The sequence below is a fragment of the Pseudomonas carassii genome (assembly GCF_036324045.1).
Taxonomy (GTDB): domain Bacteria; phylum Pseudomonadota; class Gammaproteobacteria; order Pseudomonadales; family Pseudomonadaceae; genus Aquipseudomonas; species Aquipseudomonas peradeniyensis.
On the sequence record NZ_JAZDCT010000001.1, the window covers coordinates 115343 to 171151 of the forward strand.

General features: G+C 64.4%; 59 protein-coding genes (2 of these 59 only partly in view). 11 read left to right on the plus strand and 48 right to left on the minus strand.

All coding sequences use genetic code 11. From position 1 onward, the window contains the following. The 4 genes from V0R62_RS00455 to V0R62_RS00470 form a co-directional block, all read left to right on the plus strand. Nucleotides 1-17, plus strand: the end of a protein-coding gene (locus tag V0R62_RS00455) for an acyl-CoA dehydrogenase family protein (protein ID WP_330102295.1). It extends 1060 nt beyond the left edge of the window; only the last 17 of its 1077 coding nucleotides appear in the window; its start codon lies beyond the left edge, outside the window; it ends in the stop codon at nt 15-17. A gap of 11 nt (nt 18-28) precedes the next feature. Beyond that, nucleotides 29-466: a PaaI family thioesterase gene (locus V0R62_RS00460; protein ID WP_028692820.1), complete on the plus strand. Its 438-nt coding sequence runs from the start codon at nt 29-31 to the stop codon at nt 464-466. A 206-nt stretch (nt 467-672) separates the two neighbouring features. After that, on the plus strand, nt 673-1320 hold the full coding sequence (locus tag V0R62_RS00465; RefSeq protein ID WP_023629104.1) for an FMN-dependent NADH-azoreductase: 648 nt from the start codon (nt 673-675) through the stop codon (nt 1318-1320). A 1-nt stretch (nt 1321) separates the two neighbouring features. After that, nucleotides 1322-2182 (plus strand): glutathione S-transferase C-terminal domain-containing protein, encoded by an 861-nt coding sequence (locus V0R62_RS00470; protein ID WP_330102296.1) that lies wholly within the window; start codon nt 1322-1324, stop codon nt 2180-2182. A gap of 124 nt (nt 2183-2306) precedes the next feature. Here V0R62_RS00470 and V0R62_RS00475 read toward each other — a convergent pair whose 3' ends face one another. Further along, complete coding sequence (locus tag V0R62_RS00475; RefSeq protein ID WP_330102297.1) at nt 2307-3212, minus strand: DMT family transporter; 906 nt, start codon at nt 3210-3212, stop codon at nt 2307-2309. Between the two features lie 133 nt (nt 3213-3345). Between V0R62_RS00475 and V0R62_RS00480 the strand changes: the two genes are divergently transcribed. The 3 genes from V0R62_RS00480 (at nt 3346) to V0R62_RS00490 (ending at nt 6563) form a co-directional block, all read left to right on the plus strand. Further along, nucleotides 3346-3783: an Lrp/AsnC family transcriptional regulator gene (locus V0R62_RS00480; protein WP_330102298.1), complete on the plus strand. Its 438-nt coding sequence runs from the start codon at nt 3346-3348 to the stop codon at nt 3781-3783. Nucleotides 3784-4280: 497 nt separating this feature from the next. Then, nucleotides 4281-5816 carry an NCS1 family nucleobase:cation symporter-1 gene (locus V0R62_RS00485; RefSeq protein WP_330102299.1) on the plus strand — a complete coding sequence of 512 codons (1536 nt, stop codon included), beginning with the start codon at nt 4281-4283 and terminating at the stop codon, nt 5814-5816. Nucleotides 5817-5834: 18 nt separating this feature from the next. Next, nucleotides 5835-6563 carry an aspartate/glutamate racemase family protein gene (locus V0R62_RS00490; protein WP_028692810.1) on the plus strand — a complete coding sequence of 243 codons (729 nt, stop codon included), beginning with the start codon at nt 5835-5837 and terminating at the stop codon, nt 6561-6563. An 88-nt stretch (nt 6564-6651) separates the two neighbouring features. Here V0R62_RS00490 and V0R62_RS00495 read toward each other — a convergent pair whose 3' ends face one another. The 16 genes from V0R62_RS00495 to ccmA form a co-directional block, all read right to left on the minus strand. Beyond that, the gene (locus V0R62_RS00495) at nt 6652-7845 is read right to left on the minus strand and encodes a D-amino acid dehydrogenase (protein ID WP_330102300.1); all 1194 of its coding nucleotides are present in this window, start codon (nt 7843-7845) and stop codon (nt 6652-6654) included. A gap of 45 nt (nt 7846-7890) precedes the next feature. Then, nucleotides 7891-8553: a histidine phosphatase family protein gene (locus V0R62_RS00500; protein WP_330102301.1), complete on the minus strand. Its 663-nt coding sequence runs from the start codon at nt 8551-8553 to the stop codon at nt 7891-7893. A 215-nt stretch (nt 8554-8768) separates the two neighbouring features. Further along, nucleotides 8769-9107: an FKBP-type peptidyl-prolyl cis-trans isomerase gene (locus V0R62_RS00505; RefSeq protein ID WP_330102302.1), complete on the minus strand. Its 339-nt coding sequence runs from the start codon at nt 9105-9107 to the stop codon at nt 8769-8771. Between the two features lie 73 nt (nt 9108-9180). After that, nucleotides 9181-9594, minus strand: coding sequence for a GFA family protein (locus V0R62_RS00510; RefSeq protein WP_330102303.1), 414 nt, complete (start codon nt 9592-9594; stop codon nt 9181-9183). A gap of 1044 nt (nt 9595-10638) precedes the next feature. Beyond that, nucleotides 10639-11427, minus strand: coding sequence for a PhzF family phenazine biosynthesis protein (locus V0R62_RS00515; protein ID WP_330102304.1), 789 nt, complete (start codon nt 11425-11427; stop codon nt 10639-10641). A 49-nt stretch (nt 11428-11476) separates the two neighbouring features. Beyond that, entirely contained in the window at nt 11477-12415 is a 939-nt protein-coding gene (locus tag V0R62_RS00520) for a 2-hydroxyacid dehydrogenase (protein ID WP_330102305.1), read from the minus strand. Nucleotides 12416-12485: 70 nt separating this feature from the next. Continuing rightward, complete coding sequence (locus V0R62_RS00525; RefSeq protein WP_028691025.1) at nt 12486-12908, minus strand: hypothetical protein; 423 nt, start codon at nt 12906-12908, stop codon at nt 12486-12488. A gap of 12 nt (nt 12909-12920) precedes the next feature. Beyond that, the gene (gene ccmI, locus V0R62_RS00530) at nt 12921-14108 is read right to left on the minus strand and encodes a c-type cytochrome biogenesis protein CcmI (protein ID WP_330102306.1); all 1188 of its coding nucleotides are present in this window, start codon (nt 14106-14108) and stop codon (nt 12921-12923) included. Further along, nucleotides 14101-14577: a cytochrome c-type biogenesis protein gene (locus tag V0R62_RS00535; RefSeq protein ID WP_330102307.1), complete on the minus strand. Its 477-nt coding sequence runs from the start codon at nt 14575-14577 to the stop codon at nt 14101-14103. Before V0R62_RS00535 ends, ccmI begins: the two co-directional genes overlap by 8 nt. Beyond that, a complete protein-coding gene (locus V0R62_RS00540) occupies nt 14574-15110 on the minus strand; it encodes a DsbE family thiol:disulfide interchange protein (RefSeq protein WP_330102308.1) in 537 nt (178 codons plus the stop codon). The genes V0R62_RS00535 and V0R62_RS00540 overlap by 4 nt, the downstream gene beginning before the upstream one ends. Then, nucleotides 15107-17080 carry a heme lyase CcmF/NrfE family subunit gene (locus V0R62_RS00545; RefSeq protein WP_330102412.1) on the minus strand — a complete coding sequence of 658 codons (1974 nt, stop codon included), beginning with the start codon at nt 17078-17080 and terminating at the stop codon, nt 15107-15109. The genes V0R62_RS00540 and V0R62_RS00545 overlap by 4 nt, the downstream gene beginning before the upstream one ends. 11 nt (nt 17081-17091) lie before the next feature. Next, nucleotides 17092-17547, minus strand: coding sequence for a cytochrome c maturation protein CcmE (gene ccmE / locus V0R62_RS00550; RefSeq protein WP_198742960.1), 456 nt, complete (start codon nt 17545-17547; stop codon nt 17092-17094). After that, nucleotides 17544-17720 (minus strand): heme exporter protein CcmD, encoded by a 177-nt coding sequence (ccmD, locus tag V0R62_RS00555; RefSeq protein ID WP_011534872.1) that lies wholly within the window; start codon nt 17718-17720, stop codon nt 17544-17546. The genes ccmE and ccmD overlap by 4 nt, the downstream gene beginning before the upstream one ends. Further along, nucleotides 17717-18484 (minus strand): heme ABC transporter permease, encoded by a 768-nt coding sequence (locus V0R62_RS00560; protein ID WP_198742961.1) that lies wholly within the window; start codon nt 18482-18484, stop codon nt 17717-17719. The genes ccmD and V0R62_RS00560 overlap by 4 nt, the downstream gene beginning before the upstream one ends. Before the next feature lie 46 nt (nt 18485-18530). Beyond that, a complete protein-coding gene (gene ccmB / locus V0R62_RS00565; RefSeq protein WP_028691018.1) occupies nt 18531-19199 on the minus strand; it encodes a heme exporter protein CcmB in 669 nt (222 codons plus the stop codon). Further along, complete coding sequence (gene ccmA, locus V0R62_RS00570; RefSeq protein ID WP_280081378.1) at nt 19196-19828, minus strand: cytochrome c biogenesis heme-transporting ATPase CcmA; 633 nt, start codon at nt 19826-19828, stop codon at nt 19196-19198. Before ccmA ends, ccmB begins: the two co-directional genes overlap by 4 nt. Before the next feature lie 169 nt (nt 19829-19997). Here ccmA and fliK point away from each other — a divergent pair, with 169 nt between their 5' ends. From fliK to V0R62_RS00590, 4 genes are all read left to right on the plus strand, one after another. Further along, on the plus strand, nt 19998-21566 hold the full coding sequence (gene fliK / locus V0R62_RS00575; protein WP_330102309.1) for a flagellar hook-length control protein FliK: 1569 nt from the start codon (nt 19998-20000) through the stop codon (nt 21564-21566). Beyond that, a complete protein-coding gene (locus tag V0R62_RS00580; RefSeq protein WP_330102310.1) occupies nt 21563-21907 on the plus strand; it encodes an EscU/YscU/HrcU family type III secretion system export apparatus switch protein in 345 nt (114 codons plus the stop codon). Before fliK ends, V0R62_RS00580 begins: the two co-directional genes overlap by 4 nt. A gap of 121 nt (nt 21908-22028) precedes the next feature. Further along, on the plus strand, nt 22029-24737 hold the full coding sequence (locus V0R62_RS00585) for a dermonecrotic toxin domain-containing protein (protein WP_330102311.1): 2709 nt from the start codon (nt 22029-22031) through the stop codon (nt 24735-24737). Between the two features lie 115 nt (nt 24738-24852). Further along, the gene (locus tag V0R62_RS00590; protein WP_330102312.1) at nt 24853-27558 is read left to right on the plus strand and encodes a dermonecrotic toxin domain-containing protein; all 2706 of its coding nucleotides are present in this window, start codon (nt 24853-24855) and stop codon (nt 27556-27558) included. Between the two features lie 32 nt (nt 27559-27590). Here V0R62_RS00590 and V0R62_RS00595 read toward each other — a convergent pair whose 3' ends face one another. From V0R62_RS00595 to fliF, 31 genes are all read right to left on the minus strand, one after another. Continuing rightward, nucleotides 27591-27986: a DUF2802 domain-containing protein gene (locus V0R62_RS00595; protein WP_330102313.1), complete on the minus strand. Its 396-nt coding sequence runs from the start codon at nt 27984-27986 to the stop codon at nt 27591-27593. A gap of 1 nt (nt 27987) precedes the next feature. After that, nucleotides 27988-28467, minus strand: coding sequence for a chemotaxis protein CheW (locus V0R62_RS00600; protein WP_003254393.1), 480 nt, complete (start codon nt 28465-28467; stop codon nt 27988-27990). Between the two features lie 67 nt (nt 28468-28534). Further along, nucleotides 28535-29455, minus strand: coding sequence for a CheW domain-containing protein (locus V0R62_RS00605; protein ID WP_330102314.1), 921 nt, complete (start codon nt 29453-29455; stop codon nt 28535-28537). Further along, nucleotides 29455-30243, minus strand: a complete 789-nt coding sequence (locus V0R62_RS00610) for a ParA family protein (RefSeq protein WP_028691011.1) — start codon at nt 30241-30243, stop codon at nt 29455-29457. The genes V0R62_RS00605 and V0R62_RS00610 overlap by 1 nt, the downstream gene beginning before the upstream one ends. 78 nt (nt 30244-30321) lie before the next feature. Then, nucleotides 30322-31179 (minus strand): flagellar motor protein MotD, encoded by an 858-nt coding sequence (motD, locus tag V0R62_RS00615; protein WP_186735479.1) that lies wholly within the window; start codon nt 31177-31179, stop codon nt 30322-30324. 3 nt (nt 31180-31182) lie between these two features. Beyond that, on the minus strand, nt 31183-31923 hold the full coding sequence (locus V0R62_RS00620; RefSeq protein WP_186735477.1) for a flagellar motor protein: 741 nt from the start codon (nt 31921-31923) through the stop codon (nt 31183-31185). Further along, a complete protein-coding gene (locus V0R62_RS00625; protein WP_280081390.1) occupies nt 31923-33047 on the minus strand; it encodes a protein-glutamate methylesterase/protein-glutamine glutaminase in 1125 nt (374 codons plus the stop codon). The genes V0R62_RS00620 and V0R62_RS00625 overlap by 1 nt, the downstream gene beginning before the upstream one ends. Nucleotides 33048-33092: 45 nt before the next feature. Beyond that, entirely contained in the window at nt 33093-35309 is a 2217-nt protein-coding gene (locus V0R62_RS00630; protein ID WP_330102315.1) for a chemotaxis protein CheA, read from the minus strand. Between the two features lie 12 nt (nt 35310-35321). Further along, nucleotides 35322-36110 (minus strand): protein phosphatase CheZ, encoded by a 789-nt coding sequence (locus V0R62_RS00635; RefSeq protein WP_330102316.1) that lies wholly within the window; start codon nt 36108-36110, stop codon nt 35322-35324. Nucleotides 36111-36129: 19 nt separating this feature from the next. Further along, entirely contained in the window at nt 36130-36504 is a 375-nt protein-coding gene (locus V0R62_RS00640; RefSeq protein ID WP_023630863.1) for a chemotaxis response regulator CheY, read from the minus strand. Nucleotides 36505-36607: 103 nt separating this feature from the next. Further along, a complete protein-coding gene (gene fliA, locus V0R62_RS00645; RefSeq protein WP_028691004.1) occupies nt 36608-37348 on the minus strand; it encodes an RNA polymerase sigma factor FliA in 741 nt (246 codons plus the stop codon). Then, a complete protein-coding gene (gene fleN / locus V0R62_RS00650) occupies nt 37345-38178 on the minus strand; it encodes a flagellar synthesis regulator FleN (protein ID WP_016393812.1) in 834 nt (277 codons plus the stop codon). The genes fliA and fleN overlap by 4 nt, the downstream gene beginning before the upstream one ends. Before the next feature lie 114 nt (nt 38179-38292). Further along, on the minus strand, nt 38293-39606 hold the full coding sequence (flhF, locus tag V0R62_RS00655; RefSeq protein ID WP_330102317.1) for a flagellar biosynthesis protein FlhF: 1314 nt from the start codon (nt 39604-39606) through the stop codon (nt 38293-38295). Nucleotides 39607-39617: 11 nt separating this feature from the next. Then, nucleotides 39618-41747, minus strand: coding sequence for a flagellar biosynthesis protein FlhA (gene flhA / locus V0R62_RS00660; protein WP_096048357.1), 2130 nt, complete (start codon nt 41745-41747; stop codon nt 39618-39620). Between the two features lie 263 nt (nt 41748-42010). Continuing rightward, nucleotides 42011-43153 carry a flagellar biosynthesis protein FlhB gene (gene flhB, locus V0R62_RS00665; RefSeq protein WP_330102318.1) on the minus strand — a complete coding sequence of 381 codons (1143 nt, stop codon included), beginning with the start codon at nt 43151-43153 and terminating at the stop codon, nt 42011-42013. Nucleotides 43154-43155: 2 nt separating this feature from the next. Continuing rightward, nucleotides 43156-43932, minus strand: coding sequence for a flagellar biosynthetic protein FliR (gene fliR / locus V0R62_RS00670; RefSeq protein WP_028692804.1), 777 nt, complete (start codon nt 43930-43932; stop codon nt 43156-43158). A gap of 7 nt (nt 43933-43939) precedes the next feature. Next, nucleotides 43940-44209 (minus strand): flagellar biosynthesis protein FliQ, encoded by a 270-nt coding sequence (fliQ, locus tag V0R62_RS00675; RefSeq protein ID WP_023630488.1) that lies wholly within the window; start codon nt 44207-44209, stop codon nt 43940-43942. Nucleotides 44210-44230: 21 nt separating this feature from the next. Continuing rightward, complete coding sequence (gene fliP, locus V0R62_RS00680; protein ID WP_028692803.1) at nt 44231-44986, minus strand: flagellar type III secretion system pore protein FliP; 756 nt, start codon at nt 44984-44986, stop codon at nt 44231-44233. Continuing rightward, nucleotides 44986-45426, minus strand: coding sequence for a flagellar biosynthetic protein FliO (gene fliO, locus V0R62_RS00685; RefSeq protein ID WP_330102413.1), 441 nt, complete (start codon nt 45424-45426; stop codon nt 44986-44988). The genes fliP and fliO overlap by 1 nt, the downstream gene beginning before the upstream one ends. A 9-nt stretch (nt 45427-45435) precedes the next feature. Continuing rightward, nucleotides 45436-45900, minus strand: coding sequence for a flagellar motor switch protein FliN (fliN, locus tag V0R62_RS00690; protein WP_110738627.1), 465 nt, complete (start codon nt 45898-45900; stop codon nt 45436-45438). Nucleotides 45901-45946: 46 nt separating this feature from the next. Next, nucleotides 45947-46915 carry a flagellar motor switch protein FliM gene (gene fliM / locus V0R62_RS00695; RefSeq protein WP_110738568.1) on the minus strand — a complete coding sequence of 323 codons (969 nt, stop codon included), beginning with the start codon at nt 46913-46915 and terminating at the stop codon, nt 45947-45949. Nucleotides 46916-46925: 10 nt separating this feature from the next. After that, a complete protein-coding gene (gene fliL, locus V0R62_RS00700; protein WP_330102319.1) occupies nt 46926-47423 on the minus strand; it encodes a flagellar basal body-associated protein FliL in 498 nt (165 codons plus the stop codon). 145 nt (nt 47424-47568) lie between these two features. Continuing rightward, on the minus strand, nt 47569-48918 hold the full coding sequence (locus tag V0R62_RS00705) for a flagellar hook-length control protein FliK (protein ID WP_330102320.1): 1350 nt from the start codon (nt 48916-48918) through the stop codon (nt 47569-47571). A 68-nt stretch (nt 48919-48986) separates the two neighbouring features. Further along, nucleotides 48987-49325 carry an Hpt domain-containing protein gene (locus V0R62_RS00710; protein ID WP_408005612.1) on the minus strand — a complete coding sequence of 113 codons (339 nt, stop codon included), beginning with the start codon at nt 49323-49325 and terminating at the stop codon, nt 48987-48989. A gap of 59 nt (nt 49326-49384) precedes the next feature. Next, nucleotides 49385-51076: an ATP-binding SpoIIE family protein phosphatase gene (locus V0R62_RS00715; protein WP_330102322.1), complete on the minus strand. Its 1692-nt coding sequence runs from the start codon at nt 51074-51076 to the stop codon at nt 49385-49387. 8 nt (nt 51077-51084) lie between these two features. Continuing rightward, nucleotides 51085-51390 (minus strand): STAS domain-containing protein, encoded by a 306-nt coding sequence (locus V0R62_RS00720; RefSeq protein ID WP_050706670.1) that lies wholly within the window; start codon nt 51388-51390, stop codon nt 51085-51087. A 79-nt stretch (nt 51391-51469) separates the two neighbouring features. Beyond that, a complete protein-coding gene (gene fliJ / locus V0R62_RS00725) occupies nt 51470-51922 on the minus strand; it encodes a flagellar export protein FliJ (protein WP_028692794.1) in 453 nt (150 codons plus the stop codon). Nucleotides 51923-51928: 6 nt separating this feature from the next. Beyond that, a complete protein-coding gene (gene fliI / locus V0R62_RS00730) occupies nt 51929-53284 on the minus strand; it encodes a flagellar protein export ATPase FliI (RefSeq protein ID WP_330102323.1) in 1356 nt (451 codons plus the stop codon). Then, a complete protein-coding gene (gene fliH, locus V0R62_RS00735) occupies nt 53274-54047 on the minus strand; it encodes a flagellar assembly protein FliH (protein ID WP_330102324.1) in 774 nt (257 codons plus the stop codon). The genes fliI and fliH overlap by 11 nt, the downstream gene beginning before the upstream one ends. A 174-nt stretch (nt 54048-54221) precedes the next feature. Then, nucleotides 54222-55241 (minus strand): flagellar motor switch protein FliG, encoded by a 1020-nt coding sequence (gene fliG, locus V0R62_RS00740; RefSeq protein WP_028692791.1) that lies wholly within the window; start codon nt 55239-55241, stop codon nt 54222-54224. Beyond that, nucleotides 55234-55809, minus strand: partial view of a flagellar basal-body MS-ring/collar protein FliF gene (gene fliF / locus V0R62_RS00745; RefSeq protein WP_330102325.1) — the 3' end only. The gene runs 1203 nt beyond the window's last position; only the last 576 of its 1779 coding nucleotides appear in the window; its start codon lies off the right edge, out of view; the stop codon is at nt 55234-55236. Before fliF ends, fliG begins: the two co-directional genes overlap by 8 nt.

A 55809-nucleotide genomic window follows, 5' to 3' on the forward strand; every position in this document is an offset into this window, starting at 1 on the left:
TCGCCCGGCACCTGTGAAGGATCACACCATGAGCACCATCAGCGACCACGCCGCCGCGCACTCGCGCGCGCTGCTCGAACACGCCTACCAGCGCTACTGCGGGCTGGAAATGCTGGAACAGTCCCCCGGCCAGTGCACCTGCCGGCTGACCGTCACCGATGCCATCGACAACCTCAGCCAGACCCTGCACGGCGGGGTGATCTACTCGATGCTCGACGTCACCAGCATGCTCGCCACCCTGCCCTTGCTGGGGCCGGACGAGTACGCCCTGACCAACAGCTTCAACACCCTGCTGCTGTCGGCCACGCCGCGCGACACCGAGGTGCTGTTCCACGCCAAGGTGATCCGCGACGGCCGCAACCTGATGTTCACCCAGGCCGAGGCCTGGCGGGTCAACGCCGACGGCAGCCAGACGCGCATTGCCAGCGCGCAGTTGAGCAAGTTCAGGCTCAAGCGCGAGTGGTGACGGCGTAATCATCCATCACGTTCATCGCGGGGCAAGCCCGCTCCCACGCGATTTGTGGGAGCAGGCTTGCCCCGCGATCGTTTCAGCACAGAGCCCCTGGCGATACATGACAACCTTAAGGGTAATACCCTGATTATCTGCGCTTTTCACTCCCGCCCGATTGCTCAAGACTGGCTGTCACACACATCACTGAAAGGATTCTCGCAATGAATCACAAGGTCCTGGTCATCCGCTCCTCGATCAAGTCCGATGGCGGCTTCTCCGGCCAACTGGTGGACAACTTCCTCAAGCAGCTCAAAGAGGTCAACCCTGAAGCTTCGGTGGCGGTACGCGACCTGCACGCCCAGCCCATCCCGCACCTCAATGCGGTGACCATGGACGCCCTGTTTGGCGGTGACGCCAGCAGCATCGAGGCGGCCGCGGCGCTGAAGCTGTCCAACGAGCTGATCGAAGAGATCCAGGAAGCCGACCGCGTGGTGATCGGCCTGCCACGCTACAACTTCGGCGCACCGTCGATCCTGCACACCTGGGTCGACTACATCGTGCGTGGTGGCGTCACCTTCACCTACGTCGACGGCGCCCCGGTCGGGCTGCTCGACGACAAGCCGGTGCACGTGCTCAACGCCAGCGGCGGCGTCTACAGCCAGGGCACCGACACCCTGGCCGGCTGGCTGTCGCAGACCCTGGGCTTCGTCGGCCTGAACAGCGTCGAGTTCATCTACGCCGAAGGCCTGGGCATGGGCGAAGAAAGCCTGGCCGCAGGCCTGGCCGCCGCCAACCTGAAGATCCAGCACAGCATCGCCGCCCTCGGCGAACGCCCATGCCCAAGCCTGGCCACCGCCGTAGGAAGGTAAGATGACCCGCAGCCAAGACAACCCGTCGGTCCAGGAGCTGTTCCTCAGCGAACTGGTGGCCGAGCCCAACCGCTACCACCTGTACATCTCCCACGCCTGCCCGTTCTCGCACCGGGTGCACCTGGTGCAGAGCCTGCTGGGCCTGGAAGACGCGCTGGACGTCACCTCCGTGGCGGCCCGCCGCCACGACCAGGGCTGGGAGTTCGACGAGCACGACCAGGACCCGCTGCACAAGGACGTCACCCTGCTGTCGAGCCTGTACGAGCGCTCGCGCCCGGGCTTCACCGGCAACCAGTCGGTGCCGGTCCTCTGGGACCGCCAGCAGAACCGCATCGTGCACAACGACTCGGCGGAGCTGGCACTGCAGATGGCCACCCGCCTGCAGCCCCTGGCCAAGACCCCGATCGACCTGGTGCCCGACCGCTCCAGCTGCGACATCGTCGAGCTCAACCAGTGGCTGCACACCAACATCAACCGCATGGTCTACCACATGGGCTTCGCCCCGGACCAGGAGAGCTACGACCAGGCCTTCCAGCAGTTCTTCGCGGCCATGGACACCCTCGAGCACCGGCTGCGCAAGCAGCCGTACCTGGTGGGCGGCAAGCTGAGCCTGTCGGACCTGTTCCTGCTGCCCACGCTGATCCGCTACGAGGCGGTGTACTACGTGCACTTCAAGACCAACCACAAGACCCTGGCCGAGTACCCGGCGCTGTACCAGTACCTGGTGCGCCTGACGCAGATCCCGGCGATCTACCGCACCATCGACATGGCGCATATCAAGCTGCACTACTACTACTCGCACAACCACATCAACCCGACCCGGATCGTGCCCCAGGGGCCGGCGTTGAGCTGGTTGAACTGAGCAGTCGGCGTCGGACCGGCCGGAAAGGGCTGCAAAGCAGCCCCAACGGGTTGAAGCCGATTGCCGCTCAGCACCTTGAGGCTGTTACGCGCCATGACCACGCCGATCTTACAAACTCAGAACCTCACTCCGGCCTTGCCACGCCGCGGCCGCTGGCTGGCCGGAACCACCAGCCCTGCTGCATGCCTGCAGCCGCCAGCAGGATCAGTCCCACGCCCAACCACTGCACCGGCGCCAGGCGATGGTCGAAGGCCACCCAGTCGACCAGGATCGCCGCGATCGGGTAGATGAACGACAACGCCCCGGTCAACGCCGTGGGCAGGCGCTGGATGGCGCTGTACAGCAGCACGTACATCAACCCGGTATGCACGATCCCCAGCGTCACCAGGCTGCCGAGCGCCGGCAGTTCACCCGGCAGTCCACCAAGCTTCACCCAGGGCGCCAGCAGCAATACGCCGGTGCTCACCTGGATCAGCGCGATCAGGTGCGGCGGCGTGCCGGTCAGGCGCTTTATGATCAACGCCGCCACGGCGTACAGGAACGCCGCGCCCAATGCCAGGACAATACCCAGCAGGTACTCGTCGCCACTGGCCTGCCCCGCGCCATGGGCGCTGACGATGGCCAGCATGCCGAGGAACGCCACGCTCAACCAGGTCAGCTTGGCCGGGGTGATCTTCTCGCCGAGGAACAGCGCGGCCAGGCCCACCAGCATGAACGGCTGGACGTTGTACACCGCGGTGCCAATGGCGATCGAAGCCCGCGAGTAGGAGGCGAACAGCAGTACCCAGTTGCCGACGATCGCCACCCCGCTGACCACCGCCAGCAGGAAGGTGGCGCGGGTCAGCACGCCGGGCTTGAGAAAACCCATGGCCGCACAGATCAGCAGCAAGGTGCCGGCGCCGAACACACAGCGCCAGAACACCACTTCCAGCACCGGCTGCCCGGACACCAGCACGAACCAGCCGATGGTCCCGGAGATCAGCATGGCGGCGATCATTTCCAGCGAGCCACGACGCAGCGAATTGTCCATCTCACACCTCCTGTCGACGATGGGCACAGTATGCGGAGGGTCGAGGGCGACCTTCCAGCGGATAACCAAGGCATATCGGTGCTCTCGCCTTTACTATCAAGGCATATATTGAAAATCACCTAACGAGGCTGCCATGACCGATGCCATCGACCAGTTGCTGATCAACGCCCTGATGGAAGACTCGCGCCGCTCGCTCAAGGCCCTGGCGCAGATCAGCGGACTGTCGGCGCCCAGCGTCAGCGAGCGCCTGCGCCGCCTGGAGGAGCGCGGCGTGCTGCGCGGCTATACGGTGGAGGTGGACCCCCGCTGTTTCGGCTACCAGTTGCAGGCCATCGTGCGCATTCGCCCGCTGCCGGGGCAGTTGCAGGAGGTGGAACGGCAGATCGTGGCCATTCCCGAGTTCACCGAATGCGACAAGGTCACTGGCGAGGATTGTTTCATCGCCCGCCTGCATGTGCGCTCGATGGAGCAACTGGACACCTTGCTCGACCACCTCAATGTGCTGGCCGAGACCAATACGGCGATCATCAAGAAGACGCCGGTTAAGCGGCGGCTGCCGCCCATGGCGTGAGGGAGGTTTTGCAGCTGCAGGCCCTATCGCGGGGCAAGTCCGCTCCCACGCAGTCGGCCCGGCCAAAACTTGTACACACAAATGTCACCATAAGTGCCATTTTTGTGTGCACTTTTCACAGATAACGCCCCATTAGGTTACACACTCCAACCAACTAAATCTGACCAATCGATCAACTAAAAGACCGAGTAAAAAATATAACCTGTTCATTTGGTCAGTTTATATTTCCTGTATTTCATTCACTTATCTTTCAAACAGATAGATTCAAAATAGTAGCCACCTGAAAGCAAGTTGATCGCTGGCATGGAACTGGCTTTTGTGTGTCCGTGTTTTGTATACAAGTTCAACGAAACATAAATACACAAGAACCCGCAGCGTCGCCCCACCGGCGGCCGTTGCGCCCAGAACCCAGTGATGCCAACGCCTGCACCGACGAGATGGCGAGCCCGTGCGCCAGCGCCCGCTCATCGCAGTCACACGCATCAGGAGCCGCCGGAATGAGTAGCAGCCTCCCCCTTGCCCCTGAACTTTCCGTTGCCAGCACCCATCCCTCGACCACCACCCTCGAAGGCCAACCGGCCGATCTCGAACTGAGCCCACGCCTGCACAACCGCGACCTCGCCCCGACCAAACTGGCAGGCCGCCGCTGGGGCGGCTACAGCATCTTCGCGCTGTGGACCAACGACGTGCACAACATTGCCAACTACTCCTTCGCCATGGGGCTGTTCGCCCTCGGCCTGGGTGGCTGGCAGATCCTGCTGTCGCTGGCGATCGGCGCGGCGCTGGTGTACTTCTTCATGAACCTGTCCGGCTACATGGGGCAGAAGACCGGCGTGCCGTTCCCGGTGATCAGCCGCATCGCCTTCGGCATCCATGGCGCGCAGATCCCGGCGCTGATCCGCGCGGTGATCGCCATCGCCTGGTTCGGCATCCAGACCTACCTGGCCTCGGTGGTGCTGCGGGTGCTGTTGACCGCCGTGTGGCCGCAGGTGGCCGCCTACGACCACGACAGCATCCTCGGCCTGTCGAGCCTGGGCTGGGTGTGCTTCGTGGCGATCTGGCTGGTGCAGCTGGTGATCCTCGCCTACGGCATGGAGATGGTGCGCCGCTACGAGGCCTTCGCCGGCCCGGTGATCCTGCTGACCGTGGCGAGCCTGGCGGTGTTCATGTACTTCAAGGCCGATGCGCGCATCGCCTGGTCGGTCGCCGAGCCCCTGAGCGGCTACGAGATGTGGCGCAACATCTTCGCCGGCGGCGCATTGTGGCTGGCGATCTACGGCACCCTGGTGCTCAACTTCTGCGACTTCGCCCGCTCCTCGCCATGCCGCAGGACCATCCGTGTCGGCAACTTCTGGGGCCTGCCGGTGAACATCCTGGTGTTCGCGGCGATCACCGTGGTGCTGTGCGGCGCGCAGTTCCAGATCAACGGCCAGGTCATCGACAGCCCGACGCAGATCGTCGCCAGCATCCCCAACACCGCGTTCCTGGTGCTGGGCTGCCTGGCCTTCCTGATCGTCACCGTGGCGGTGAACATCATGGCCAACTTCGTCGCCCCGGCCTTCGTGCTCAGCAACCTGGCGCCGCGCCACCTGAACTTCCGCCGCGCCGGGCTGATCAGCGCCACCCTGGCGGTGCTGATCCTGCCGTGGAACCTGTACAACAGCCCGTTGGTGATCGTGTACTTCCTCTCGGGCCTGGGCGCCCTGCTCGGCCCGCTGTACGGGGTGATCATGGCCGACTACTGGCTGCTGCGTAAGGGCCGCATCAACGTGCCCGAGCTGTACAGCGAGAATCCCGCCGGCGCCTACCACTACACCCGCGGCATCAACCTGCGCGCCGTGGCCGCGTTCGTTCCGGCCGCGCTGCTGGCCATCGTCCTGGCCCTGGTGCCCAACTTCCACGGTATCGCGCCGTTCTCCTGGCTGATCGGTGCCGGTATCGCCGCCGCCGTCTACCTGCTGATTGCGCCACGCCACCGCCAATACCTCGATGTCAGCGGCGAATGCATCGCCGTCGACCACAGCAGCCACTGAATTTCAGGGAGATCCGTCATGCGTATTCTGATCGCCAACGTCAACACCACCGAAGCCATCACCGAAGCCATTGCCGAGCAAGCGCGCAGCGTGGCCGCGCCCGGTACCGAGATCGTCGGCCTGACCCCGTGGTTCGGCGCCGAGTCGGTGGAGGGCAATTTCGAGAGTTACCTGGCCGCCATCGCGGTGATGGACCGGGTGCTGGCCTACGACCAGCCCTTCGATGCCGTGATCCAGGCCGGCTATGGCGAGCATGGCCGCGAGGGCCTGCAGGAGCTGCTGGACGTACCGGTGGTGGACATCACCGATGCCGCCGCCAGCACCGCGATGTACCTGGGCCACGCCTACTCGGTGGTGACCACCCTGGACCGCACCGTGCCGCTGATCGAGGACCGCCTCAAGCTCTCCGGGCTATACGAGCGCTGCGCCTCGGTGCGCGCCAGCGGCCTGGCGGTGCTGGAGCTGGAAAGCGACCCACGGCGTGCGGTGGAAGCCATCGTCGAGCAGGCCGAACGGGCTGTGCGCGAGGACAAGGCCGAGGTGATCTGCCTGGGTTGCGGCGGCATGGCCGGGCTTGACGAGCAGATCCGCCAGCGCACCGGGGTGCCGGTGGTGGACGGGGTGAGCGCGGCGGTGACCATTGCCGAATCGCTGGTGAGATTGGGGCTGAGCACCTCCAAGGTGCGCACCTACGCCACGCCGCGGGCGAAGAAGGTGGTGGGTTGGCCGATGCGCTTCGGTCGCTGATCTGCCTATCGCAGGGCAAGTCGCATCGGCGCGCCGCCCTCTCACGCCTTCGTGGGAGCGAGCTTGCCCCGCGATCAGGTCGATGCAGTCAGCGCAACAACTTCGCCAGTCGCTCGCCACTGCCGCAGGCCAAGGTGAACCCCAAGGCCCCATGCCCCAGGTTCAGCCACAGGTTGCGATACCGCGTGGCGCCAATGATCGGCACCCCGGTCGGCGTCGCCGGCCGCATGCCCGCCCATTCCACCGCCTGCCCGTAGTCGGCGGCCCGGGGCAAGGTTTCCCGGGCCAGCCGTCGCATGCTCGCGAGCCTGCCGGCATCCACCGATTCGTCGTAGCCGACGATATCCACCATCGCCGCCACTCGCAGTTGGTCTTCCAGCCGGGCATAGACAATCTTGCGTTCGTAGTCGGTGATACTCACCTCGGGCGCCCGATGCGCGGCGCCAACCGGCGCGGTCAGGCTGTAGCCTTTCAAGGGATAGACCGGCAAATTCAAGCCCGGCAATGCCAGGCCAGCGCTACGGTGCCCGGCGCTGAGCACCAGATGCTGCACTTCCAGCCGCTCGTTGCCCATCTCAAGCCCCAGCACTTGATCATCGTGCGCGATCAGCCGTGTCACTGGCCGCCCCAACAGCAACCGGCATTGCCCGGACGCTTCCAGGCGCTCGGCCAGGCGCAGGCAGAAGCGGTGGCAATCGGCGACTTCCTCACCTGGAGTAAAAACACCGCCAACGAAAGGTGCATCGGCCAGCGCCGGGTCGAGTCCACGCAGTTCGGCGGCATCCAGTGTTCGTTGGCTGTCGGGATCAAGCAGGTGCTGGCGCCCGTGGTCGAATGCACGCCGGGTACGGAATGCGACCAGCTTGCCGTTGCGCCGCCAGGCGAAATCATCGAGGCCGTCCTGCTCGCGCCAGCGCTGCAAAGCCGCCTGACTTTCGAGCGCCAGACTCAGCAGCCGAGCGGCATTACGGCGATTGACGGAGGTGCGGCAGGCCATGACGAAAGCCGACAGCCACCGCCACTGTGCACGGTCCAGACGCAACCGAAGGCGCAACGGCGAGTCCCCCTGCAACAACCAGCCAAGCGCCTGCCACGGCACACCGGCATCGGCCAGTGGCGCCACATAGCGATACGAAAGCTGCCCGCCGTTGGCGAAGCTAGTGGCGCTGGCCAGGCTGTCGCGGGCCTCGACCAGGTCGACCTGCCAGCCGTCGCGCACCAGCGCATAAGCCGTCGCCAGGCCGACCACCCCGCCGCCGATCACTGTCACCCGCTGATTCATGCATACATTCCCGTCCAGGCCTGATGGCCCGACAGTAACAGCAGGTCAGGTCGGGCAGCCAGGCTCACCGTGATCGAGCCCCTGGCGCACGTTGCGGCTGAGCAGGGTCGCCTTGCCATCGCGCCAGGTCAGCGTGAGCACGTACAAGGTGTCGAAATCGTCGCGATGCCAGTCTTCGGTGAGCACCCGTTCTTCGCCCAGGGCCTTGCCGGCCACGGTGTTGATCAGTTCCGGAAGATAGCCGCGGGACCAGGCGGTGTAGACCGTTGCATTGCGGTATTTGCTGCTGAGCAGCTCATCAGCCAGTTCATCGGTATCGTTGGCGCCATAGTCGATGTTCACCGGCAAGCCGAGGCGGATGGCGCTGGGGCTGATGGTCATCAGCGGGCGGATATAGCTGTAGCGCTCATCCTGGCTACCTTCCTCGACACCCCGCGAAGGGTTGGCGGCGAATACGTAGTCAGCCTTGCCGAAGCGCTCGGGCAGCAAGGTGGCGAGGTCCAGGGCGCGGTTGAGCCCCTGGCAGTTCAACTGCCCCAACCCCTCCCCGGGTTTCTCGGCGTGGCGCAGGAAGACCAGGGTCTGGGTGCCATCCACGGGTTGCGCGCGGCTTTCGACCACATCCAGGGCCAGCGGCACGGCCGCAGCGGCGAGCGTCAGGCTCAACAACAGGTGACGACGACGGCGAAGGAAGGTGGGCAGCTTCATCTGGGACGGACTCTTCGTGGCAAGGGGTACTGGGTTGCCCCGCCACATGGTCCCGCAGCCTTGGCTGCTGGTCGTCCCTGTCGTGAATGCCATCCGTGGCAGCGAGTGAGGCTCAGAGTGCCCTCGACCCGTTTGGTTCCTCCCTGGGCGCACATGCCGTTCCATGGACAAAGGCGACGTTAACGCATGTGTGTTGCTGAATTATTGCTCGTGGCTCAATTGTCGCGGGTCAGCACTTCCAGCAACTCGATCTCGAAGGTGAGGTCCGAGTTCGGTGGAATCGTGCCAACCGAGCGCTCGCCATAGCCCAGATGTGCCGGCACCTGCAGCCGGCGCTTGCCGCCCACGCGCATGCCCATCAGGCCCTGGTCCCAGCCCTTGATCACCCGGCCGGTGCCGATCACGCACTGAAATGGCTTGCCGCGCGACCAGGACGAATCGAACTCGCTGCCGTCGGCCAGGGTGCCGCGGTACTGGGTGGTGATCAACGCGCCCTTGACCACGGCCTTGCCGTCGCCTTCCTGTAGATCGATGACTTGCAGCTCACTGCTCATGGCAGGTTCCTCGAGACGGTTTTGGTGGGCGCCCTTTTCTCAGGAATGTGTGGGTTTGGCAAGGCGGGTCGGCTCAGGACGGGGCGAACTGTTCGAAGATCTGTTGGCCGGTGAGGTCCTTGGTTTCGTTCTTGAAGCAGTACCAGGCGGGTTTTTCGTCGATGAAGATCTGCTCGGTGAAGGTCCAGTTTGCCTTACCGTCGAGCAGGCCGACTGGTACGACATAGAGGTTGCTCTCTTTCAGGCGGTAGAACAGGTGCGTGCCGCACTGGCCGCAGAAGCCGCGCTGGGCCCAGGGGGAGGAATCATAGACGCTCGGGGCTGGACCTTCGAACTGCGGGGGTTCGGCGCAATGGACGGCCAGCAGTGGGCCGCCGGTCCATTTGCGGCACATGCTGCAGTGGCAGGCGCTGACGTGGTTGTTATCGACCTTGACGGTCAGTTTGGTGGCTTGGCATAGGCAGGTGCCTTGGTTTTCCTGGGGCATGGGGGGCTCCTTGCTGTTGTTTTTGGGAGTTGGAGTATAGGTGGTGGGTTCGGGTTCGGGTTCGGGTTCGGGTTCGGGTTCGGGTTCGGGTTCGGGTTCGGGTTCGGGTTCGGGTTCGGGTTCGGGTTCGGGTTCGGGTTCGGGTTCGGGTTTCAGGGTGTGGGTTTTTAATTTTTTATGCGCATTCGTAGAAGATAACGACATTTAGTCACCTTTCCGCCCTTACGGCGGGTTACTTTGGTCTTGGCCAAAGTAACCAAAGCCGCCCCGCTCCGTTCATCCGGCCCCTACGCTTCGCTCCGGGGTTCCCTCGCTCCGTTCTTGCTCCCGGGAGGACCGCGCTGAACGCCCCATCCTGGGGCGCAGCGCTTGACGGCCATCCATGGCCGTCACCTCCCTCCGCAAGAACTCCGCTTGGCCTCCTGAAGTCGCAATTGGTGTTGCCTGGACTATCGCGCGCTTAGAAGCAAGAGCAAGAGCAAGAGCAAGAGCAAGAGCAAGAGCAAGAAGCGCGAAGTTAGTTGTTAGACCAGTATTTATGTATTGGCTGTTCCGGCCCTTTCGCGGGGCAAGCCCGCTCCTACAGAGATCTATATAACGACGGCTATTGCGTGGGAGCGGGCTTGCCCCGCGATGCGTTCGAGAGATTAATTAAATTTAAACTAGCGACAGCTGCGCCAGTCCAGGCGCCGCTCGTAACTTCGCGACTTCAGGAGGTCGAACGGAGGTCTTGCGGAGGGAGGTGACGGGCATGGATGCCCGTCAAGCGCTGGGGCCCAGGATGGGCCCTGCAGCGCGGTCCTCCCGGGAGCAAGGCCGGAGTGAGGGGACCCGGAGCGAAGCGGAGGGCCGGATGAATGGAGCGAGGATTTTTTGGTGACTTTTTGATCCTTCAAAAAGTTACCCGCCGTAAGGGCGGAAAGGTGAATATGCGTCCCCATCATAAATGAATGCGCATAAAACCACCAAAACCACCACACCCCACAAACCACAAACCACAACTAGCAACTAGCAACTAGCAACTAGCAACTAGCAACTAGCAACTCAAACAAAAACCACCCCCCGCAAATAAAGCGCCCCCCGCCCACTGATAATCACCCGCCCATTCCCCGGCAAATCACATTGCAACTGCCCCTTGCGCGCCCCACCCTGCTCACAGCGCAAGCTGCTCTTGCCCAACCGCTGCGCCCAATAGGGCGCCAGGGACGTATGCGCCGACCCGGTCACCGGGTCCTCATTGACCCCAACCCGGGGCCCAAACCACCGCGTGACAAAATCAAACCCCCGCCCCGCCGCCGTCACCGCAATCCCCCGCACATCAAACGCCGACAACGCCACGAAATCCGGCTTGAGCCTCTCGATCAGCGACACATCGTCAATCACCAGCACGTAATCGTCGGTCCGATACAACGCCCGAGCCTCACTCAACCCAAGCGCCTCCAGCAACCCCGCCGGAATCTCCACGGCCACCGGCTGCTTGGCCGGAAAATCCATCGCCAGCAGACCATCGGCATCACGCCGAACCCGTAACTCCCCGCTACGGGTATTGAATCGCAGCACCTCGGCCTGCTCACCCAGTTGCTCGAACAACACCCAGGCCGCCGCCAACGTCGCATGCCCACACAGGTCGACCTCCACCGCCGGCGTGAACCAGCGCAGGTCGAACGCTTCGCCGTTACGCACGAAGTACGCCGTCTCGGACAGGTTGTTCTCTTCGGCAATGCGCTGCAGCACCTCGTCGGGTAGCCACTGCTGCAGCGGAATCACCGCTGCGGGATTGCCGCCGAACGGCACGGATGAAAACGCGTCGACCTGGAAGATCTCAAGTTGCATGCAAAGCTCCTCAGGCCCGGCACCGCGCCGGGCGGACTTCAGAAAGGATTCAACCGCGAACCGGCGTCAACACCGGCTCGCCGGCAAAGAACGCCTGCAGGTTGCGCAGCACCAGGGTCACGGTATCGCGAGCCGCTTCCGGCGACTGCCCGGCCACATGCGGGGTCAGCACCGTGTTACCCAGCGCCTTGAGCGTATCGGGCACCGCAGGCTCGTCATCGAACACATCCAGCGCGGCCCCAGCGATCACGCCCCGCTCCAGCGCGGCGACCAACGCCGTGGTGTCCACCACGCTGGCCCGGGCGATATTGACCAGGTACCCCTCGGCGCCCAGGGCTTCCAGTACCGAACCATCGACCAGATGCCGGGTACCACTGCCGCCGGGCGTCGCGACCACCAGGATGTCCACGGCATCCGCCAGGTGCAGCGGGCTGTCGTACCAGGTGTAGGGCTGGTCCCGGCGAGGCGTGCGGCTGTGGTAGCTGACATTCATGTCAAAGCCCTGGCTCGCACGGCGGGCGATGGCCTGGCCAACCGCGCCCAGGCCGATGATGCCCAGGCGCTTGCCGCTGACCGAGGGACTGATCACCCGGTTCCACTCACCGCGTCGGGTACTGGCATCGGCACGGGGGATATCGCGCAGCAGCGCCAGCAGCATTGCCATGGCGTGGTCGGCGACAGGCCCGGCGTTGGCACCCGCGCCATTGGTGACGGTAATGCCGCGCGCCGCAGCGGCCTCGAGGTCGACCTGCTCGTAGCCGGCGCCGATCACACAGATGATCTGCAACTGCGTCAGTGTGGCAATTTCATCGGCAGTGAGGCCCAGCGGGCCACGGGTGAGCACGGCGTCGATCTCGCCGGCATGACGGGTAATGGCGTCGGCGCGCATCCGCGGCGACGGTGCACGGATCAGGCGGTAGCCGGCCCGTTCCAATAGCGGCAGGTAGTCATCGACGGTTTCCACCAGTACCAGGACTGTCTTGCTCATGCCACCCTCCGGTTGAATGCGAAGGGGGATTATGCCAGCTGTTGGCCCCGCGATAGGGCCTCTACGGCAACTACTGCCCGAACGCCCTGCCCAACCCGCCCGGCACGCCACTGCTGTCAGTGTCCTGCCATGGCCCGTTGGGGCTCAGCGACCAGCTCCAGCCATTGTTCCAGCGGTAATAGGTGCGCTGGCGGTAGAAGGTGTTGGGCTGCTTCTCCAGCACATAGACCCCCAGCTTCGGGTCCCAGTGGCTGGCGCCCCCCGGCGGTGGCGCGAAGCTGGCGGAGGTGCGTGGCATCGGCTTGGGTATCGCCGCCGGCTTGCTCGGCTGGGTGCCGGGCTGGCCACCCGGCAAGGGCTTGACCACAGGCCCCTTGTGCGGCGGCGTGGTCTCGATCGGCGGCAGCGGCTCACGCTCCCCGGGCTGATGCACCGTACACGCGGAAAGACCCAGGGCCAGGGAAATCAGGGTCAGGCGGACGGTGCTGTTCATGGGGCTGCTCTCTTATGAGTCGGGACTGTCGATGGTCACATGCTGGGTGCCCTGGGTACCGGTGGCCAGCGGGGCGCTCTGGCCCTTCCATTCACCTTGGGTGGGCTGCCCGGCGCGCGAGACTCGGGCAACCAGTTGGACTTCGGCGAAGTCCGACAGTTTCATCTGCGGCATCATCGCGTCGGCATCGGACAACTCCACCTCGATCGGCAGCTGCGCCACGGTCACCCGCTTGGCCGCCAGCGGCATGGGCGGGCCATTGCTGGCGCGGGCGAAGATGAACACGGTGTCGTCGGGACGTACCTTGTCCTTGAGCGCCGCGGCCAGCTCCACCCGGACCTTCAGGCGCGCCGTCTCGGCCACCTTGCCGCCACCGGCCTTGAGCTTGTCGGCGGCGCGGTCGATGCCGCCCTGCAGTGCGTCGCGGGACGCGTCGCCCTGCGGCAACTGCGCCAGTAGGCGTTGCCAGAAGTCGATGGCCTCCTGGTAGCGCTCGCCCTCGAAGGCGGCGATACCACGCAGGCCGAGGCTGGTGACCTCCTGCGGGTCGGCCTTGAGCGCTTCATCGGTGAGCGCCTGCAGTTGCGCCGACCACTGTTTATCGGCAGCGAAGTACAGCGACTGCGCCCATTGCCCGAGCAGCTCGGGCTGACGCCCGGCCAGGGACACGGCGCGCTCGAAGGCCTTGGCCGCGTCGGCTGGACGCTGTTCGGCCATGTAGGCCCGGCCAAGGAAGTACAGCCCTTCGGCAGAGTCGGGCTGGGCCTGCACCGCACGCTCCAGGCGCGTGGTCATTTCCGCCATCGACTGCGGCGCACTGGCGAACTCCTGGGTCAGTTCGACCTTGTCCGAGGCGCCGAAGTGCAGGTACAACCCCAGGGCCATGGCCGGCACCAACACCGCCGCCAGCAGCGGCACGGCCTTGCCCAGGTGGCCCTGGCGCGTCACATCGCCGCGTTCGGTGTCGGCCAGCAACTCACGGGCGGCCTCGTCGCGGCCGTTGGCCAGTTGTTGTTCGTCAAGAACACCGGCAGCCTGCTGGGCGGCCAGCTCGGCGACGCGCTCCTCATAGAGCGCCACGTTGAGGGCGGTACGGTCCTGCTCGGCCTGCTGGCGACGACGACCGCGCAGGATCGGCAGCAGCAGGAAAGCCAGGGCAGCGAGCAGCAGCAGGCCCGCGCTAAGCCAGAATTCAGTCATGGGTACGTTCTTTATCCAGCAGTTTGGCCAGACGCTCGCGTTCGTCGGCGGACAGTTCGGTGTTGCCGGCCACGGACTGGCCACGGCGACGGCGCACGATCAGCGCCAGCACCACGAAGCCCCCGGCCAGGAGAATCCCCGGGCCGAACCAGAGCAGCCAGGTGCGCCCGCTGAGCGCCGGCTTGTAGCGCACGAAGTCGCCATAGCGATCGACCATGAAATCGACGATCTGCTGGTTGTTCTTGCCCTCGCCCAGCATGCGGAAGATCTCGCGGCGCAGGTCGGCGGCGATGGGCGCGTTGGAGTCGGCAATGTCCTGGTTCTGGCACTTGGGGCAGCGCAGTTCCTTGGTCAGTTGCTGATAGCGCTCGCGCTCGGCGTCGTCGCGGAACTGGTAGGTGTCGATGGCCGCCTTGGCCACGCCGGCCAGGCTCAGGCCGAGCACGGCGGCCGCCAGCCAGCGCCTCATGGCCGGGCCTCGTCGACCAGGCCCTGGTACAGCGGCGCCAGCTGTTCGCGCCATACCGTGGCATCGACCACACCCACGTGCTTGTAGCGGATGATGCCCTTGGCATCGATCAGGAAAGTTTCCGGCGCGCCGTACACGCCCAGGTCCAGGCCCAAAGAGCCTTGCGGGTCGGCGATGTTCAGCTGGTACGGGTTGTGGAATTCGGCCAGCCACTTAAGCGCGGCGGCGTTGTCGTCCTTGTAGTTGACGCCGTGGATCACCACGCCCTGCTCGGCCAGCTGGTTCAGGTAAGGGTGCTCTACCTTGCACGATGGGCACCAGGTGCCCCACACGTTGACCAGCGCCGGGCGACCGATCAGATCGGCCGGGGTGAGGGTCCGATCGCCCTTCACGCTCGCCAGCGAGAACGTCGGGAAGGGCTTGCCGATCATCGCCGAAGGCAGTTCATCGGGCTTGAGGAACAGCCCCTTGTAGAGAAACACCGCCACCAGCAGGAACACCGCCAGGGGCACCACCATGATCCAACGCTTCATGCAGTCGCTCCAGACACGCCCAGGGCCTCACGCACCCGGGTCTTGACCTTGACACGGTAGCGTCGGTCAAGGGCCGCCAGCAAGCCGCCCAGGCCGGTCAGCAGACCGCCCAGCCAGATCCAGCGGACATAGGGTTTGATATGCACCCGCACCGCCCAGGCGCCGTTTTCCAACGGCTCGCCCAGGGCGACATACAGATCGCGAGTGAAGCCGGCGTCGATGCCGGCCTCGGTCATCATCGACTGCTGCACGGTGTACAGGCGTTTTTCCGGATGCAGCACGGACACTTCGCGGCCATCGCGCGAGACGCGCACGGTGCCCTTGTCGGAAATGAAGTTCGGACCTTCGAAGTGCTTGGCACCCTCGAACAGGAAGTGATAGCCACCCAGCTCGACGGTCTCGCCCGGCGCCATGCGCAGGTCGCGCTCGGCGCTGTTGTTGCTCGACAACACCACGCCCAGGGCGCACACCACCAGGCCCAGGTGCGCCAGGTGCATGCCCCAGTAGCTGCGGCTCAGGCCCGCCAGCCCCTTGGCCAGGCCTTTGTGACGGGTCTTGTCAAGGATGTCGCGCACGCCGCTCAGGACCACCCAGGCGGCCAGGGCAAACACGCTCAGGGCCGGCCAGTCGAAGTCGTCGACGATCAGCCCGGCGGCCGGCGCCAGCACCGCGCTGCCGACCAGCACCGGGGTCAGCATGCCGGCCAGCCACTTGCCCGGGGTGTCCTTCCAGCGCACCACCACGCCCACGCCGAGCACCACCATCAGCAGCGCCATCAGCGGCAGGAACAGGGCGTCGAAGTAAGGTGGGCCGACCGACAGCTTGGCCCCGGTCAGGGCGTCGAGCACCAGCGGGTACAGGGTGCCCAGCAGGATCATCGAGGCCGCCACCACCAGCACCAGGTTGTTGGCCAGCAGCAGGGTTTCACGGGACCACAGGGCAAAGCCCACCTGGCTCTTGACCACCGGCGCGCGCAGGGCGAACAGAGTCAGCGAGCCACCGACCACGAACAGCAGGAAGATCAGGATGAAGATGCCGCGCGACGGGTCGGCGGCGAACGCATGCACCGAGGTCAGCACGCCGGAGCGCACCAGGAAGGTCCCCAGCAGGCTCAGGGAGAACGCGGCGATGGCCAGCAGCACCGTCCAGCTCTTGAACACCCCGCGCTTTTCGGTGACCGCCAGCGAGTGGATCAGCGCCGTACCTACCAGCCAGGGCATGAACGAGGCGTTCTCGACCGGATCCCAGAACCACCAGCCACCCCAGCCCAGCTCGTAATAGGCCCACCACGAGCCGAGGGTGATGCCCACGCCGAGGAAGGCCCAGGCGACAATGGTCCATGGCCGCGACCAACGGGCCCAGGCGGCATCGAGGCGCCCGCCGAGCAAGGCGGCGATGGCGAAGGCGAAGGCCACCGAGAAACCCACATAGCCCATGTACAGCATCGGCGGGTGGACGATCAGGCCGAAGTCCTGCAACAGCGGGTTGAGGTCGCGACCATCGCCCGGCACCTGCGGCAGCAGGCGCGAGAACGGGTTGGAGGTGATGATCAGGAAGCTCAGAAAGCCCACGCTGATCATGCCCATCACCGCCAGCACCCGCGCCAGCATCACCTGCGGCAACTGGCGCGAGAAGATCGACACGGCGAAGGTCCAGCCGCCGAGGATCAGCGCCCACAGTAGCAGCGAGCCTTCGTGGGCGCCCCACACGGCGCTGAACTTGTAGTACCAGGGCAAGGCGCTGTTGGAGTTGCTGGCGACGTAGGCGACCGAGAAGTTGTCGGTCATGAAGGCGTGGGTGAGGCAGGCGAAGGCAAACGCCAGGAAGGCGAACTGCCCCCAGGCCGCCGGCCGCGCCAGGCCCATCCACAGGCTGTCGCCGCGCCAGGCGCCGAGCAGCGGTACAGTGGCCTGCACGGCGGCGAAGCAGATCGCCAGGATCATCGCCAGCTGGCCGAGTTCGGGAATCACCAGGGCCGCATTCATGGCTTGGCTCCCGCGTCGCTGGCGGCCTGGCCGCTTTCCTTCAGGGCCTTGGTGACTTCCGGCGGCATGTATTTCTCGTCGTGCTTGGCCAGCACCTCGTCGGCCACCACCACGCCCTCGGCATTGAGCTTGCCGAGGGCGACGATGCCCTGCCCTTCGCGGAACAGGTCGGGAAGGATGCCACGGTAGGTGATCGGCACCGACTTGGTGTAGTCGGTGACCACGAAGCGCACGTCGAGCGAGTCGGCCGAGCGCTGCACCGAGCCTTTCTCGACCATGCCGCCAGCACGGATGCGGGTGTCCAGCGGCGCCTCGCCGTTGGCGATCTGCGTCGGGGTGTAGAACAGGTTGATGTTCTGCTGCAGCGCGCTCAGGGCGAAGCCCACGGCGACGCCGACACCGGCCAGTAGGCCGAGGATGATGAACAGGCGTTTCTTGCGCTGCGGATTCACGGTTTGCTCTCCCGGCGCAGACGACGCGCCTCTTCTTGCAGGTAGCGACGGCGGGCCAGCAGGGGCGCGGCGACATTCAGCGCCAGCACTGCCAGGCAGATGCCATAGGCCGACCAGACGTACAGGCCATGATGGCCCATGGCGAGAAAATCACTGAAGGACGCAAAGCTCATCGTGCAGCCTCCCGTCCGAGCTGCCCCAGCACCTCATCCTTGACCCAGCTGGCGCGGGCCTCGCGCTTGAGCACTTCGAGGCGCATGCGCAACAGCAGCACGGCGCCGAAGAAGCAGTAGAAGCCCAGCGCGGTGAGCAGCAGCGGCAGCCACATTTCCACCGGCATGGCTGGCTTTTCGGTAAGGGTGAAGGTAGCGCCCTGGTGCAGGGTGTTCCACCACTCCACCGAGTACTTGATGATCGGGATGTTGACCACGCCGACGATCGCCAGCACCGCGCAGGCCTTGGCCGCGCTGTCGCGATTGCTGATGGCCTGGCCCAGGGCGATGATGCCGAAGTACAGGAACAGCAAGATGAGCATGGACGTCAGGCGCGCGTCCCAGACCCACCAGCTGCCCCAGGTGGGCTTGCCCCAGATCGCCCCGGTCACCAAGGCCACCGCGGTCATCCAGGCGCCGATGGGCGCCGCGCACTGCAACGCGACGTCGGCCAGTTTCATCTTCCACACCAGCCCCACCACGCCCGCCACCGCGAGCATCACGTAGCACGACTGCGCCAGCATGGCCGTCGGCACGTGGATATAGATGATGCGGAAACTGTTGCCCTGCTGGTAGTCCTGGGGGGCGAAGGCCAGGCCCCAGGTGATGCCGACCAGCAGCAGCACGATAGAAGAAACGGTCAGCCACGGCAGCATGCGGCCGCTGATGGCATAGAACCATTTGGGGGAACCCAGCTTGTGGAACCACGTCCAACTCATTTTCATCAGGGTACATCCAGGGTATTGGCCGGGCTGCGGTGCCCGGGACTCGTTATTCGCCGACGCTGATCTTCAGGCCGGCCGCGATCGCAAAGGGTGCCAGTGTCACCGCCAGCGCCGTCAGGCTGGCGAGCCAGAGCAGATGGCCGGTGGCTGGCATATTTTGCAACGCCGCCTGCAACGCACCACTGCCCAGGATCAATACAGGGATATACAACGGCAGAATCAGCAACGCCAGCAGCAGGCCGCCGCGCTTGAGACCGACCGTCAGCGCCGCGCCTACCGCGCCCAGCAGGCTCAGCACCGGCGTGCCCAGCAGCAGGGAGGCGAGCAGCACCGGCAGGCAGGCGCTCGGCAAGCCCAGCATCAATGCCAGCAGTGGCGCCAACAATACCAGCGCCAGCCCGGAAAAGATCCAGTGCGCCAGCACCTTGGCCAGCACCAGCAAGGCCAGCGGATGCGGCGAAAGCACCCACTGCTCGAGCGAACCGTCCTCGAAATCGCTGCGGAACAACCCGTCCAGTGACAGCAGTACCGCCAGCAGGGCCGCGACCCAGACAAGGCCCGGCGACAAGGTTTGCAACAATTGCGTCTCCGGACCGACCGCCAGCGGGAACAAGGCGACGACGATGGCGAAAAACACCAGCGGGTTGGCCAGCTCCGCCGGGCGACGGAACAACAGGCGCGCCTCGCGGCGCAACAACAGAAGGAATACGCTCATGCCGCCCATTGCCCCAGGTTCAGCTCGCGGTAGCCGGATGGCTTGCGCTCGAGCGTGTGGTGGGTGGTCAGCACCACAGTGCCGCCCTGCTCGCAATGGGCCGCGAGGTGGGCTTCGAGCTGGGCAACGCCCTGCTTGTCGAGGGCGGTGAACGGTTCGTCGAGGATCCACAGCGGCGGGCTGTCCAGGTACAGCCGGGCCAGGGCGACCCGGCGTTGTTGACCGGCGGACAGGGTGTGACAGGGCACATCCTCGAAACCGCGCAGGCCGACAGCCTCCAGCGCCTGCCAGATCGCCTCGCGACCGGCCGGCCGGTGCAGGGCGCAGAGCCAGGCGAGGTTCTCTTCGGCGGTAAGCAAATCCTTGATCCCCGCGGCGTGGCCGATCCACAGCAGGATACTGGCCAGGGCATGGCGTTGTTCGGCCAACGGCTGGCCGCCGAGCAGGATCTGCCCGGCGGTGGGTTGCATGAGCCCGGCCAGCAGGCGCAGCAGGCTGGTCTTGCCGCTGCCGTTAGGGCCGGCGATCTGCAGCATGTCGCCAGGGTGCAGTTCGAAGTGCAGGTGCTCGAACAGCAGCCGCCAGTCGCGCTCGCAGGCCAGGCCCGCGGCTTGGAGGTGAAGGGTCACGGTATCGCCTTATGCAGTGTGAGGTCTGCCACCGGTGCCGGCACCGATTGCAGCCTGCGTCTCAAGTCGCTCCAACCCTTGCCGTTATACTGGCAATGGCGAGCGAGCGGCATTATTGCACGCGCCAGCGCGCTGCCAAGAGGGCGGGTTCAACAGGTTGTATACAATCATGACTGAAATCAATAGTCTCAGCACACAAACTGCGCTAAGCCCCCAGGCGACCCGGGCCGCCATGACCGGCGAACTGCTGCGCCTGCTGCAAGCCCAGCCCGGCCTGCTGCCGCCGGGAGAAACCGCCGAAGCCGAGGTCGTCACCCTGCGCCAGATCGGCCAGGAGTTCCAGATGCTGCTGCGCCTGACCCAGGCCAACGGCAACCAGACGCAAGTGCTGACCACCGCCAGCCAACCCCTGCCACCCGGCAGCCAGATCATGGTCAGCCAGCCCGAGAGCAGCCGACTGGCGGTGATGGTGCAACAGGCCACTGCCGGCAACATCGCCACCCTGACCCAGCTGGACACCCGGGAGATGCCGGTCGGCACCCTGCTGCAGGCCAAGGTCCTGACCAGCCAGGCCCTCCCGCAGAGCCCCGGGGTACCCGTCGCCTTCCGCTCGCTGGTGAGCCTGCTCAACAGCAGCCAGGCCGGTGCCACCCTGGCCATCGACAGCCCGCGCAGGCTTCCCGTGGGCAGCCTGCTCAGCGCGCTGGTACAGGGCGAACAGGCGCTGCGCTTCGTGCCCCTGAGCGGCCGCCAGGACCAGCTGGCCGTCACCCAGCACCTGTCTACCCAGCAGAACCTCCAGGCCTCGCTGCCCGGCGTGCTCGACAGCCTGCAACGGATCGCCAGCAGCCCCGATGCAGACCCCGAGCTGCGCGCCAGCGCCGAACGCCTGCTCGCCAGCCTGCCGGACGCGAAGCAACTGGGCGATGCGAAGGGCCTGGCCCAGGCTCTCAACAACAGCGGCACGTTCTTCGAAGCCAAGCTGCTGGGCGGGCTGACCGGCGGCATCGCCCCCGACCTCAAGGCGCAACTGGTCAGGCTGGTGGCCCAGGCCCTGCCCAGCGTACCGGGCCATCCACCGCTGACCGCCGCGCTGACCACCAGCACCCTAGCCCAGGCCTTGCCAGGCCTTGCTCGCAGCGCCCTGGGCATGCTCGGCCAGGTCAGCCCACGGCCGCTGCCCAGCGCCTTCCCCCTGCCCTCGCGCCTACTGCAGAAGCTGGAAAGCGAAGGTGACCTGCAACAGCTGCTGCGCCTGGCCGCCGCCGCTATCTCCCGGCTGCAGAGCCATTCGCTGTCCAGCCTGCAACAGAGCGGCACCCTGGAGAACGGCAACCAGCAAACCACCTGGCAGACCGAAGTGCCGGTGCGCCATGGCCAGGAATTCGTCCCCTTGCAGGTCAAGCTACAGCGCGAGGAAACCCCGAAGCAACAGGCCGACCGCGAGCGCGAACAGCACGAGCCGCTGGAGGCCCTGTGGCGGATCGAGCTGGCCTTCGACCTCGCGCCGCTGGGGCCGCTGCAGGTCCAGGCGCAACTGGTTCAGGGCCGGTTGTCCGGCCAGTTGTGGGCGGAACAGGAACGCACCGCGCGCCTGATCGACAGCCAACTGGGCGCCCTGCGCGAGCGCCTGCTGGCCCGTGGCCTGGATGTCGGCGAGCTGGAGTGCCACCCCGGCATGCCCCCGCAAGGCCCACGCACACGCCTCGAACAACGCTGGGTGGATGAAACCGCATGAAGCACAAGCAACCACGCCAGGCCATCGCCCTGAGCTACGACGGCCAGCAGGCGCCGACCCTGAGCGCCAAGGGCGACGACGAGCTGGCCGAGGCCATCCTCGCCCTGGCCCGCGAACATGAAGTGCCGATCTACGAGAACGCCGAGCTGGTGCGCCTGCTGGCAAGGCTGGAACTGGGCGAGCAGATCCCCGAGGCACTGTACTTGACCATCGCCGAGATCATCGCCTTCGCCTGGCAATTGCGCGGCAAGGTGCCGGCGGGCTTCGACGACCAGCCTGCGCCGCCACGGGATATCACGCCCGAGCAACTGCTCCTGCCGGCGGGCGTGGATACACACTGACCCTGCGTGGCCCTGTTTCCAGAGGGCTCATGCCGTGCTTGCGCGATAATTCATTACCGCTCCCTACCCCAAGGGTTGGGTCAACGTTGCACCTGTTTTCCCAACACAGGTCAACTCGATCATGCCTCAACCTTTCGTCAACCACCTGGGCGTACAGCTCGTCCGCGATCACCTGCAGGCCATCCCCCGCCCCGACAAGTACGCCGCCCAAGCCATTCGTGACTGGGCCATCCGGCAGGGTTCGGATCTGGATCCGGATCAGACCGATGTCGTCACCCTGCACTATCGAGGCCAGCAGGCCGTCGTTGTCCAGCGCCTGCCACTGACCGAGGCGGTGCTCTCGAACTGGCAAGGCGAGAGCGACAAGAACCTGATCGGCCAACTGCTCCCGGGTCATTGGTCCGGCACACTGCCGTCCGGCCCGCTGCAGATAGTCGATCGATTGCCGGCTCGCGGGCCATGGGCGAACGGTGCCGATCATTCGGTATTCAATGGCCTGTTCCGCCGCACCGGCAACGGCCAATACGACAGCACGACGCACCTGCCCGTGGATGTCGAAGCCCTGCAGCGCTTCATCTGGGACCTGGATTTCCACGCCCGCTTCACCGCCATGCTGGACCACTACTGGCAGCACGCCCTGCATGGCCACCAGCTGTCCATGCGGATCAGCTTCATCACCGCCTGCAACAAACAGGTGGGCGAAGGCTCGTTGAGCGATAACGCACGCCAGCTGGCCTGGCAGGCTGCCGGCCTGGCCCCTCGGGCGGTTGGTCTGCGAATCAGGCCGCTGAACGTCTACGGCTACAGCGCCACCGATCTGCTGTGCATCACCGACAAATCCCAGCCACTCTGCCTGCTCTATCTACCCGGCAACGCCTCCCCCATTCACGAGTTCACCAACATGGCGGCACTTCAGGACTGGTTCGCCAAGCAGTGCCAAAACACCGATAAACGCCAGCGCTTGCGCCAGTACTTCAGTTTGGACGACACACCGGATGGGCTGGACTTCAGTGGCCTGGATACAGCCCTGGAGGGCCTGGGCGCCTACCCAGGCATCCACTATCGCTCGCCAAACCGATCGGGACTCACCACCGATGGCCGCTGGCCGCCCAGGGACTACGTCAACTACCGTCAGGACAAATACAGCCCGAACCTTGGCGGCGACCTGTTCGAAGCCCTGAGCCTGCGCCAGCGCAAGCGCAGCTATGCCGACGCCGACTTCACCATTACCAGCAATCAGGAAGTCACCAAGGCGCGCTGGCGCGGTTATGTGGTCAGCACAATCAATCTGCTGGCCCCCTTGGCCGTGGTGCTGCCGGAACTCGCGCCGTTGCTTGCCTTGGGCGGCATTGCCCAGTTCGCGACCGGGATCGATCAAGCGATCAACGGCAAGTCACTCGACGACAAGGCCGAAGGCGTGACGAACATCGAGTTCGGTCTGATGAACGCTGCACCGCTTGCCTTGCGCCCATTGGCGCAAGCGCGAGTACTGTATCCCGCCAAGGGCAGGCGCTTCGTCCTGCCCAGCCGGCTCAACGACCAACTGGGCTACCCGCTGAGCCCGATCACACCGCCTGCGCTACCGGAACGCAAACTGGTCGGTTTGTTCGGCTCGACAGTCCCCCCAATACCCGGCGGCGATACCGCCATCACGCAGTGGCTGGTGCATGTACCGATCACCGTGGACTCGGAAGCGCAACTCCAGTCCGTGCTCAATGGTTACAACATACTGGTCCTTTACGACAGCGAGCGTGATGCCTTCACCCTCGAGTCCGAAGCAAACGAGGTGAACCCCACCTACTACCAGGTCTCGACTGAAAACCACGGGCTGGTCGAGATGAACCCGAACGCCCGTACAGTCACCGACGCGATGCGCATGAACAGCCTGCGCGCCATGGGCGTGGATGTGCAACTGCCCCTGGAAATCCCCCCCTTCGAGGCACACCTGCGCCAGCCGATCCCACGGAAGATCTCGAGCATCTGGGTAGGCGACAAGGTGATCGCGCCCAAACTGTTGACCACGCTGGCACGCAATCAGCAGCGCCTGACAAACAGCCAGTATGCCTATCAGCTGTTCCTGTCCAACGCCAATGCCCAGGCCTTCAGCGAAAACCTGAGGCTACTCGCCGCGCAGGCACCGAATCTCGATGTACTGCCCCTGGAGGAGCAACCTTTCTTCGCGAGGTTCCGCGACAGCAAGTACTTTGCACAGTATCGCGATGCCGTTGGCGGCACTGGCGCAAATTACTCGTCGGCATCCGACATCCTGCGCTATCCCTTGCTCGCCGAGGAAGGCGGCTTGTACCTGGACGTCGACGATACCTTGCTCGCCGACCCGGCTCAGCCAGACAACCCCAATCGCGCCGCGATCGACTCAGTGCCCCTGGCCACCACGCCTGACGGCCTGGTGCTGGGCGCCCCAATGAACAACGACTCGCTGGGAATGCACTGCCAATACAACACCAATATGGTCGGCAGCCATGCCGGCAATCCGACACTGCGAGCGATCTCGGACGCCATGCACGAGCGCTACCTGGTCAATCGTGACTTTTACGGCAACAGGCCGGTAGTGAGGGGCCCCGAATTCGATGCCTATGCCTTGCGCCTGAGTTACATGACCGGACCCGGCCTGCTGAACGATGTCATCGACCAGCACCTGCCACGGCTGCGGGCAATACGACAGATCATCAACTTGCACGCCTTGCCGCAACACAATGCGATGTACCTGGTCGCCCCCATCGAGCAAGCCTTGCGTGAAGCCGCGACAGCCGACATACCGCTCAACCATGTAGCCGAAGTCGGCAACTACCACTCCTGGGCCAAGCCCTGATGCAACAGGGGCGGCCTGACGGTCGCCCTTATCATCAGGTGGTAAACATATACGCAAGCTTGGGTAATCGCCGTCGCTACCGTGGGGCCTCATTTATCCACACGGATCGATTCCAATGGCTTCCACTTTTGTAAATATCGCGGGCGAACAATTCATCCGCCTTCACCTGCAGAATATTCCCAGGCCTGGCCTATATGCCGCCAAGGCAATTCGTGAATGGGCTGAGCAAGAGCAACATCAGCTTGACCCCGACCAGACCGACGTCGTCACCCTGCACTACCGGGGTAATCAGGCCATGATTGCCCAGCGACTTTCGCTCACCCAGGCGGTGCTCTCGAACTGGCAAGGTGAAAGCGACAAGAACCTGATCGGTCAGCTATTCCCTGGTAGCTGGGCAGGTACCCTGCCAGTCGGCCCGCTGACCATTGTCGAACAGCTGCCAGCGCTCGGACCGTTCGACAACAGCGCACGCTTCTCGGTCTACAACGGTATCTTCCGCAGGTCCACCCCGGCCCGCTACGACAGCACCACGCACCTACCGGTCGATGTCGAGGCCATGCAACGGTTCATCTGGGATCTGGACCTGCATACCCGCTTCGTCACGATGCTGGACGAGTATTGGCAAAAGACCAGGAAAACCCATCCACAGTCTCTGCAAATAAGCTTTATCGCCGCCTGTAACAAACAGGTCCAGGAAGGCTCCTTGAGTGACGCTGGCCGTCAGTTGGCCTGGCAAGCGGCGGGACTCATGCCGAGAGCTTCCGGCCTGGAAATCAGGCCTTTGAATGTCTATGGCTACGCCGCCACCGACATCATCCAGATTGCTGACCCAGCACATCAGCAAGTACTGCTGTACCTGCCGGGCAACTCATCGCCCTTCCATGAATTCGACGACATGAACGCCCTGAAGGACTGGTTCGCCGAACAGTGCCGTTCCAGCGAAAAACGCCAGCGCCTACGTCAGTATTTCAAACTGGCCGACACCCCCGACGGCCTGGACTTCAGCGGGCTGGATACCGCGCTGGACGGTCTTGGCACCTACCCGCGCTTCCATACCCGGTCGCCCAATCGACCTGGCTTCACCGTCGATGGTCCCTGGCCGCCCAGGGACTACGTCAACTACAAGGCTCACAAGTACAGCCCATTGATAGAAGGCGACTTGTTCGAAGCCCTCACGCTGCGCCAACGCAAGCGCAGTTACGCCGACGCCGACTTCATCATCACCAGCAAGACGCAAGTGACCAAGGCCCGCTGGCGTGACTACCTGATGACCTCGATCAACCTGCTGGCGCCCTTGGCGCTGGTAGTTCCTGAACTCATACCGCTGCTGGCCGTCGGTGGCATAGCGCAGTTCGGCCTGGGGATCGACCAGGTAATCAACGGCAAGACGCTGGAGGACAAGGACGACGGAGTGGACAACATCGAGTTCGGCCTGCTCAATGCCACCCCCCTGGTCCTGCAGGCGGCAACTCGCGTGAAAATCCTGTTCCCTGGCAAAAACCCACGATTCATCATGCCAACGCGAGTGAACGATCAGTTGGGCTATCCCCTTAGCCCCATGGATCCGCCCAGGTTACCCGAAGAGGGGGCAGCGCAATTTTTCGCCTCACCTCCAGAGCCAATAGCACTTCCACAAGATAGTCATCTGGGCAACTGGATCACCCGATTCATTGACAGCAATGGCGTAAAGCATATGGAGGCAACGCTTGAAGAAGCGAAGTTCAATGTGCGCTACGACGGTGAACACGATGCATTCGTCCGCAGGCCGAACAACAAGAGTGAATCGCCAACCTATTATCAGGTTTCCGACCAGAGCAACGGCCTGGAAGTCATCGATGTCACAAACCGCCCAGTCACCGACGACATGCGCATGAGGACATTGCGCGGGCTAGGCGTCGACCTGCAGCTCCCCATCGAAATCCCCACGCCCTCCAGCGAAATGTTCGAACTTCCCAAGCAGATCCTGAATATCTGGATCGGTGACAAAATCATCCCCGACAATCTGCTAAAGACCGTGGAAGCCAACGCCAGGGGTTTACTGCGCTCCAGAACCCCCTACCGGATATATCTGTCCAATGCCGATTCGGATGCATACGGCATCAACCGTGCCGCGCTGCTCAGGCATGCTGAGAATCTGCAGATACTGCCACTGGAAGATCAAGCGTTCTACGATGACTTCCAGGAAAGTCCTTACTTCGAGCAATACGAGAAGGCCATCAAAGGTGGAAATTATGCGTCGGCCTGTGACGTACTTCGCTACCCGTTACTCAACAGCGAAGGCGGCGTTTATATAGACATAGACGACACCTTGCGCACCCTTGGTGATCATCCGGACGCCGATGCACTGATCGCCTCGACGCCCTTGAAAGCAACGCAAAATGGTCTTGTGCTGGGCGCCCCGATGGACAATGCGCGTTTGGGCATGCATTGCGCCTACTCCAACAGCTTGATTGGCAGTCATGCGGGGAACGATACGTTGGACGCTATCTCCGATGAGATGCTCAAACGCTTCGAGGACAACCCGAATTTCTATGACAACAGGCCGTTGTATGGCGCACCCGATCACGAAATCTATGCCAGGAAACTGAACGAGATGACCGGACCTGGCGTCCTCAACGATGTGATTGATGATGAGGACTACGAGGATCTGTCCAGACTGCGCATCTTGCGACAAATCACCAAGCTGGAGTCAGTCCCTCAGAAAGACTTCACCTTTCTCACAGGTCCAGCCCACGCCGCCATTTCCGAAGCGCAGCGTACCGACCAGGCGCTAAGAGACCTTGTGACGGTAGGCAACAACAACTCGTGGGCGAAACCCTGATACAAGCCGGGCGACTTGCGTCGCCCGGTTCATCATTCGCCGCGGTGCAGCTTGCTCATCAACTGCGCCTCGGCCTGGGTCAACCCGCAGGTCTGGGTCAGCTCCTCGACGCTCGCGCCCATCCCCACCAGCTTGGCGGCCTGGGCGAAGGTGACGCTGTTGGGGTCGCGCTGCTCCAGTTGCTGCAGCTTCTCGGGCAACGGCGCAACCACCGCGCGCAGTTCATGGATCGCCTCGCCCATGCGCACGGTGCCGTTCTGGTAGTCGTCCAGGCGCTTGGCCAGGTCCTTGATGCGCTGGTCACGCAGCACATCGCCCTGGGCCTGCTGGGCGGCCAGCTCGCGCTGGCGCTTGCTGTAGTTGAGGAAGAACCACAGGCTCAGCGCCCACAGCAGCGCCAGGAAGATGACAGCAACCTCGAAGATCAACTCAGATGTTCTCCAGCTCGGACCACTCTTCCTCGGTCATCATCTTGTCCAGCTCGACCAGGATCAGCAGTTCGCCGTTCTTGTTGCAAACGCCCTGGATGAACTTGGCCGACTCTTCGTTGCCGACGTTCGGCGCAGTCTCGATCTCCGACTGACGCAGGTAGACCACTTCGGCGACGCTGTCGACGAGGATGCCGACCACTTGCTTGTCCGCCTCGATGATGACGATGCGGGTGTTGTCGGTGACTTCTGTCGGCATCAGGCCAAAGCGCTGGCGGGTGTCGATCACGGTCACCACATTACCGCGCAGGTTGATGATGCCCAGTACATAGCTGGGGGCGCCCGGAACCGGGGCGATCTCGGTGTAGCGCAGGACTTCCTGCACCTGCATGACGTTGATACCGTAGGACTCGTTGTCCAGACGGAAGGTTACCCACTGCAGGATCGGATCTTCGGAACCTTGTGCAGACGACTTTTTCATTCCCCTAGCCCTCAAAATCCGCCATTGGCGGTGTGCTCTGTGTTGCCGCGGCAGTAGCGGCGTTGATTCAGTTGTGTTTGGTGTTCATCTGCTTGACCGCGCCACTGGCGATCAGCTCGGCCAGTTCGGCGACGTCGAGCAGCGCGCACATGTGTTCGATCACCGTGCCGGCCAGCCACGGGCGTTGACCGCGCTGGCTGCGCCACTTGATCTCGTTCGGGTCAAGGCGCAGCGAGCGGCTGACCTGATGCACGGCCAACCCCCACTCATAACCCTGCACGGAAATCACGTATTGCAGGCCCTGGCGGAAATCGTCGCGGTAGCGGTCCGGCATCACCCAGCGCGCCGTGTCGAGCACCTTGAGGTTGCCCGCCTGGCAGGTGAGGATGCCGAGGAACCAGTCCGGCTGGCCGAACAGCGGCGTCAGCTCCTGGCCGGCCAGGGTGTAGATCGACCCCAGGCACACCAGCGGTACCGCCAGGGTCAGCCCGGCGACATCGAACAACAGGCATTCGAACGGCTCGGCAGCCCAATCCGGACGGCCATCGACGCTGGCCGGCGGCGTTGGCGCGGCGGGTGCCGCTGGCACGTGCAGCTCCACCAGCGGCGCCACGGGTTCGATGGCCTGGATGTCACTCAGGACCGGGATGCTGGCTTCAGCCACCACCTCGGTCTCGACCACGGCGACCACCGGTTCCACCACCGGCGCGGCAGGCGGCAGCACGGTCGGCAGGACCTTGGCCTGCGGCTCGGCAAAGGGCCGCGCAGCAGATGGAGCCGGCACTGACTGGCGCTGGGCGTCACGGGCCTGCTCCTCGCGGACCGCGGCTTCGAAGTCATCGCCGGGTGCCGGTTCGACAGGCTGCACGACGGGGACTTGTGGCTCCGGCGGCAGCTCGAACGACTCGGTAGCCTCCTGCAGCAGCCCATCGAGATAGGACTGCAAGGCCATCTGTGGTTTGGTGGTGATGTGCCGTGCCTGGTTCATCACGCCACCTGCAATGCGGAGCGGTAGGTGAGCAGGTGCTTGAGCAGTGCACGGTAGGCCACCACGCCACGGCTCTTGCCGTCGAACTGTGAAGGCGTGACGCCGTTGCGGCTGGCGTCACGCAGGCGCGTATCCACCGGAATGTAGCCCTGCCAGACCTGGTCGCCATAAGTGTCACGCAGCACCTTCAAGGTGCCCAGCGATGCCTGGGTGCGGCGGTCGAACAGGGTTGGGACGATCTGGTAGGGCAGCGCCTGTTTGCGCGAGCGGTTGATCATGCCCAGGGTGCTGACCATGCGCTCCAAGCCCTTGACCGCAAGAAACTCGGTCTGCACCGGGATCACCAACTGCTGGCTGGCGGCCAGGGCGTTGACCATCAGCACGCCCAGCAAGGGCGGGCTGTCGATCAGGGCGAAGTCGAAATCCTGCCACAGCTGCGCCAGACTCTTGGCGATCACCAGGCCCAGGCCACTCTGCCCCGGCGACTGGCGCTCGAGCACCGCCAGCGCGGTGCTCGACGGCAGCAGCGAGATACGCTCGTCGCTGGTCGGCAACAGCAACTGACCCGGCAAGCCCTCGGGCACCGTGCCCTTGTGCAGGAACAGGTCGTAGCAGCTGTGCTCGAGCGCATCGGGGTTGTGCCCGAAGTAGCTGGTCATCGAGCCGTGCGGGTCGAGGTCGACCACGACCACGCGCTTGCCCGCCTCGGCCAGCAGGCCGGCCAGGGCGATGGTGGTGGTGGTCTTGCCGACGCCACCTTTTTGATTGGCTACTGCCCAGACTCTCATCGTGCGTTGCTTCCTCCCGGTATGGCCGCCTGCCCTCCCGGGAACGGTGTGAATTTCAGTGACGGGGATTTGACGAAATCAGCCCCCGGTCGACGGTGCTGGCGAGGCTGGTGCACTTTGTGTGCCAGCCCGGCGCATCGCCGCATCCGGGGTGGCATTGGCGCTGCCACTGCCGGTCAGGCTGCGGCGCACCTCCAGGTTACGCGAGATCACCAGCACCACCCGGCGGTTGCGCGCACGCCCGTCAGCCGTGTCGTTGCTGGCCACCGGCTGGTACTCGCCATACCCCACCGAGGCCATGCGCCCCGGGCTGACCCCTTCCATGGCCAGCAGCCGGACGATGCTCGCCGCCCGTGCCGACGACAGCTCCCAGTTGGTCGGATACTGGGCGGTGCGAATCGGCAGGTTGTCGGTGAAGCCCTCGACGTGCACCGGGTTGGCGAACGGCCTGAGGATCTTCGCCACCTTCTCGATGATCTCGAAGGCGACATCGCTGGGCATGGCGTCGGCGCTGGCGAACAGCAAGGAGGAGTTGAGCTCGATCTCCACCCACAGTTCGTTACCGCGCACGGTCATCTGGTTGGACTTGATCAGGTCGCCGAAGGCGTCGCGGACGTCGTCGGTGATGGTCTTGAGCGGATCGACGCTGGTCTGCGCCAGGCCCGCGTCGGTCTGCTCGCTGTCCTTGATCAGCGGCTCTGCGGGCTTGACGCTCAGTGGCCGCTCATCACCGATGGGGATCGGCTTCATGCTGCGCTCGGGGTCGTTGAACACCCCGATCAGCGCCTGGGAAATCTGCTTGTACTTGCCCTCGTTGATCGACGAGATCGAGTACATGACCACGAAGAAGGCGAACAGCAGGGTGATGAAGTCGGCGTACGAGACCAGCCAGCGCTCGTGGTTCTCGTGCTCTTCGATCTTGCGACGACGGGCCATGGCTTACTCCATGAAGCCTTGCAGCTTCAGCTCGATCGAGCGCGGGTTCTCGCCTTCGGCGATCGACAGCAGGCCCTCGAGCAGCATCTCGCGGTAGCGCGACTGGCGCAGGGTGATGGCCTTGAGCTTGTTGGCGACCGGCAGCAGGATCAGGTTGGCGCTGGCCACGCCGTAGATGGTGGCAACGAAGGCCACGGCAATGCCGTTGCCCAGTTGCGACGGATCGGCCAGGTTGCCCATCACGTGGATCAGACCCATCACCGCACCGATGATACCGATGGTCGGCGCGTAGCCGCCCATGCTCTCGAACACCTTGGCGGCCTGGATGTCGCGGGCTTCCTGGGTCAGGAAGTCGACTTCGAGGATGCTGCGAATGGCTTCCGGCTCGGCGCCGTCGACCAGCAGTTGCAGGCCCTTGCGCGCATAGGGATCGGGCTCGGCGTCGGCGACGCCTTCCAGGCCCAGCAGGCCTTCCTTGCGTGCGGTCAGGCTCCAGTTCACCACCCGGTCGATGCCACCGGGCAGGTCCACTCGCGGCGGGAAGAAGATCCAGCGCACGATCTGCAGCGCGCGCTTGAACGACGACAGCGGCGACTGCAGCAGCGCCGCCGCCAGGGTGCCGCCTAGCACGATCAATGCCGCCGGGCCGTTGATCAGTGCACCGACGTGGCCGCCCTCGAGGAAGTTGCCGCCGACAATGGCGACAAAGGCGAGGATCAGGCCGATAAGGCTCAACACATCCATCAGACGCAGGCCTCGACCAGGTGCTTGCCGATCTCGTCCAGACTGTACACGGCATCGGCCAGGTTGGCCTTGACGATGGCCATGGGCATGCCATAGATCACGCAGCTGGCTTCATCCTGCGCCCATACGGTGCTGCCGCCCTGCTTGAGCAGGCGCGCGCCTTCGCGACCGTCGGCGCCCATGCCGGTGAGCACCACCGAGAGCACCTTGTCGCCATAGGACTTGGCGGCGGAACCGAAGGTGATATCGACGCAGGGCTTGTAGTTCAGGCGCTCGTCACCCGGCAGGATCTTCACCGTGCCACGGCCGTCGACCATCATCTGCTTGCCACCCGGGGCCAGCAGCGCCAGGCCCGGACGCAGCACGTCACCGTCCTCGGCTTCCTTGACGCTGATCTTGCACAGTTTGTCCAGGCGCTCGGCGAAGGCCTTGGTGAAGGCCGCCGGCATGTGCTGGATAAGCACGATCGGCGCCGGGAATCCGGCGGGCAGTTGGGTCAGCACCCGCTGCAGCGCCACAGGACCACCCGTGGAGGTGCCGATGGCGACCAGCTTGTACGGCTTGCGCTTGGGTGCCGGCGAGTGCGCGGCGGCCGGTGCCGCGGCACGTGCCGGAGCTGCCGTGCGCGCAGGTGCGGTACTGGCGAAGCTGCTTGCCGGCGCATGGCTGCTGGCCGGAGCTGGCGCGGCAGCCGGCGCCGGGCTGGAATAGGCGCTGAAACGGCGGTTGCTGCGCGAGATGGTGTGGACCTTCTCGCACAGCATCTGCTTGACCTTTTCCGGGTTGCGCGAGATGTCCTCGAAGTTCTTCGGCAGGTAGTCGACCGCGCCGGCGTCCAGGGCGTCGAGGGTGACGCGGGCGCCTTCGTGGGTCAGCGAGGAGAACATCAGCACCGGCGTCGGGCAGCGCTGCATGATGTGCCGCACCGCGGTGATGCCGTCCATCATGGGCATTTCATAGTCCATGGTGATGACATCGGGCTTGAGCGCCAGCGCCTGGTCGATCGCTTCCTTGCCGTTGGTCGCGGTACCCACGACCTGGATCGTCGGGTCCGCCGAGAGAATTTCCGAGACACGGCGGCGGAAGAAACCGGAATCATCCACCACCAGGACCTTGACTGCCATAAACACTCCATTAGGCGGCGCACCCGCCAGGGTACGCCACCGAAATCAAATACGCCGGGCGGCGTAACGCTTGAGCATGCTCGGAACGTCGAGGATCAGCGCGATCCGCCCGTCACCGGTGATGGTCGCGCCGGACATGCCCGGGGTCCCCTGCAGCATCTTGCCCAGCGGCTTGATCACCACCTCTTCCTGGCCGACCAACTGGTCGACCACGAAGCCGATGCGCTGGGTGCCGACCGACAGGATCACCACATGGCCTTCGTGCTGCTCCTCGTGCTCGTGGTCCTGGACCAGCCAGCGCTTGAGATAGAACAGCGGCAGCGCCTTGTCGCGCACGATCACCACTTCCTGGCCGTCGACCACGTTGGTGCGCGACAGGTCGAGGTGGAAGATCTCGTTGACGTTGACCAGCGGGAAGGCGAACGCCTGGTTGCCCAGCATCACCATCAGGGTCGGCATGATCGCCAGGGTCAGCGGCACCTTGATGACGATCTTCGACCCCTGGCCCTTGGCCGAGAAGATGTTGATCGAGCCGTTGAGCTGGGAAATCTTGGTCTTCACCACGTCCATGCCGACGCCGCGGCCGGACACGTCGGAGATCTCTGTCTTGGTCGAGAAGCCTGGGGCGAAGATCAGGTTGTAGCAGTCCGACTCGCTCAGACGATCGGCCGCGTCCTTGTCCATCAGGCCCTTTTCCACGGCCTTGGCGCGCAGGATGCTCGGGTCCATGCCCTTGCCGTCGTCGGAGATCGACAGCAGGATGTGGTCGCCTTCCTGCTCGGCGGACAGCACCACCCGGCCCATGCGCGACTTGCCCGAGGCCTCGCGCTCGTCCGGCATCTCGACACCATGGTCGACGGCGTTGCGCACCAAGTGCACCAACGGGTCGGCCAGCGCCTCGACCAGGTTCTTGTCCAGGTCGGTCTCTTCGCCGACCAGCTCCAGGTTGATCTCTTTCTTCAACTGGCGGGCCAGGTCGCGAACCAGGCGCGGGAAGCGCCCGAAGACCTTCTTGATCGGCTGCATGCGGGTCTTCATGACCGCGGTCTGCAGGTCGGCAGTGACCACGTCGAGGTTGGACACGGCCTTGGACATGGCCTCGTCGCCGCTGTTGAGCCCCAGGCGCACCAGGCGGTTACGCACCAGCACCAGTTCGCCGACCATGTTCATGATCTCGTCCAGGCGCGCGGTATCGACCCGCACGGTAGTTTCCGCCTCGCTGGCGCCGTGCTTCTCGGCGGCCGGCGCCGGGGCGCGGGCTGGAGCGGCAGGCTTGGCGGCAGCTGGAGCTGCAGCAGGCGCGGGGGCCGGCTTGGCAACTGGCTTGGCCTCGGCCTTGGCCGCGACAGGTGCGGCAACGGCAGCGGCAGGCGCTTCGGCGGTGACTGCGTCACCGGAGAACTTGCCCTTGCCGTGCAACTGGTCGAGCAGGGCCTCGAATTCGTGTTCGCTGATGCTCTCGTCGCCTGCAGCGGGTGCGGCACTGGCCGCTGGCGCAGCGGCGCCTGGCAGTGCGTCGACGGCGAAGGTGCCTTTGCCGTGCAACTGGTCGAGCAGCGACTCGAACTCATCGTCGGTGATCTCATCGCTGGCCGGGGCGGCGGCCGCAGGCGCGCTGACGGCGGCATCGGCCGAGAACTGGCCCTTGCCGTGCAGCTGGTCGAGCAGCGACTCGAACTCAGCGTCGGTGATCTCGTCACCGCCACCGCTGATTTCTTCACCCTGCAGTTGTTCATGAGCCTGAGCTTCAGCCTTGACCGCATCGAGCGAGTCAAGCAGTTGCTCGAACTCGGTATCGGTGATGTCGGGCTCGGCAGCCGCGGCTTCCACCACGGGCGCCTCCTCAACCACCGGGGCCGGTGCTTCAGCGCCACCGGGCTCGGCCAGGCGCGACAGCGCAGCCAGCAGTTCCGGCGTGGCCGGCGTGACATCGGTACGCTCGCGCACCTGGCCGAACATGCTGTTGACCGTGTCGAGGGCCTCGAGCACCACGTCCATCAGTTCCGCGTCAACCCGGCGCTCACCTTTGCGCAGGATGTCGAACACGTTCTCGGCAATGTGGCAGCACTCCACCAACTCATTGAGCTGAAGGAAGCCGGCGCCCCCTTTTACAGTGTGGAAACCGCGGAAAATCGCGTTGAGCAGGTCCGCGTCATCGGGCCGGCTTTCCAGCTCGACCAATTGCTCGGACAGTTGCTCGAGGATTTCGCCGGCTTCTACCAGGAAATCCTGAAGGATTTCTTCATCGGCGCCGAAGCTCATTAAACGTGCTCCTTAAAAACCCAGGCTGGACAACAGATCGTCGACATCGTCCTGGCTGGACACGACGTCTTCACGCTTATCGGCATGAATCTGCGGACCTTCACCCCGAGTCGGATGTTTTTCTTGATCTTTTTCAGCGCGCAGCTGCTGGTGGTCATGTTCGATCCCGGCAAAGCGGTCGACCTGGCTTGCCATCAGCACGAGCTTGAGCAGATTGCTTTCGACTTCGGTGACCAGCGTGGTCACCCGTTTGATCACCTGGCCGGTGAGATCCTGATAATCCTGGGCCAGGACGATATCGTTGAGATGGCCGGCGACCTTCTGATTACCTTCGGCGCTGTGCGTCAGAAAACTGTCCACACGCTTGACCAGCTCACGGAATTCCGGCGCTGCCACCTCGCGGCGCATGAAGCGCTGCCAATCGGCGGACAGGCTCTGGGCCTCGGTGGCAAGGTCGTTGAGCACCGGGGTGCACGCCTCCGCCAGGTCCATGGTGCGGTTGGCCGCGCCTTCGGTGAGGCGAACCACGTAGGAGAGGCGTTCGGCGGCATCGGTAATCTGCGACACTTCCTCGGCCTGCGGCATGGCCGGGTCGATCTGGAAGTTGACGATTGCGCTGTGCAGTTCGCGGGTGAGCTTGCCGACTTCCTGATACAGCCCGCGGTCGCGGGTCTGGTTCAGTTGGTGGATCAGCTGCACCGCATCACCGAACCGGCCGCGCTCGAGGCTCTCGACCAGTTCCTGGGCATGCTTCTTCAGGGTTGATTCGAACTCACCCAAAGAGTTGTTGGTTGACTCCATTGCGCCCCCCAGACGTGACTCAGCCGTTGACGCGTTCGAAGATCTTTTCGATCTTTTCTTTCAACGCCAGGGCGGTGAAAGGCTTGACCACATAGCCGTTTACACCGGCCTGGGCAGCTTCGATGATCTGCTCGCGCTTGGCTTCGGCGGTGACCATCAACACCGGCAGGTGCTTGAGGCGCTCGTCCGCGCGGACAGCGCGCAGCAGGTCGATACCGGTCATGCCCGGCATGTTCCAGTCGGTTACCAGGAAGTCGAAGTGTTCACTGGTGAGCATCGGCAGTGCCGTGTTGCCGTCATCAGCTTCCTTGACGTTGGTGAAACCCAGGTCACGCAACAGGTTCTTGATGATCCGCCGCATCGTCGAGAAGTCGTCAACGATGAGGATTTTCATGTCTTTGTTCAATTAGACCTCCAAGCAGTCTTAAACGCGCTCGGCGCCGAGCGCGCGCTCAATCAATTCGGCACCACAAAAAAACGACTGCATCAAACCTGGTTCAACGCGCCCGCCATTCCCCCAGGCGACTGCGCAGACGCGCCGCGCACTGGCTGTGCAACTGGCTGACACGCGATTCGCTGACCCCCAGGACCTCACCGATTTCCTTGAGGTTCAGCTCTTCGTCGTAGTACAGCGCCAGGACCAGGCGCTCGCGCTCCGGCAGGTTGGCGATCGCATCGGCCAGGGCGGCCTGGAAGCGCTCGTCCTCCAGGTCCCGCGATGGCTCCAACTGGCCGCTGGCTCCGTCCTCGTGCAGCCCCTCGTGTTCGCCGTCCTGCAACAGGTCGTCGAAACTGAACAGGCGACTGCCCAAGGTGTCGTTCAGAATCCCGTAGTAATCATCGAGACTCAATTGGAGTTCGGCAGCAACCTCGTGATCTTTAGCGTCGCGCCCAGTCTTTGCTTCAACACAGCGAATCGCGTCGCTGACCATACGCGTGTTGCGGTGCACCGAGCGCGGTGCCCAGTCGCCCTTGCGCACCTCGTCGAGCATGGCGCCGCGAATGCGGATGCCGGCATAGGTTTCGAAACTGGCGCCCTTGCTGGCGTCGTATTTGTTGGCCACTTCCAGCAGGCCGATCATCCCGGCCTGGATCAGGTCCTCGACCTGGACGTTGGCCGGCAAGCGCGCCAGCAGGTGGTAGGCGATGCGCTTGACCAGCGGCGCGTAGCGCTCGATCAGCTCGTATTGAGCGTCCTTGGCGGCCTTGCTGTACATCTTGAAACCGCTCGCGTTCATAGCACCGGCCCTGCACTGGTGGGCTGCACCAGGCGCTCGACGAAAAATTCCAGGTGTCCGCGCGGGTTGGCAGGCAGCGGCCAGCTGTCGACCTTCTGCGCAATGGCCTTGAAGGCCAGCGCGCACTTGGACCGCGGGAAGGCCTCGTAGACCGCCCGCTGCTTCTGCACGGCCTTGCGCACACACTCGTCGTACGGCACGGCGCCGACGTATTGTAGGGCGACGTCAAGGAAGCGATCCGTGACCTTGGTCAACTTGGCGAACAGGTTGCGCCCTTCCTGCGGACTCTGGGCCATGTTGGCCAGCACGCGGAACCGATTCATCCCGTAGTCGCGGTTGAGCAGCTTGATCAGGGCGTAGGCATCGGTGATCGAGGTGGGCTCGTCGCACACCACCAGCAGCACCTCCTGGGCGGCGCGGACGAAGCTGACCACCGAGTCACCGATACCCGCGGCGGTGTCTATCACCAGCACGTCGAGGTTGTCGCCGATCTCGCTGAAGGCCTGGATCAGGCCGGCATGTTGAGCCGGCGCCAGGTGCACCATGCTCTGGGTGCCGGAGGCCGCCGGGACGATGCGCACCCCCCCGGGCCCCTGCAGCAGCACATCGCGCAGCTCGCAGCGACCCTCGATGACATCGGCCAGGGTGCGCTTGGGCGTGAGCCCCAGCAGAACGTCGACATTGGCCAGGCCCAGGTCGGCGTCCAGCAACATGACCCGACGGCCGAGCTCGGCCAGCGCCAGGGACAGGTTCACTGAAACGTTAGTCTTGCCGACGCCACCTTTGCCACCGGTCACGGCGATCACCTGTACGGGATGCATGCTACCCATGTCTGTTCTTTACCTTGTCTCGCTTGGACCCAGGCCACATGAGGGGCTGAACGTTCAAGGCCACGGTCCGGCCGGGCAACCCCATGATGTAGGTACTTTGCACAGTATTCACCCTCAACCCGCACGCTTGCCAGGGTTATGGTAGAGATCAGCGAACATGTCGGCCATCGCCTCGTCGCTGGGCTCGTCCTGCAACTGCACGCTGACCGCGCGACTCACCAGCTGGTGCTTGCGCGGCAGTTGCAGGTCGTCAGGAATGCGCGGCCCATCGGTCAGATAGGCCACCGGCAGTTCATGACTGATGGCAAGGCTCAGCACTTCACCGAGACATGCCGTTTCATCGAGCTTGGTCAGGATGCAACCGGCCAGGCCGCAGCGCTTGTAGCTGTGGTAGGCGGCGGTGAGCACCTGCTTCTGGCTGGTGGTCGCCAGCACCAGGTAATTCTTGGCGGCGATGCCGCGCCCGGCCAGGGTCTCCAGCTGCATGCGCAGCGCCGGGTCGCTGGCCTGCAGGCCAGCGGTGTCGATCAGCACCACGCGCTTGCGCAGCAGCGGCTCCAGCGCCTGGGCCAGCGACTCGCCCGGGTCGACATAGGTGACCGGCACGTTGAGGATGCGCCCGAGAGTCTTGAGCTGCTCCTGGGCGCCAATGCGGAAGCTGTCCATGCTCACCAGCGCCAGGTTGTTCGCGCCGTACTTGAGCACATAGCGTGCAGCCAGCTTGGCCAGGGTGGTGGTCTTGCCCATGCCGGCCGGACCAACCATGGCGATAACCCCGCCCTCCTCGATCGGTTCGATCTCGGGCACGTCGATCATCCGCGCCAGGTGCGCCAGGACCATGCGCCAGGCGTGACGCGGCTCTTCGATCTCGGCGGTGAGGTCGAGCAGTTCGCGCGCCAGGCCGCCGGACAGACCGAGGCGCTGCAGGCGGCGCCAGAGGTTGGCCTGCTGCGGCTTGCTGCCTTGCAGCTGGCTCCAGGCGAGCGAGCCGAGCTGGACTTCCAGCAGCTCGCGCAGGCCGGTCAGCTCGAAGCGCATGGCGTCGAACAGGCGCGGATCGACCGGGGCCGGTGCCGCGGCGACAACCGGGGCGGGCTCATCGACATGCGGCTCGATCAACGGTTCGGACGCGGTCAGCGACTGACCGGCGAACAGCTGACGGTTGCCGCCCTCGACGGCATCGCTGCGCCCGGTCAGTTCGGCCTGGGCGGTGACGATGCGCGACTGGGTCTTGCGCAGTTCGTCCTCGAGTTCCGCATTGGGCACGCGTGGGGCCAAGGCGGACAGCTTGTAGTCCAGCGCAGCCGTCAGTTCGACACCGCCAGCGATGCGCCGGTTACCGATGATGGCGGCGTCGGAGCCGAGCTCATCCCGGACCAGCTTCATGGCCTGACGCATATCGGCGGCGAAAAAACGCTTAACTTGCATAACCCACTACCTCAGCCGTTCGGGCCCACGGTGGCAACGATGGTGACTTGCTTGTTGTCAGGTATTTCCTGATACGCCAAAACATGCAAATTCGGTACAGCCAGGCGACCGAAGCGCGACAGCATGGCGCGGATCGGGCCGGCAACCAAGAGGATGGCCGGCTGGCCCTGCATTTCCTGACGCTGGGCCGCCTCGATCAACGAGCGCTGAAGCTTTTCGGCCATGCTTGGTTCAAGAAGAACACCATCTTCCTGACCCTGCCCGGCCCTTTGCAGACTATTGAGCAAGATCTGTTCCAACCTTGGCTCCAAGGTAATCACAGGCAGCTCGGACTCAACGCCGACAATGCTTTGCACGATGGCGCGGGACAATCCGACCCGCACCAGCGCCACCAGCGCGGCGGTATCTTGACTCTTCGTCGGGTTGTTGGCGATGGCTTCGGCAATGCTGCGGATGTCACGCACCGGCACCTGTTCGGCAAGCAATGCCTGCAGGACCTTGAGCAGGCCCGACAAGGAAATGACACCCGGCACCACCTCTTCGGCCAGTTTCGGCGAGACCTTGGCCAGCACCTGCAGCAGCTGCACCACCTCCTCGTGCCCGATCAGCTCGTGGCAGTGCTTCTGCAGGATCTGGTTGAGGTGGGTGGCGACCACGGTGCTGGCGTCGACCACGGTGTAGCCCAGCGATTGCGCCTGGGCGCGCTGGCCGACATCGATCCACACTGCCTCCAGGCCGAACGCCGGATCGCGCGAGGCGATGCCGTTGAGGGTACCGAACACCTGGCCGGGGTTGATCGCCAGCTCCCGGTCCGGGTAGATCTCGGCTTCGGCCAGGATCACACCCATCAGCGTCAGGCGGTAGGCACTGGGTTGCAGGTCGAGGTTGTCGCGGATGTGCACGGTCGGCATGAGGAAGCCCAGGTCCTGGGAAAGCTTCTTGCGCACGCCCTTGATCCGCGCCAGCAGCTGACCGCCCTGGTTGCGGTCCACCAGCGGGATCAGGCGATAGCCGACTTCCAGGCCGATCATGTCGATGGGGGTGACGTCGTCCCAGCCCAGCTCCTTGGTTTCCATGGCGCGCTGGGGCGATGGCAGCAGGTCTTGCTGGCGCTGGGCCTCTTGCTGGGCGACGACCTTGGCCTTCTGCTGTTTCTTCCACACCAGGTAAGCGCCACCACCGGCCAGCGCGCCGAGGCTGAGGAAGGCGACATGCGGCATGCCTGGGACCAGACCCATGATGATCATCAGCGCGGCCGACACGCCCAGCGCCTTCGGCGAGTCGAACATCTGCCGGTTGATCAGCTTGCCCATGTCCTCGGAACCCGAGGCGCGGGTGACCATGATCGCGGCCGCGGTGGACAGCAGCAGCGATGGCAATTGCGCCACCAAACCGTCACCGATGGTCAGCAGGGCGTAGACCTTGCCGGCGTCGGCGAAGGTCATGTTGTGCTGCAGCATGCCGATGAGCATGCCGCCGATGAGGTTGATGAAGAGGATCAGCAGGCCGGCGATGGCGTCACCGCGGACGAACTTGCTGGCACCGTCCATGGAGCCGTAGAACTCGGCCTCCTGGGCGACCTCGGCGCGGCGGGACTTGGCCTGGGCCTGGTCGATCAGGCCGGCGTTTAGGTCGGCGTCGATGGCCATCTGCTTGCCGGGCATGGCGTCGAGGGTGAAGCGCGCGCTCACCTCGGAAATGCGCCCGGCGCCCTTGGTCACCACGACGAAGTTGATGATCATGAGGATGGCGAACACCACCGCACCGACGACGTAGTTGCCGCCGATCACCACCTCACCGAAGGCCTGGATCACCTTGCCCGCGGCGCCGTGGCCTTCCTGGCCATGGAGCATGACCACGCGGGTGGAGGCGACGTTCAGCGCCAGGCGCAGCAGCGTGGCCACCAGCAGGATGGTGGGGAACGCGGCGAAATCCAGGGGTCGCAGGGCGTAGACGCAGACCAGCAGGACCACGATCGACAGGGCGATGTTGAAGGTGAAGAACACGTCGAGCAGGAACGGCGGGATCGGCAACATCATCATTGCCAGCATCACCAGCAGGAGCAGCGGCACGCCGAGGTTGCCCCGGCCGAGACCGGCCAGGTTGTTACGGGCGCTGCTGATTAACTGAGTGCGATCCACCGCGATTCCTCTTCAAGCAAAACTTTGACGCCTGTGTGGCGGCTGGCGCTGCCTTTGCAAGAAGCTTTCCAACTTTTCTGGGGGGTGGGGTTTTCGGGGGGGGCGGGTTCGGGTTCGGGTTCGGGTTCGGGTTCGGGTTCGGGTTCGGGGATGATTGTTTTGGATCTTTTATGCGCATTCATTGGCGATGGTGACTATGCGTCAACATCGCAAATGAATGCGCATACAACTTCCAAAACCAACAAACTAACAAACTAACAAACTTAACTGTCCCGCCGCAAATCCTCAGGAATAGGCAAATCCTTCTTCAACGGCTCCGGCGCCTTCCCCCTACCAGCCCGATACTGCCGAATCTGGAACACATAGGCCAACACCTGCGCCACCGCCAGGTACAACCCCGCCGGAATCTCCTGCTCCATCTCGGTGGAGTAATAGATCGCCCGCGCCAGGGCCGGCGACTCGAGTATCTGCACGTTATGCTCGACCCCGATCTCACGAATCTTCAAGGCAACGAAATCGGTCCCCTTGGCCACCAGCAACGGCGCCGTCCCACCCTTGTCCGGGTTGTACTGCAGAGCCACCGCGTAGTGAGTCGGGTTAGTGATGATCACATCCGCCTCCGGCACCGCCGCCATCATCCGCCGCTGCGACATCTCCCGCTGCAACTGCCGGATCCGCTGCTTGACCTCGGGCTTGCCTTCACTGTCCTTGTACTCGTCCTTGACCTCCTGCTTGGTCATCTTCATCTTCTTGTTCGTCTGGAACAGCTGGTACGGCACATCCAGCCCGGCAATCAGCAGCAACCCCGCCGCCATCCACAAGGTGCTCCAGCCCACCACCTGCACCGCATGGATGATCGCCTGCTCCAGCGGCTCGTTGGCGATAGCCAGCAGCGCCTCGCGGTCGCTGGCCAGCACCAGCAGCGCCACCAGCAGGATCATGATGAACTTCGCCATGGCCTTGAGCAGCTCGGTCAGCGCGTTCATCGAGAACATGCGCTTGATCCCCGACAATGGGTTCATCCGGCTGAACTTCGGCTGCAGCAGGCTCCCGGAGAACAGGAAGCCGCCCAGGGCAATAGGCGCAACGAAGGAAATCACGAACAGCAGGATCAGGATCGGTTGCACCGACCAGATCGCCATCTTGCCCGAGGCCAGCAGGAACGCGCCCATGCTGCGCTCATCGACGATCACTTCGCGCGTCAGGCTGAAGTTCATGCGCATCAGGGTCATCAACGTTTCCGCCAGATAACCGCCGAACGCCAGCAAGCCACCAGCGCCCGCCAGCGTAACCGCGACCGTGTTCAGCTCCTTGGAGCGGGCGACCTCACCTTTCTCCCGCGAGTCGCGTTTGCGCTTCTCGGTGGGTTCCTCTGTCTTGTCCTGACCGCTTTCGCTCTCTGCCATGCTCAGCGCGCCCGTGCCAGTTCACGCAGCCACTGCAGCGCTTCGCTGGCCAGTGCCTGGTAGTGTGGAAGGATGTCGGCCAGGCCGACCCAGAAGATCCCCATGCCCAGCACCAGGGTCAGCGGAAAACCGATGGAGAAGATGTTCAGCTGCGGCGCGGCGCGGGTCATCACGCCGAAGGCGATGTTGACCACCAGCAGCGCGGCGATCGCCGGCAGGATCAACAGCAGCGCAGCACCCAGCACCCAGCTCAGGCGCCCGGCGATCTCCCAGAAATGGTTGACCACCAGGGCACTGCCCACCGGCAGCGTGGTGAAACTCTCGGTCAGCACCTCGAATACCACCAGATGCCCATTCATCAGCAGGAACAGCACACTCACCAGCATGGTCATGAACTGGCTGATCACCGCGACGTTGACGCCGTTGGCCGGATCAACCATGGAGGCGAAGGCCATGCCCATCTGCACGGCGACGATCTGCCCGGCGATGACGAAGGCCTGGAACAGCAACTGCAGGGAAAAGCCGAACAACGCGCCGACGATGACCTGCTCGGCGCACAGCAGCACGCCGCGCACGCTCAACGGATCGATTTCGGGCAGTGGCGGCAACCCCGGCACGATGACCACGGTGATCGCCACTGCGGCATACAGGCGCACCCGCGCCGGCAGCATCTTGGTGCCGAAGATCGGCATGGTCATCAGTACCGCCATCACCCTGAACAACGGCAGGATGAAGGTGGCGACCCAGGTGCCGATCTGCGTGTCGGTCAGTTCCAGCATGGCGGCCTCAACCGATCAGCTGCGGGATGCTGGTGTACAGGCCGATGAAGTACTCCATGAACTTCTGCACCAGCCAGGGTCCGGCGACGATCAGCGTGATCAGCATCACCAGCAGGCGCGGCAGGAAGCTCAGGGTCTGCTCGTTGATCTGCGTGGCGGCCTGGAACATCGCCACCACCAGGCCGATCAGCAAGCTCGGCACCACCAGCACGGCTACCATCAGGGTGGTCAGCCACAACGCATCACGGAACAGGTCGACAGCGACTTCAGGTGTCATGCAAGGCTCTCCTTGGCGGCGTCAGACGCCACCGAAACTGCCGGCCAGGGTGCCCATGATCAGCGCCCAGCCATCTACCAGCACGAACAGCATGATCTTGAACGGCAACGAAATGATCAGCGGCGACAGCATCATCATACCCATGGCCATCAGTACGCTGGCGACCACCATGTCGATGATCAGGAACGGGATGAAGATCATGAAGCCGATCTGGAACGCGGTCTTGAGCTCGGAGGTGACGAACGCCGGCACCAGGATCGTCAGCGGCACCTGGTCGGGGCCGGCGATGTCGGTGCGCTTGGACAGGCGCATGAACAGGTCGAGGTCGCTCTGCCGGGTCTGCGCCAGCATGAAGTCCTTCAACGGCCCCTGGGCCTTGTCGATGGCCTGCTGGGCGGTCATCTGCTCGGCCAGGTAGGGCTGCAGGGCGTCCTTGTTCACCCGGTCGAACACCGGCGCCATGATGAACATGGTCAGGAACAGCGCCATGCCGGTGAGCACCTGGTTCGACGGCGTCTGCTGCAGACCCAGGGCCTGGCGCAGGATGGAGAAGACGATGATGATGCGGGTGAAGCTGGTCATCAGGATGACGAACGCCGGAATGAAACTCAGCGCCGTCATGATCAGCAGGATCTGCAGGCTGACCGAATATTCCTGCTGCCCGTCCGCCCCACTGGACAGGGTGATGGCCGGGATCGACAGTGGGTCGGCGGCCAGGGCCAACGGCGCGGCCAGCAGCAGCGCCAGGGTCAACAAAAAGCGCAGCGCGCCGCTCATCACGTCTTGTCCTTATGATCCTTGCCCATCAGCTCGAGCAGCCGCTGGGCGAATTCCGGCGTGGCCTGGCGCGCCGCGGCGGGCACCTCCACGGGCTCGGCCAGCACATGCAAGGCTTCGATGCTACCGGGGCTGTGGCCGATCAGGATCTGCTCCTTGCCCACCTGCACCAGCAGCAACCGGTCGCGCGGGCCGATGGCCCGGCTGCCGACGATCTCGATCACCTGGGCACCACGCTGGGCATTGCCCTGCATGCGCCGCAGCAGCCAGGCCAGGAAGAAGATCAGCCCCACCACCAGCAGCAGGCCGAAGACCATCTGCGCCAACTGCGCACCCAAGCCGCCGGGCAACGGCGCGGCCGCCGAGGCGTTGGGCTCGGCGGCCGCGATCACCACTTCGCTGACCAGCAATGCACCGAGGGCGGTGAAGCCCCGCACCATGCGCTTCACTCAGCGCAGCTTCTTGATACGTTCGCTGGGGCTGATCACGTCGGTCAGGCGGATGCCGAACTTCTCGTTGACCACGACCACTTCGCCATGGGCGATCAGAGTGCCGTTGACCAGCACGTCCAGCGGCTCGCCCGCCAGGCGGTCCAGTTCGATCACCGAACCCTGGTTGAGCTGCAGCAGGTTGCGGATGCTGATCTCGGTGCTGCCCACTTCCATGGAGATGCTCACCGGAATGTCCAGGATCACATCCAGGTTCGGACCTTCGAGGCTGACGTGCTCGTTGGGCTTGGGCGAGCTGGCGAATTCCTCCATCGGCAGGCGGTCGCCACCGATGTGACCGGCGTCACCACCGAGCAGGGCATCGATGTCGGCCTGCCCGGCATCGCCGGTCTCTTCCAGGGCGGCAGCCCACTCGTCGGCCAGGGCCTGTTCCTCGGGAGAATTGATCTCGTTTTCGTTAGCCATGATTTCCTCGACAGGCATTCAATACGTTGGAGCGACCGGCACGCCGTCAGCGGCGTTCGATCGGGTCGATGATCTGCAGCGACAGGGTGCCCTTGTGCGAACCCAGCCGCGCCTTGAACGACGGCACGCCATTGGCGCGCAGCACCAGGTGCTCCGGCAGTTCCACCGGAATCACGTCGCCCGGCTGCATGTGCAGGATGTCGCGCAGCTTCAGCTGGCGGCGGGCAACCGTGGCCGACACCGGCACATTGACGTCCAGCACGTCTTCGCGCAGGGCCTTGACCCAGCGCTCGTCCTGGTCGTCCAGGTCGGACTGGAAACCGGCGTCGAGCATTTCACGCACCGGCTCGATCATCGAGTACGGCATGGTCACGTGCAGGTCGCCGCCACCGCCGTCGAGCTCGATGTGGAAGGTCGAGACCACCACCGCCTCGCTGGGGCCAACGATGTTGGCCATGGCCGGGTTGACCTCGGAGTTGATGTACTCGAAGTTGACCGGCATGATCGCCTGCCAGGCTTCCTTGAGGTCGACGAAGCACTGGTCCAGGACCATGCGCACCACGCGCAGCTCGGTCGGGGTGAACTCGCGACCCTCGATCTTGGCGTGACGGCCGTCGCCGCCGAAGAAGTTGTCCACCAGCTTGAACACCAGCTTGGCGTCGAGGATGAACAGCGCGGTGCCGCGCAACGGCTTGATCTTGACCAGGTTGAGGCTGGTGGGCACGTACAGCGAGTGCACGTACTCGCCGAACTTCATCACCTGCACGCCGCCCACCGCCACGTCGGCGGAGCGACGCAGCAGGTTGAACATGCTGATGCGGGTATAACGGGCGAAACGCTCGTTGATCATTTCCAGGGTCGGCATGCGACCCCGCACGATACGATCCTGACTGGTCAGGTCGTAGCTCTTGATGCTGCCGGGCTCACCAGAGCTCTCGGTTTGTACCAGCCCATCGTCCACCCCATGCAACAGGGCGTCGATCTCATCCTGGGACAGCAGGTCCTGCACGGCCATCTATGTGCTCCTACTGCAATACGAAATTGGTGAACAGCAGCTGGTCGACGACCGGACTGCCGACTTCCTTCTGTGCCACTTCCTGCACCACCGCGGTGGCCTTCTGGCGCAGCATCTCCTGCCCGACCGGGCTGCTGGCGAGGGTGTCGAAGCCCTGGCCGGAGAACATCATCACCAGGTTGTTGCGGATCACCGGCATGTGCACCTTCAGCGCCTCAAGGTCGGCCTGGCTGCGCCCCTGCATGGTGATGCTCACCTGCATGTAGCGCTGGCGGCCGTTCTGGTTGAAGTTGACCACGAAGGCTGGGGCCAGGGGTTCGTAAATCGCCGCCGGCTTGACGTTGCTCTGCGCCGCATCAGGTACCGGCGCCGACTCGCTCTTGTGCATGAAGAACCAGGTGGCACCCACCGACAGACCGACCGCCAGGAGCAGGGCCAGCACCAGCAGCAGGATCAACTTGAGTTTGCCTTTAGCGGCGGGGTCTTTCACTGCGTCACTCTTAGCCATGCCAATAATCCGTCGTCCATCGGGGTTTCAAAGAAGGATGACGTGGCTTGAGCAAGTGTTATGCCAGATTTGGCCGAGAAGGAAGGTACCGGCCCTGTCGCCGGACAAGCGCCACCCTAAGGTGGCTGCACAGGGCCGGAGAAGGTCAGGCGTAGTAGTCGACCATGCTGTCGCCGACTACCACCTGCTGCTCGGTGGCACGCGCGCCAGCGGCAGGCTCAATGCCCTCCCCGCCTGCCTCGGCACGGCGCGCCGCCACGCCGGACAGGCTCGAGCCACCCTGCTGCGCCTGCTGCTGTTGCTGGCCACGGGACTGGTCGGCCACGCTGACGTCCGGCTGCGCCAGTCCCTGCTGGGCGAACAGCTCGCGCAGTCGGTAGACCTGGCTATCCAGCGCATCACGCACACCGGCATGGCCACTGACGAAGTGAATCTGGGCTGGCTGGTCCGCCGCGACATTGACGCGGATGTCCAGGCGCCCTAATTCAGCGGGTTCAAGCTGGATGTCAGCCGACTTGAGGTTCTGGCTCGACAGGTACATGACCCGGTTCACCAGACCTTCGGTCCAAGCGCCCTGGTTCATCGCCAACGGCTGCTGCAGCGGGTTCGGGTTCGGCGTCACCGGCACGGCATTGGCGGTCTTGGGCGTCGCCGCCTGCGTCAGGCTGGCCAGGCGGTCGGCGAAGTCATCGACCCGCGTGTCGCTGCTGGCACCCTTGATATCCTTGAGGCCATCGTCGATCAGCCCGGCGAATGCCTTGTCGCCATGCTCGGCGTTCCCCGCCTCCTGCTCGGCCTTGCCGACCACGTTCGCCAAGGTATTGACGGCTGCGGCGCCCGGATCGGCAGGCGCCTGGTTGCTCTCGGAGCGGGCACTGGCCGCATGGGCCGATGTGGTCCCCTTGGCCTGGGCGTCCTGCTCCAGCGCCAGGCGCAAGGTCGGCATGTTGGCCAGGGGGTCCGCCTCCGGATCGAACGCGGCATCCTTGGCAGGTTCCTCGACGACCGCAGCCGGCGGCAGCGCTGGCTGTGGCGTCTGCACCGCCGCCTGCAGCACCGGCGCGACCGCTTCGGCCTGGGCCTGGATCAACTGCGCGCCCGGCTGGGCGTCGGTGACCTGGCCGGCCACCAGGCTGGCGTCGAGGGGCGCGGCAGTGTCGCCGTCGGTGGAATCATCCGTTTCAGCAGCAGGTTTGCCAGCCGGGACGGATGGCAAGTTCTTGCCGTCATCGGCAACCGCCGGCTTGCTGGCATCCTCCGGCTTGCCGCCTGCGGCAGGCGCGGACTGGTCCTTGGATTTGGCCTGGTCGGCGCCCTTGGCGAGCTTGTCGTCACGCGCCGGAACGCTGTCACGCCCCTGCCGGGCCATGACCTGGTCGAAGCCATTGCCCTGGCTGGCCGGGGCTTGCAGCGGCTTGTCCGCCACACCGGCAGCCGGGCGCGACGTCTTGTTGACGAGGCCGGCTTGCAACAATGGATTGGATGCGACAGGCATTGAGAGGTCTCCGCGGCAGAACAGGTAAAGTGCGTCTGTGCGAAGAAAAGCAAAACTCGCGCCAGCTTTTACTCGGCGGCGATCCGCAGCCGCTCGCCACGGTAGAAGCGCTGGACTTCCAGGTACTCCTGGTCGATGCGATTGATCAGGTCTTCGATGCCGTACAACGGCTGTTGGCGAACCCGCTCCTCGAGCTGCCGGCACAGCTCGGCCAGGCCAACGGCCCCCATGTTGCCGCTGCTGCCCTTGAAGCTGTGCGCGGCCAGACCCAGTTCTTCGGCATCCTTGGCCTTGTGCAATTGGCTCAGACGCCGCTCGGAGTCCTCCAGAAAGGTTTCCAGCAACTGCAGGTAGCCATCTTCCATGACCTCCCGCAAGTCACTCAGCACCTTCTGATCGATATGCATGTCCACCACTTGTTCACTCCCTGATCAAGCCTGAGTAGGCCCAAGCCGCGCAAACCGGCTCACCATTGAAACTCCACGCGCGCCAGACGACCACCCTCCAGCCACTGGGCATTTTCCGCCAGCCGCCGCACCAGGCTCACCCCGCGCCCACTGAAACCCTGTCCACACGGCCTGTCGAGCGGCAGGCGCGCCACATCGAAACCCGCACCGCTGTCGCGGACCTCGATGGTCAGACGCCCACCAGCACCTTGAGGTTCCACCCGCAGGGCAATGCCGACGCTGCCGCGCACCTGCCGGCCCAGGCGCTCGCCGCGCTGGCGATAGTACTCGGCGAAGCCGTCGGCGTCGCGCTTGAGCGCCGAGTCCAACCCCAGCACGCCATGTTCAAGCGCATTGGCGTACAACTCGCTCAAAACACTGTGCAACTTGCCGCTAATGGGCCTGAGCCCATGGATCTCCTGCAACAGCTGTACCAGGTAAGGAACCGGGTTGAAGCGCCCCAAGCTCTCACCCCGCAGCTCGAAGTGCATCGACCAGTCCAGCGGGCTGGAACGACCACTGTCGGAATACACCACCGCCTGCGGCACGACATGCTCAGGCCCCAGCATGCGGATATCGCACAGGCTGATATCGTCACGAGACTGACCACCGAAACCCGCCAGCGCCTGCATCAGCTCATCGAACAACACTGCCGGATCGCGGTTGGCCGCAAGCACCTCGCGCAGGCGCTCCACGCCGAACAGGCAGTCCTGCGCATCACCCGTATCAACCACGCCGTCGGACAGCAGGAACAACCGCTCTCCGACCGCAAGCGGCATCACCTCGGTGGTATCGTCAAACTGCTCGGGAGGCAGGATTCCCAGCGGCAGGTGGCGTGAAGGCAACACCTCCAGCACCTCACCTTGTGCCGACAACCGGTAGCCATCCGGCATGCCGCCGTTCCAGAGCTCAACCGTTCCCCGCTGGAAACTCAGGTTGAGCAACAGCGCGCAACAGAACATATCCACAGGCAGGATGCGCTTGAGCTTGGCGTTCATCTCCCGCAGCGTTTCGACCAGGCCATAACCCTTGGCGGTCATGCCATAGAACACTTCCGCCAAGGGCATGGCGCCGACCGCGGCCGGCAAGCCATGGCCGGTGAAGTCCCCCAGCAGCACATGCATGTCGCCCGAGGGCGTAAACGCCGCCAGCAACAGGTCGCCATTGAACAGCGCATAGGGCGACTGCAGGTAACGGATGTTCGAGGCACTCAGGCAGCCGGAGTGGGCGACCTTGTCGAACACCGCCTTGGCCACCCGCTGCTCGTTGAGCAGGTGATGGTGATGGCGGGCGATCTGGTCGCGCTGCTCGAGCACCGTCGCCTGCAGGCGACGCAAGCGATCCATGGCGCGGATCTTCGCCGCCAGGATGACGGCACTGTAGGGCTTGGCCATGAAATCGTCGCCCCCGGCCTCCAGGCAGCGCACCAGACCCTCCTCTTCATTAAGGGAGGTCAGGAAGATGATCGGCACCAGCGCCTCGCCGGCCAGCGCCTTGATCCGCCGCGCCGCCTCGAAGCCATCCATCACTGGCATCAGCGCATCGAGCAGCACCAATTGCGGTCGCCGTTCAGCGAACAGCGCCACCGCCTGCTCGCCGTTCTCGGCAGTGACCACCTCATGCCCCTGGCGCCGGACAATCTGCGCCAGCAACAGCCTGTCTGCGGCGCCATCCTCGGCCACCAGCACGGTCAACGGCTGATCGGCGGACATGGCCACGCTCAACTGATATCGAACAGCTTTTCGAAGTTGGAGATCGCCAGGATCTTGCGCACGTCAGGGCTGGCATGGACCACACGGATATCCGAGTCCTCGCCGCCGACATGGTCGCGCAGCAGCAGCAACATGCCCAGGGCCGAGCTGTCGAGATACGTGGCCTCTTTCAGGTCGACCACCACGGAATCCGGACGCGGACGCTGATGCTCGTAGGCATCCCTGAATTCCTGGTGCTTGCCGAAATCGAAACGACCCTTGACCTTGATCGTCAGCTTTTTCCCATCCTGTGAAAAATCAGTTTCGACTGCCATGCGAGCGATTCCTTCGATGATGGCGAATGCGACTTCTGAAGGTTTAGCAGGCGCTGGCGACAGGCGCCAGTCAGGCCGATCAGGGGTGGCCCTGGCGCGGCAGACGCTGGGACAGCTCGTCGAGCAGCTTCTGCTCGCGCTTGTCCTCGGCTCGACGTGCTTCGTCCAGATAACGCTGGACCAGCTTGCGCAGCCCTTCGACCCGGGCATAGGCCTGCTGCCAGGTGTTGCGGGCGTTATTCAGGTTGTTCTGGTGCCAGGCCATGCTCTGGCGCTGCTGGGTCATCGCCGTTTCCAGCTGACCGAGGAAGCGCTGGTAGTTGACCAGCCAGTTGCCGTCGACGCCCTGGCTGCCGCGATTGATCCACTGCTGCTGATAGGCCTCGCGAAAACTCTCGAGCTCGGCCTGCTTGGCCTGGGCATCGCTGAGCAGCTTCTGGAAATGCCCCAGGCGCTGGGCGGCCTTGCGCTCGGCTTCCTCGGCCATCTCCACCACCGGCACCAGGCGTGCCGCTCGACTGGGCTGGGCCATGGCCTATCAGCCCGCCGGCGGCGCGAACACCGCGGCCAGTTCTTCACGGCTCTGCGCCATGCCGACGTTCTCGTCCAGGCGCTGGCGGAGGAAGTCCACCAGCTTGGGTTGCAAGGCGATGGCCAGGTCCGTTTCCGGGTCGCCACCGGCCACATAGGCGCCGACACTGATCAGGTCGCGGCTCTGCGACAGGCGCGACCACAGCTGCTTGAACTTCTGCGCCTGGCGCAGGTGATCGGGATCGACCACCTGAGGCATGACCCGGCTGATCGAGGCCTCGATGTCGATGGCCGGGTAGTGCCCTTCCTCGGCCAGGCGCCGGGACAGCACGAAGTGACCGTCAAGCACACCCCGCGCCGAGTCGGCGATCGGGTCCTGCTGGTCGTCGCCCTCGGACAGCACGGTGTAGAACGCGGTGATCGAACCACCGCCCGGCTCGCCATTACCGGCCCGCTCCACCAGCTTGGGCAGCTTGGCGAACACCGAAGGCGGATAACCCCGGGTGGCGGGCGGCTCGCCGATGGCCAGGGCGATTTCACGCTGGGCCTGGGCGAAACGGGTAAGCGAATCCATCAGCAGCAGGACATTCTTGCCCTTGTCGCGGAAATACTCGGCAATGCGCGTGCAGTACATCGCCGCGCGCAGACGCATCAGGGGCGCGTCGTCCGCCGGCGAGGCCACCACCACCGAGCGCTTGAGCCCCTCCTCGCCGAGGATGTGCTCGATGAACTCCTTCACTTCCCGACCCCGCTCGCCGATCAGGCCGACCACGATGATCTCGGCCTCGGTAAAGCGGGTCATCATGCCCAGCAGCACCGACTTACCGACACCGGTACCGGCGAACAGGCCCAGGCGTTGGCCGCGGCCGACAGTGAGCAAGCCATTGATACTGCGGATACCGACATCCAGCGGCTGGCTGATCGGATCCCGGTTCAGCGGGTTGATGATCGGGCCGTCCATCGGCACCCAGTCCTCGGCCTTCATCCCGCCCTTGCCGTCCAGCGCGCGACCGGCGCCGTCGAGCACCCGGCCAAGCATGCTCATGCCCATGGGCAGGCGACCACTGTCGTCCAGCGGCACCACGCGGGCACCCGGGGCCAGGCCAACGATGCTGCCGACCGGCATGAGGAACACCTTGCTGCCGGCAAAGCCCATGACTTCGGCCTCCACCTGCACCGGGTGGTAGCTGTCGTCGTTGATCACCAGGCAGCGGCTGCCAACCGCCGCGCGCAACCCCTCGGCTTCGAGGGTGAGGCCGACCATGCGCAGCAAGCGCCCTTCGACGACCGGCTGGTCGGGCAGCTTCACCGCGTCGGCGTAGCCCTCCAGACGTTTGCCGAAACTGGTGCGGTCAAGGCGCATCGGCTTCACCCGCTGGCACGTCCAGCTCGACGGAAATATCCGGCGCGGCAGGATGCAGGGCCTGGTCGTGGGACTGGTCGAACAGTTGCGCCACGGCCTTCTCGATACGGGTTTCCATGGTCGCGTCGATACGACTGTGAGCGGTCTCGATCCGGCAGCCGCCCGGCAACAGCGACTCATCTTCAAGCAGTTTCCAGCTCTCCTCATGGCGCTCGCGCAAGGCCTTGGCCAGCTCGAAGTCCTGCGGGTTGAGGTGGATACGGATGTTGTCAGCGCCCATCGGCAGCAGTTTCAGCGCCTCGCGAAGCACGTGGGTGATCTGGCTCGAGTCGCTGCGCAGCTCGCGACCGATGACCTGGCGGGTCATGTTGGCGACCAGTTGCACCAGGGCTTTTTCGATCTGCGTATCCTGTTCGGCAATGGGCTCGAGCAGGTGCTTCATGATCTGTTCGAGGCTGGCCAGCTTGGCCGCAAGGGCCACTTCGGCCTCCTGGCGAACCTTCAACTGGGTGCTGTGGAACCCTTCGCGCTCGCCAGTGGCGAAGCCTTCGTTGTAGGCCTCCTGGCGGATGGCCTCGAGCTCCTCGAGGGTCAGCGGCTGGACTTCCTCCAGCGGCACCTCTTCGACTTCTTCCTCGATGACTTCCGGCTCGGGCTCGGGTTCCGGCTCAGGCTCGGGATCGAAGCTGGGCAGCGCCCACACATCCACACCCTCGAGGTCGCGGGCACGGATCAGGTCACTGGGGTGTTCGGTGGTGGACATGTTTTCAGGTACTCAAAAGCCATCTGCAAGCAACGCGCCCCTGTAGGAGCGGCCTTGTGCCGCGAAAGGGCTGCAAAGCAGCCCCTCGATATCGATGTCACCGCAAAATTTGGGGCAGCCTTGCCCTTTCGCGGCACAAGGCCGCTCCTACAGGGGACCGCGTCGCCCCGCAGGTCAGATCATTTCCTCGGCGCCCTTGCCGCCCAGCACGATCTCGCCGGCCTCGGCCATGCGACGGGCGATGGTGAGGATTTCCTTCTGCGCCGTTTCCACGTCGCTGACCCGCACCGGCCCCTTGGCCTCCAGATCGTCGCGCAGCAGTTCCGACGCACGCTTGGACATGTTCTTGAAGATCTTGTCCTTGACCCGCTCGTCGGCGCCCTTGAGCGACACCACCAGCACGTCCGAGGACACCTCGCGCAGCAGCGCCTGGATACCACGGTCGTCGACGTCGGCCAGGTTGTTGAAGACGAACATCAGGTCTTCGATCTGCTCCGACAGGTCGCTGTCGATCTCGCGGATCGCGTCCATGAGCGCGCCTTCCACCGAACTGTCGAGGAAGTTCATGATGTCGGCGGCGCGCTTGATGCCACCCAGGGTGGTGCGCGCGGCATTGGAGTTGCCGGAGAACTGCTTCTCGAGGATCTGGTTGAGTTCCTTGAGCGCCGCCGGCTGCACGGTATTGAGCGACGACACGCGCAGGACGATGTCCAGGCGCACCTTGTGGTCGAAGTTGCTCAGCACCTCGCCGGCCTGGTCGGGGTCGAGGTAGGCGACCACGATGGCCTGGATCTGCGGGTGCTCGTAGCGGATGACGTCGGCCACGGCACGCGGCTCCATCCACTTGAGGCTGTCCAGGCCACTGGTGTTGCCACCGAGCAGGATGCGGTCGATCAGGCCGTTGGCCTTGTCCTCGCCGAGGGCCTGGTTGAGCATCTTGCGGATGTAGCCGTCGGAACCGACGCCCAGACTGGTCTGGTCGCCGACGATCTCGACGAACTCGCTCATCACCTGCTCGACCTGCTCGCGATGGACGTTGCCCATCTGCGCCATGGCCACACCGACCCGCTGCACTTCCTTGGGCCCCATGTGGCGCAGGACCTGCGCGGCATCGGTCTCGCCGAGCGAGAGCAGGAGGATGGCCGCCTTGTCGACGCGGCTCAGCTTGGCGGTAATGGCTCGATTGTCACTCATCGGCGTTGATCCACTCTTTCACGACCTGAGCCACGCGGCCTGGGTCTTCGGCCACCAGGCCCTTGATTGCGTTGAGCTGTGCCTCGTAACCCTCGCTCGGGCTCGGCAACAGAATGCTTGTCGGGCCACCCAGGCTGACGCGGTCGTTGGCCAGTTCGCCATCCAGACCGATCATGCCGCCCAGCTCCATGTCGCTGTCCGTGGCAGCCTGCTTGCCGCCACCTGTGATGTTGTTGAGCACCGGACGCAGCACGCCGAACACCAGCACCAGGATGAACAGCACGCCCAGCACCTGCTTGACGATGTCCCAGAACCATGGCTGCGAGTAGAACGGAATGTCGATCAGCTCGTCGCCACGGTCGGCGGCGAACGGTACGTTGATCACAGTGACGCTGTCGCCGCGGCTGGCATCGAAGCCCACCGCGTCCTGCACCAGGCGGGTGAAGCGCGCCAGGTCCTCCGCGCCCCACGGGGTGCGGGTGGCTTCGCCAGTGGCGGCGTCGAGCTTGACCTGGTCGTCCACCACCACGGCCACCGACAGGCGGGTCAGGCGACCTTGCTGCTGACG

Excerpts from the sequence above, each read along its gene's own strand:
- flhF (WP_330102317.1), bottom strand. The coding sequence starts at position 39,606 with ATGCAAGTTAAGCGTTTTTTCGCCGCCGATATGCGTCAGGCCATGAAG.
- V0R62_RS00585 (WP_330102311.1), top strand. The coding sequence starts at position 22,029 with ATGCCTCAACCTTTCGTCAACCACCTGGGCGTACAGCTCGTCCGCGAT.
- ccmB (WP_028691018.1), bottom strand. The coding sequence starts at position 19,199 with ATGAGCGTATTCCTTCTGTTGTTGCGCCGCGAGGCGCGCCTGTTGTTC.
- V0R62_RS00635 (WP_330102316.1), bottom strand. The coding sequence starts at position 36,110 with ATGGAGTCAACCAACAACTCTTTGGGTGAGTTCGAATCAACCCTGAAG.
- fliJ (WP_028692794.1), bottom strand. The coding sequence starts at position 51,922 with ATGGCCCAGCCCAGTCGAGCGGCACGCCTGGTGCCGGTGGTGGAGATG.
- ccmI (WP_330102306.1), bottom strand. The coding sequence starts at position 14,108 with ATGACTGAATTCTGGCTTAGCGCGGGCCTGCTGCTGCTCGCTGCCCTG.
- V0R62_RS00640 (WP_023630863.1), bottom strand. The coding sequence starts at position 36,504 with ATGAAAATCCTCATCGTTGACGACTTCTCGACGATGCGGCGGATCATC.
- V0R62_RS00460 (WP_028692820.1), top strand. The coding sequence starts at position 29 with ATGAGCACCATCAGCGACCACGCCGCCGCGCACTCGCGCGCGCTGCTC.
- V0R62_RS00600 (WP_003254393.1), bottom strand. The coding sequence starts at position 28,467 with ATGAAAAAGTCGTCTGCACAAGGTTCCGAAGATCCGATCCTGCAGTGG.
- V0R62_RS00610 (WP_028691011.1), bottom strand. The coding sequence starts at position 30,243 with ATGAGAGTCTGGGCAGTAGCCAATCAAAAAGGTGGCGTCGGCAAGACC.
- fliA (WP_028691004.1), bottom strand. The coding sequence starts at position 37,348 with ATGAACGCGAGCGGTTTCAAGATGTACAGCAAGGCCGCCAAGGACGCT.
- V0R62_RS00710 (WP_408005612.1), bottom strand. The coding sequence starts at position 49,325 with ATGCATATCGATCAGAAGGTGCTGAGTGACTTGCGGGAGGTCATGGAA.
- fliI (WP_330102323.1), bottom strand. The coding sequence starts at position 53,284 with ATGCGCCTTGACCGCACCAGTTTCGGCAAACGTCTGGAGGGCTACGCC.
- V0R62_RS00525 (WP_028691025.1), bottom strand. The coding sequence starts at position 12,908 with ATGAACAGCACCGTCCGCCTGACCCTGATTTCCCTGGCCCTGGGTCTT.
- fliP (WP_028692803.1), bottom strand. The coding sequence starts at position 44,986 with ATGAGCGGCGCGCTGCGCTTTTTGTTGACCCTGGCGCTGCTGCTGGCC.
- fliR (WP_028692804.1), bottom strand. The coding sequence starts at position 43,932 with ATGCTGGAACTGACCGACACGCAGATCGGCACCTGGGTCGCCACCTTC.
- V0R62_RS00470 (WP_330102296.1), top strand. The coding sequence starts at position 1,322 with ATGACCCGCAGCCAAGACAACCCGTCGGTCCAGGAGCTGTTCCTCAGC.
- fliM (WP_110738568.1), bottom strand. The coding sequence starts at position 46,915 with ATGGCCGTGCAGGACCTGCTGTCCCAGGATGAGATCGACGCCCTGTTG.
- fliK (WP_330102309.1), top strand. The coding sequence starts at position 19,998 with ATGACTGAAATCAATAGTCTCAGCACACAAACTGCGCTAAGCCCCCAG.
- ccmD (WP_011534872.1), bottom strand. The coding sequence starts at position 17,720 with ATGAGCTTTGCGTCCTTCAGTGATTTTCTCGCCATGGGCCATCATGGC.
- V0R62_RS00505 (WP_330102302.1), bottom strand. The coding sequence starts at position 9,107 with ATGAGCAGTGAGCTGCAAGTCATCGATCTACAGGAAGGCGACGGCAAG.
- V0R62_RS00605 (WP_330102314.1), bottom strand. The coding sequence starts at position 29,455 with ATGAACCAGGCACGGCACATCACCACCAAACCACAGATGGCCTTGCAG.
- V0R62_RS00625 (WP_280081390.1), bottom strand. The coding sequence starts at position 33,047 with ATGGCAGTCAAGGTCCTGGTGGTGGATGATTCCGGTTTCTTCCGCCGC.
- V0R62_RS00580 (WP_330102310.1), top strand. The coding sequence starts at position 21,563 with ATGAAGCACAAGCAACCACGCCAGGCCATCGCCCTGAGCTACGACGGC.
- V0R62_RS00515 (WP_330102304.1), bottom strand. The coding sequence starts at position 11,427 with ATGCAACTTGAGATCTTCCAGGTCGACGCGTTTTCATCCGTGCCGTTC.
- V0R62_RS00480 (WP_330102298.1), top strand. The coding sequence starts at position 3,346 with ATGACCGATGCCATCGACCAGTTGCTGATCAACGCCCTGATGGAAGAC.
- V0R62_RS00560 (WP_198742961.1), bottom strand. The coding sequence starts at position 18,484 with ATGAAAATGAGTTGGACGTGGTTCCACAAGCTGGGTTCCCCCAAATGG.
- V0R62_RS00495 (WP_330102300.1), bottom strand. The coding sequence starts at position 7,845 with ATGAATCAGCGGGTGACAGTGATCGGCGGCGGGGTGGTCGGCCTGGCG.
- V0R62_RS00520 (WP_330102305.1), bottom strand. The coding sequence starts at position 12,415 with ATGAGCAAGACAGTCCTGGTACTGGTGGAAACCGTCGATGACTACCTG.
- V0R62_RS00620 (WP_186735477.1), bottom strand. The coding sequence starts at position 31,923 with ATGGATGTGTTGAGCCTTATCGGCCTGATCCTCGCCTTTGTCGCCATT.
- V0R62_RS00590 (WP_330102312.1), top strand. The coding sequence starts at position 24,853 with ATGGCTTCCACTTTTGTAAATATCGCGGGCGAACAATTCATCCGCCTT.
- V0R62_RS00485 (WP_330102299.1), top strand. The coding sequence starts at position 4,281 with ATGAGTAGCAGCCTCCCCCTTGCCCCTGAACTTTCCGTTGCCAGCACC.
- flhB (WP_330102318.1), bottom strand. The coding sequence starts at position 43,153 with ATGGCAGAGAGCGAAAGCGGTCAGGACAAGACAGAGGAACCCACCGAG.
- V0R62_RS00465 (WP_023629104.1), top strand. The coding sequence starts at position 673 with ATGAATCACAAGGTCCTGGTCATCCGCTCCTCGATCAAGTCCGATGGC.
- V0R62_RS00630 (WP_330102315.1), bottom strand. The coding sequence starts at position 35,309 with ATGAGCTTCGGCGCCGATGAAGAAATCCTTCAGGATTTCCTGGTAGAA.
- fliL (WP_330102319.1), bottom strand. The coding sequence starts at position 47,423 with ATGGCTAAGAGTGACGCAGTGAAAGACCCCGCCGCTAAAGGCAAACTC.
- fliG (WP_028692791.1), bottom strand. The coding sequence starts at position 55,241 with ATGAGTGACAATCGAGCCATTACCGCCAAGCTGAGCCGCGTCGACAAG.
- fliN (WP_110738627.1), bottom strand. The coding sequence starts at position 45,900 with ATGGCTAACGAAAACGAGATCAATTCTCCCGAGGAACAGGCCCTGGCC.
- V0R62_RS00705 (WP_330102320.1), bottom strand. The coding sequence starts at position 48,918 with ATGCCTGTCGCATCCAATCCATTGTTGCAAGCCGGCCTCGTCAACAAG.
- motD (WP_186735479.1), bottom strand. The coding sequence starts at position 31,179 with ATGGCCCGTCGTCGCAAGATCGAAGAGCACGAGAACCACGAGCGCTGG.
- V0R62_RS00475 (WP_330102297.1), bottom strand. The coding sequence starts at position 3,212 with ATGGACAATTCGCTGCGTCGTGGCTCGCTGGAAATGATCGCCGCCATG.
- V0R62_RS00540 (WP_330102308.1), bottom strand. The coding sequence starts at position 15,110 with ATGAAGCGTTGGATCATGGTGGTGCCCCTGGCGGTGTTCCTGCTGGTG.
- fleN (WP_016393812.1), bottom strand. The coding sequence starts at position 38,178 with ATGGGTAGCATGCATCCCGTACAGGTGATCGCCGTGACCGGTGGCAAA.
- fliH (WP_330102324.1), bottom strand. The coding sequence starts at position 54,047 with ATGTCCACCACCGAACACCCCAGTGACCTGATCCGTGCCCGCGACCTC.
- V0R62_RS00535 (WP_330102307.1), bottom strand. The coding sequence starts at position 14,577 with ATGAGGCGCTGGCTGGCGGCCGCCGTGCTCGGCCTGAGCCTGGCCGGC.
- V0R62_RS00715 (WP_330102322.1), bottom strand. The coding sequence starts at position 51,076 with ATGTCCGCCGATCAGCCGTTGACCGTGCTGGTGGCCGAGGATGGCGCC.
- fliO (WP_330102413.1), bottom strand. The coding sequence starts at position 45,426 with ATGGTGCGGGGCTTCACCGCCCTCGGTGCATTGCTGGTCAGCGAAGTG.
- V0R62_RS00500 (WP_330102301.1), bottom strand. The coding sequence starts at position 8,553 with ATGAAGCTGCCCACCTTCCTTCGCCGTCGTCGTCACCTGTTGTTGAGC.
- V0R62_RS00510 (WP_330102303.1), bottom strand. The coding sequence starts at position 9,594 with ATGCCCCAGGAAAACCAAGGCACCTGCCTATGCCAAGCCACCAAACTG.
- V0R62_RS00490 (WP_028692810.1), top strand. The coding sequence starts at position 5,835 with ATGCGTATTCTGATCGCCAACGTCAACACCACCGAAGCCATCACCGAA.
- fliQ (WP_023630488.1), bottom strand. The coding sequence starts at position 44,209 with ATGACACCTGAAGTCGCTGTCGACCTGTTCCGTGATGCGTTGTGGCTG.
- V0R62_RS00720 (WP_050706670.1), bottom strand. The coding sequence starts at position 51,390 with ATGGCAGTCGAAACTGATTTTTCACAGGATGGGAAAAAGCTGACGATC.